The sequence below is a fragment of the Mycobacterium sp. AT1 genome (assembly GCF_002043095.1).
GTDB lineage: Bacteria > Actinomycetota > Actinomycetes > Mycobacteriales > Mycobacteriaceae > Mycobacterium.
The window spans coordinates 1,372-59,042 of record NZ_MVOC01000017.1 but is presented as its reverse complement, the minus strand read 5'-3'; the positions used below and the strand labels follow the sequence as shown (position 1 = coordinate 59,042).

Genomic DNA, 57,671 nt, shown 5'->3' with positions numbered 1-57,671 from the left:
GCTGTACTTCTACCGCAAGCCCAGCGCACCCGATCTGCAAGTCACCCCCGATGAGATCGACGCCGACGCCGTCCGATCGGCGCGGCTGTACTGGTCCACGGTCACGGGGCTTTCCGAAGAGCCGAGCCGCAGCGCGCACTTCGCCGCGTGGGAGGCCCGGAACCGGGCACCGCTGACGGTCCTCGACCTCGACTACCGACCGATGTTCTGGGAGAACGCCGCCGCCGCGACCGAGCAAGTGCAGCGCGCACTGCAGCACGTGAGCGTCGCCGTCGGCAACCGCGAAGAATGTGAGATCGCCGTCGGCGAGACCAACCCGCACAAGGCAGCCGACGCGCTACTCGACCTCGGCGTCGAATTGGCGATCGTCAAGCAGGGCCCCCGCGGCGTGCTCGGCAAGACCAGGCACTCGTCGGTCACCGTGCCGCCCAACGACGTCGACGTGGTCAACGGCCTCGGTGCCGGAGACAGCTTCGGCGGCAGCCTCATTCACGGTCTGCTGCACGACTGGCCGCTGGAGAAGACGCTGCGCTACGCGAACGCCGCCGGCGCCATCGTGGCGTCGCGGCTCGAGTGCTCGACCGCCATGCCCACCGCCGCCGAGGTCGCCGAGTTGGCCGAGAAGACCGCCGAGGACGCCGTCAATGTCTAGCGCTCTTTGTTCCGACTACGCCGCCGTCACCGACCTGCGCGCTGCCGACCCCGGCGCCGTCGCCCGCGCCTGGGACACCAGGACCACGCGCCCGACCATCCGTGGTGACGGTCGGCTGATGATCGTCGCCGCCGACCACCCCGCCCGCGGCGCATTGGCCGTTGGCAACCGCCCCACCGCGATGAACAGCCGCACCGATCTGCTGGACCGATTGCGCGCCGCGCTCGCCGAGCCCGGAGTCGACGGCGTCCTCGCGACCTCGGACATCCTAGACGACCTCCTGCTCCTTGGTGCCCTCGAGGACAAGGTGGTGTTCTCGTCGTTCAACCGCGGCGGCCTGGCCGGCGCCGCGTTCGAGCTCGACGACCGGATGACCGGCGCCACCGCCGAGTCCACCGCCGCCGCGAAGATGAACGGCGGAAAGATGTTGTGCCGCATCGCCCTCGACGATCCCGGCACCGTCGCGACCATGACGGCGTGCGCACGAGCCGTCGACGAGCTCGCCGCGCGAGGCCTCATCGCCATGCTCGAGCCGTTCATGTCCAGCCGCGTCAACGGCAAGGTCCACAACGACCTGAGCCCCGACGCCGTCATCAAGTCCGTGCACATCGGCCAGGGCCTCGGTTCGACGTCGGCATACACGTGGATGAAGCTGCCCGTGGTCCCCGAGATGGATCGCGTGATGGAGTCGACCACGATGCCGACGTTGCTGCTCGGCGGTGATCCCGCCGACCCCGACGAGGCGTTCGCGTCCTGGGAGAAGGCCCTCGGCCTGCCGTCGGTGCGCGGGCTCATCGTCGGCCGCACCCTGCTCTACCCCGCCGACGACGACGTGAGTTCCGCCGTGGCGACCGCCGTTTCGATGGTGAGGTAACCATGAACAGCAAGCTCTACATCCCGGCCCGCAGCGCCGAACTGCCCTATACGGTCGACGTCACCCCAAAGTCAGCGGGCTGGACCGAATCCTCCTTGCAGGTAATCGAACTGGACGACACCCAGTCCGCCGAGCTTCACACCGGCGGCACCGAGGTGATGATCCTTCCGCTGGCCGGCGGCGGCAGCGTCGAGTGCGACGGTGTGACGTTCGAACTGGCGAAACGCAACTCGGTCTTCGACGGCCCGTCCGACATGGTCTACCTCGGCATCGAGCAGGAGTATCGGATCACCGGCGAGGGCAGGTTCGCCATCTGCGGTGCCCGCGCGAACAGATCGTTCCCCAACCGCCGCGTGGCCGCCGCCGACGTGTCGGTCGAATTGCGGGGCGCGGGGAACTGCAGTCGGCAGGTGCACAACTTCGGCACCGCGGGCGTGTTCGAGGCCGACTCGCTGATCGCCTGCGAGGTCATCACCCCCGGCGGCAACTGGTCGAGCTACCCCGCCCACAAACACGACCAGAACACGCCGACCGAGTCCGAACTCGAGGAGATCTACTACTTCGAGATCGCGCCTGGCCCAGACGGTTCCAGAGGATTTGGCTACCACCGGGTGTACGGCACGCCGGACCGGCCGATCGAGGTGCTCGAAGAGGTCCGCACCGGTGACGTGGTGTTGGTGCCGCACGGCTATCACGGCCCGTCGGTCGCCGCCCCCGGCTACCACATGTACTACCTCAACGTGATGGCCGGACCGGGCGCCGAACGCGCCTGGAAGATCGTCGACGACCCCGAACACGCATGGCTCCGCGGCACTTGGGACGACCAGAGTGTCGACCCCCGCCTACCGCTGCACGCCCCGAAGGGAGCATGACCATGGTCTCCACCGCACCCAAACGAGCCGAGAAGATCGCCGACGGCGAGCCCACCGTACGACTCACCGTCGCGCAGGCCACCATTCGGTTCCTCGGCAACCAGTACGTCGAGCACGACGGCACCCGCACCAAGTTCTTCGCCGGAGCCTTCGGCATCTTCGGACACGGCAACGTCGCCGGCCTCGGACAGGCCCTGCTGCAGGACGAGCTCACGGCAATCGAGACGGGTACCGAACCCGGCCTGCGCTACGTACTGGCCCGCAACGAGCAGGCCATGGTGCACAGCGCCGTCGCCTACGCCCGGCAGAAGGACCGGCTGCAGACTTGGGCCATCACCGCCAGCGTCGGACCCGGCTCGACCAACATGCTGACCGGCGCCGCCCTGGCGACCATCAACCGGTTGCCCGTCCTACTGCTGCCCGCCGACACCTTCGCCACCAGGGCGAGTTCGCCTGTGCTGCAGGAACTCGAGCTGCCGTCCTCCGGGGACATCACCGTCAACGACGCGTTCAAGCCGCTGTCCCGGTATTTCGACCGGGTGTGGCGGCCCGAGCAACTGCCCGCCGCGCTGCTCGGCGCGATGCGGGTGCTCACCGATCCCGTCGAGACGGGCGCCGCCACGGTTTCAATCCCCCAGGACGTGCAGGCCGAGGCCCATGACTGGCCGGAGTCGCTGTTCGCCGAACGCACGTGGCACGTCTCGCGGCCGCTCCCAGAACGATCGGTGATCGCGCGGGCCGCCGAGGTCATCCGCGCGGCGAGGAAGCCGCTCATCGTCGCCGGCGGTGGCGTGATCTACTCCGACGCGTCCGACGCCCTTGCCGCGTTTTGCGAGAAGACGGGCATCCCCGTCGGTCAGAGCCAAGCGGGCAAGGGGGCACTCCCCTACGACCACCCCCAGTCGGTCGGCGCCATCGGCTCCACCGGCACCACCGCGGCCAATGCCCTGGCCACCGAGGCCGACGTCGTCATCGGAATCGGTACCCGCTACAGCGATTTCACCAGCGCCTCGCGGACCGCGTTCAACAACCCCGACGTGAAGTTCGTCAACGTCAACGTCGCGTCGATCGACTCCGTCAAGCAGGGTGGCGTCAGCGTCGTCTCCGACGCCCGCGAGGCCCTCGAGGCGCTCGGCGTCGCACTGGGCGACTACTCGGTGAACGACGAGTACCGCACGCGCACCGCCGATCTCGCGAAGGAATGGGACGACACCGTCTCCGCGGTGTACAAGCTCGACGACGACGTGGCGCTGAACCAAAACCAGGTGATCGGCCTGGTCAACACGTTGTCCGAGCCCCGCGACGTCGTGGTCTGCGCCGCCGGTTCGATGCCCGGCGATCTGCACAAGCTGTGGCGCACCAGGGATCGCAAGGGGTACCACGTCGAATACGGCTACTCCTGCATGGGTTACGAGATCGCCGGCGGCATCGGAGCCAAGATGGCCGAGCCGGACCGCGACGTGTTCGTCATGGTCGGCGACGGCTCCTACCTGATGATGGCCACCGAACTGGTCACCGCGGTGCAGGAGAACGTCAAGATCATCGTCGTGCTGGTGCAGAACCACGGCTTCGCGTCCATCGGCGGCCTTTCCGAGGCGCTCGGCTCTCAGCGCTTCGGCACGGCGTATCGCTACCGCAGCGGCGACGGTCGTCTCGACGGCGACAAGCTGCCGGTGGACCTGGCCGCCAACGCCGCCAGTCTCGGCGCCGACGTGATCCGCGTCGTCACCGCCGCCGAGTTCACCGACGCGGTCAAGGTCGCCAAGGCCAGCGACCGGACGACGGTGATCCACGTCGAGACCGACCCGCTGGTCTTCGCCCCGGACAGCGAATCGTGGTGGGACGTACCGGTATCGGAGACGTCCACGCTCGAGTCGACCAGGACCGCATACCAGACGTACTCGGACTGGAAGAAGATCCAGCGGCCGTTCGTCCGACCGTCTGGCAGCTGAGGGGCTCACCATGAAGATTGCACTCGACCCCACCCCGTTCCACCATGACTACGAGCTTCTCGAATTCCCGCGGGTAGTAGCCGAATTGGGCTTCGAACACCTGCAACTCACCCCGCATCGGGACTTCATCCCGTTCTACAACCACCCGCGGGCCGACGACGATCTGGTGGCCAAGTTCCGCAAGGCGTGCGAGCGCGCGAACGTGGGGATCGCCTCGGTCCTCCCGGTGCTGCGCTGGTCGGGCCCCGACGAGGACGCGCGGGAAGCGGCCGTCCGGAACTGGAAGCGCGTCATCCAGATCACCGTCGACCTCGGCGTCAACGTGATCAACACCGAATTCTCCGGCAGGCCGGAACGCGCCGAGGAATCCGAGCGGGCGTTCTTCCGGTCCATGGAGGAACTGATGCCGATCTTCGAGCGCGAGGGCATCGACGTCCGCATCGATCCGCACCCGGACGACTTCGTCGAGGACGGCTTGGAAGCGGTGCGCATCATCCGGGGCGTCAACTCCCCCAACCTCGGCATGGTCTTCGTCGCCTGCCACGCCTTTCACATGGGGGGCACTATGGGCTCGAACATGATTGACATCATGCGGGCCGCCGGCGACAAACTTCGGCTGGTCCACGTCGCCGACACCATGGACCACCATCGCAGCCACGGGCTTCGGTACATCACCAATCCCCCTGGCAACGCGGCCCGGGTGCACCAGCACCTCAAGATCGGCGACGGTGACGTCGACTGGGACGAGTTCTTCTCCGGGCTCGCCGAGATCGGGTTCTACGACCGTCCCGACACCGTGCTGGTGTCCTCGGTGTTCGCCGAGGACGAGAACGCACACGAGGTGTCGCGTTACCAGCTCGCCACCATGACCGACTACGTCGCCAAGTACACGCACTAGACCCAGATTTGGAGGATTCGGTGACCACACCACGCCTGGTGGCGACCGCGTGGACCAGCGCCGGCGACACCTCGCCGATGCGCACCCCCGCCACCAGCCCGGTGCCCATCGCCGAGCGCGTCAGGGCGATCGCCGACGCGGGGTTCTGCGGGTTCGGGCTGATCACCGACGACCTCGTCGCCATCCGTGACGCCATCGGCTTCGACGCGCTGAAGGGCGTGATCGCCGACGCGGGCCTGCCCCACGTCGAGATCGAACTGCTCGAGCGCTGGTGGATCCCGCGCGGCGCACCGGGGCACACCTACGACGTCCGCGACCTGCTGTTCGAGGCGGCCGACGTCCTACGTCCGGTGATGATCAAGATCGGCTCGGAGAACGGGCCGCCGACGACGGACCCACTCGCCCTCGCGGCACCCCTGCGGGAACTCGCCGAGCAGGCCGCGGACCACGGGACCAAGGTCGCCATCGAGACGATGCCCTTCTCGGCGATCGCCACGGTGCCGATGGGTGCCGAGATCGTCTCGGCAGCAGGCCATCCCGCGGCCGGACTGCTCGTCGACGCCTGGCACGTCTTCCGGGCCGACACGTCCTTGGCCGAGCTCCGCGCCGCACTGCGACCCGAGATGATCTTCGGCGTCGAACTCGACGACGCGGCACCAGAGATCGTCGGCACGTTGTTCGACGACACCGTCGACCATCGCGTGCTGTGCGGTGACGGGACCTTCGACCTCGTCGGTCTGGTGGCGACGTTGCGCGACCTGGAGTTCGACGGGCCGTGGGGTGTGGAGATCCTGTCGACGTCGTTTCGGGCGCTGCCGGTGCATCAGGCACTGCGGCTCGCGGCGGACTCGGCGCTGACCGTTCTGTAATTCCGCGACAATGGTCCCCATGCCATTCGCCGAACTGCACCTGCACCTCGAGGGCACCCTCGAACCGGAGACGATCCTGCGCCTCGCCGAGCGCAACCGGATCGACCTGCCCTATGCCGACGTCGACGAACTCTCGGCGCAGTACGACTTCGCGGATCTGCAGTCGTTCCTGAACCTGTACTACGCCAACATGGCCACCCTGCAGACCGCGGTGGACTTCGCCGAGATGACCGACGCGTACCTCGCAAGGGCCGCCCGCGCCGGTGTCCGCCACGCCGAGGTGTTCCTCGACCCCCAAGCCCACCTGAGCCGCGGGATCGCCCTTGAGGAGGTGATGGACGGCGTTTCGGCGGCGCTCGAATCCTCACTCGCCACCCACGGGGTCAGCAGCGGTCTGATCATCGCGATGCTGCGCGACCACAGCGCCCAGTCGGCCATGGACGTCCTCGATGGCGTTGTCGCACTTGGCAAGCCGATCCTCGGAATCGGACTGGACTCCGCCGAGGTGGGACATCCGCCGTCGAAGTTCGTCGACGTCTTCGCCAGGGCACGCGCAGAGGGGCTGCACCTGGTGGCGCACGCCGGTGAGGAAGGTCCGCCCGCCTACATCTGGGAGGCGTTGGATCTGCTCGGCGTCGAGCGGGTCGACCACGGCATCCGCTGCCTCGAGGACGACGCCCTCGTCGAGCGGTTGGTCAACGAGCAGACGCCGTTGACGGTGTGCCCCCTGTCCAACGTGCGACTGCGCGTCGTCGACGACATCGCCGACCACCCGCTGCCCGCCATGCTGCAGCGGGGGCTCAACGTCTCCGTCAACTCCGACGACCCCGCCTACTTCGGGGGTTATCTGGACGACAACGTGACAGCCGTCCGCGACGCGCTCGGTCTCGACCAGGCGGCGCTGACGACCCTGGCACGCAACTCCGTCACGGCCTCGTTCGCCGACGGTGCCCGCAAGGCCGAGTTACTCGCGGAGATCGCTAACGGCTAAACGGTCAGCACGTGGTGCCCGGCGCGGGCAGGGTGCGGTCGACGAGGTACTTGGTGGCGGCCTCGTCGACGCAGGACTCGCCTTCGAAGACGACCGTGTGTTGCGTGCCGTCATAGGTCAGCAGCCCGCCATGCAGTTCCTTGGCCAGGTCGACCCCCGCCTGATACGGGGTGGCCGGGTCGTGGGTCGTGGACACGACGAGGACCGGCGGCAGGCCGGGCGCGGCCGCCGCGTGCGGGGCGCTCGTCGACGGCACCGGCCAAAATGCGCAGTAGTCCATCGGCGCGTCGCCGGTGAACGGCCCAAAGGTCATGAACGGGGCGACTTTTCGCATCTGCCGGTCCTCCTCGACGAACTTCGCGCGGTCGGTGACGGGCGGCCGGTCGACGCACGTGATCGCGATCTGGGCGTCGCCGATGTTGCCGTAGTGGCCCTGCTCGTCGCGTTGGGAGTAGTCGTCGGCCAGCTCCAGCAGGGTGTCGCCGTGCCCTTTGGCCAGCTCGGTCAAGCCCTGGGTCAGGTGCTTCCACAGGGTCGGCGAGTACATCGCATTCATGGTGCCCGTGATCGCGTCGCCGTAACTCAGCCCCCGAGGATCCTGGGTCGGTGCGGCCTTCGCCACCAGAGGGTCGACCAGGTGGTGGTAGACGTCGACTGCCTTTGCCGGATCGGTGCCGAGCGGGCACGTGGCGCTCTCGGCGCAGTCCTTGGCATAGTCGTCGAACGCCTTCTGAAAGCCGGCCGCCTGGTCGACGTCGGATTGCATCGGATCGGCGTCCGGGTCTACGGCGCCGTCGAGGATCATCGCCCGCACCTTGTCCGGATACGCCTCGGCGTAGGCCGAGCCGATCAGGGTGCCGTAGGAATAGCCGATGTAGGTGAGTTTGTCGTCGCCGAGCGCGGCCCGCAGCGCATCGAGATCCTTGACGACACTGGCGGTTCCGACGTTGGCGAGGAATTCCTTGCCCATCCGGTCGACGCAGCGCTGCACGAACTTCTTCTCGGTGTCCTCGATGTGGGCGACGCCCGCGGGGCTGTAGTCGACCTGCGGGTCGGCGCGCGCGGCGTCGGCCTCGGCGTCGGAGTTGCAGCGCAGAGCCGGCGTCGACGAGCCAATCCCCCGTGGATCGAATCCGACCAGGTCGAAGCGCTGCCGGATCTCGGCGGGCAATGCGTCCACCGTGCCGATCGCCGCGTCGACCCCGGACCCGCCGGGACCACCGGGGTTGATCACCAGCGACCCGATCTTCTGCCCGGTCGCGGGAAAGCGGATCAACGCCAACGTGGCGCTGCCGGCGTCCGGCTTGGCGTAATCGACCGGCACGGTGAGCTTTCCGCACTGCGCACCGTCGGGCAGCTCCGCGTCGTCGCCTCCGGCCGCGACCTGACACGGCCCCCACTGCACGGTCTCACCCGCCTGTTCGGGACTGGCCTCCGACGTACCGCGGACCGTCCCACCGCAGCCGGCCGTCACCGCACTTATCACCGCGACCGCAGCCAGGACGAACAGTGACCGGCCAACGCCGCGATCTTGAATCCAGCTCATCGGCAACATGCTGCCATGGGGACCCTGGAACGTCGCTGAGCGCAGAAGCCTCACTTTGGCCGTGTTGTCGTCACCGCGTCGGGGTATCACCGGGGTGACCCGTCTGTGGACGAGAGGTCACGGTGGAGGAAACCGACCATGGGCGGCGGTTCGCCATCGAGAGCCATCAAAGGGTGGGCGACGTCTCGACGTGATGGGCCGGACCGATCAGAGGATGTGCGGCATGGGCGCATTGGGCCGCCCGTGTCTCTAGCGGAGGAAGAGCGTGTCGGCGAGCACGTAGGCCGCGACGACGAAGACGAGGTAAGCGAACCAACGCTGCAGCCGCTTGGTGTCGAGTTTGGTGCCGTAGTGGCCCGCGACCAGCGATCCGACGATGGCGGTACCCACGAATGCCGTGGTGATCGCCCAGTCGACGCCTGCCCCGCCGAGGTGGGAAACCACGGCGGCAGCGGAGTTGGCGACGATGATGAGCAGCGAGGTGCCGATGGCGACGGGCATCTGCACACCGAGCATCAAGACCAGCGCCGGAATGATCAAGAATCCGCCGCCGACACCGAACAACCCGGTGAGCAGGCCGACGACAAACCCGGCGGGGATCGACCGAGGTACGCAACGGCGCCAGTCGACGCCGCGGTCTCCAACGGTGCAAGCGGTGCCGGTGTCCCCGTTGTCCTGCAGCATCCGGACTCCGGCCATGACCATCACCAATGCGAAGCCGATCAGCAATGCTGACTGCGGCAGGTGCCTGCCGATCGCGGTGCCGAGAAATGTCGCCGGGATGCCGGTCACGGCGAAGATCGCAGCGAGTCGCCACTGGACTTGACGGGCAAGGACTTTCGGCAGTGCCCCGACGGCGGAGGCAATGCCGATCACGATGAGCGACATCGGAATCGCCTGGCTCAAGTCGAGGCCGAGAAGATAGACCAGCGCGGGCACGGCGAGGATCGATCCGCCGCCGCCAAGCAGGCCCAGCATCACCCCGATCACGGCGCCCAGGGCGAGGGCGATTCCGATGGTCACCGTCGATCCGACGCCGAGGTCTGTGTCAGTTCGTCGACGGCAGTGCGCAGCTTGGCCGACGCGTCGTCGGCGACCGCGCGCAGCCCCGGCTGATCGGCCACCTGCACCATCAGCTGCCGATCCACCTCGACAGCACGGTGCACGAGTGCCGGGTTACACGCGCCGAGGATTGGATAGTTCTCCATGTCCTCGTTCAGCTTGGCCTTCATCGTAGCCTTGACGTCGATCTCAGTGAGCACGCCAAAGCCCTGTCCTAGGAGTGCCTCTCGGCTCGTCGACGTGTTCACCACACCCGGCCCAGCCGGTCTTCCCGCACACCGCGGGCACGTCTTGGGGTAGCTCATTGGATTCGTCCTCGGGGCCGTAGAGCATCAGCGCTTGGTCGCGATCTTGGCCCGCACGTCGGCCATGTCGAGCGCCTTGATCTCGGCAATCAGATCCTCGAGGGCTGCCGCAGGCATCGCCCCGGGTTGGCGGTAGACGAGCACCCCGTCGCGAAACGCCATGATCGTCGGAATGGCCTGAATCTGCAGCGCCCCAGCAATTTCGGGCTCCGCCTCAGTGTCGATCTTGGCGTGTACGACGTCGGGATGCGACTTCGCGGAACGGTCGAACACCGGGGCAAAGGCGCGACATGGTCCACACCACGAAGCCCAGAAGTCGTCCACGACGACCGCGTTGTCGGCGACGGTGGATTCGAAGTTCGAACTGGTCAGGTTGATCGGCGACATTGTGGTGTCCTTTCGTCGTTGCTGCAGTGGAAAGCGAGGTACTGACCCGCGAGCATCGGGCGCGAGGTCCCCAGGTCACGGCGTGTGATTGCCTGTCGATTAGGCGTTTTGGACGGCGTCTTCCCAGGCGCGGTAGCCACCGAGGATGTCGCTGACGTCGGTGAAGCCGTGTTGGCGCAGCAGACTCGCCGCGACCGAGGACCGGTAGCCTCCGGCGCAGTACACAACGGTCGGTGCGGTCGGATCGAGTTCACCAAGCCGGGCGGGCAACTGGGCCACCGGGATCGAGATCGCGTTCGGGATGGCGCCGGTCTCGACCTCTCCGGGATTGCGGACGTCGACGATCTGCAGCGTGGTGATCTGCGCCGTACGTTCGTCAAAGGTCTTGGCAGTCAAGCGCGATGCCACCTGGACGTCATCGCGATTCTCGAACATCACCTCGTAGGGCTTGTCGAGGTAGCCGATGACCCGATCGAAGCCGATGCGGGCGAGCCGGTTCTTGCCTTCCAGTTCCCGGCCCGGCTCGGTGAAGAGCACGACGTCGACGTCGGACGGCAGAACGGATCCGGCGAATTCGGCGTAGCGCCCCTCGAGGCCGATGTTGATCGCGTGGCGCAGATGCCCGAGCGCGAACTCCTCGGGGCTGCGACCGTCAACCAGCACGGCTCCTCCCCTGATCGCACCGAGGACCTGGTCGTAGGTCATAGCCGGCGGCATTTTGGTCTCGTCGAGCAGTTCGCGGTCTTTGCGGTTGAGGATCGCGTCGTAGACGAAGTAGCCGGGCGCCGGCGGCTGCCCCTCGGTGACCAGCTTCATGAACGTCGCCTTGTCCGGTGCGCGCAGTGCGTAATTGGTGGCCTTCTGCTCACCGATGGTCGACCAGAGGTCGGTGGACAGGTTCTTGCCGCAGGCGGAACCGGCGCCGTGTGCCGGGTAGACCCTGGTGGCGTCGGGCAGGGTCATCAACTTGCCGTGCAGCGAGTCGTAGAGCTTGTCGGCGAGTTCTTCGCGGGTGAAGCCGACCGAGGCCAACAGATCGGGCCGGCCGACGTCGCCGATGAACAGAGCATCGCCGGTGAGCACGCCGTAGGGAATCTCGCCGTCGGCGTGTTCGTACACGACGATGCTCAGCGATTCCGGCGTGTGCCCCGGTGTGTGACGGAATTCCAGCGTCACCTCGCCCAGCGAATGGCGTTCGCCGTCGGCCACGCCCTTCGATTCGAATTCGGTATCGGCGACCGAGGAGAAGACGATCTTTGCGCCGGTTGCCTTGGCCAGCTCGAGGTGACCGGACAGGAAGTCCGCGTGAAAGTGCGTCTCGATCACCAGCTCGACGGTCAGGCCGAGCTTCTCGGCGTCGGCCAGATACTCGGACGCATCACGCTGCGGGTCGACAACCACTGCGCGCCCGGTGGTTTCGTCAGCGATCAGATACGACGCATGCGACAGACAATCCAAGTAGTACTGAATGAACTTCATGTCCTCAGTCCCCCTCATTCAATTCGGTAGTGCCATGCTGGCATATACCCCTATGGGTATGTCAACTACCCCCGGGGGTATTTTATTTCTCTGGATGCAATACCCTATGGGGTATATTGACAGCATGATCCGAACATACCCCCGGCAGTATTCGAGGCGTAGAGGATTTCGTCATCGCAGGCCAGCCCGAAGGGCCCTCACCGCCGCCGCGCGGCGCACAGGGTCTACTCGGCGGCGTCTACGGACCTGAGAACGTCCCACCCACCGAGGGCACCCATCGGATGCCGGTGCCGAAGATCGTCCCCGAGGGCCTGACCGCCGTTTCCTCGGCGATGCACCTCGCGCTGTACCCGAACTGGATTCGGTACGAGACTGCCGCGGGAATACCCCCGCGGGTACCATTGCTGGAACTCGCGAAAGGAGCGAATCCCATGGTAGGTGACGACGACAGCATCGCGGCGGTACTCAACCGGTTGCGGCGCGCACAAGGGCAGCTCTCCGGGGTCATTTCGATGATCGAGCAGGGCCGGGACTGTAAGGACGTGGTGACGCAACTGGCCGCAGTGTCCCGGGCTCTCGACAAGGCCGGGTTCAAGATCGTGGCCACCGGCTTACGAGAATGCATCACCGGCGAGGGCGCCGACGGCGCCAAGCCGATGACCGAGGCCGAACTCGAGAAGCTGTTCCTCGCGCTGGCCTGACGTCACGCGGCTGCAGCGCAACGGAAGCCGGCGCCCCCGCATCTCGCGGGGGCGCCGGCTTCCGTGCTGTGATCAGAGGATGTACAACATCTCCTGGTAGGTCGGCAGCGGCCAAAGATCGTCGGCCACGAGGCCTTCGAGCGTGTCGGCGGCCGCCCGGACCGCATCCATCAACCCCAGCAGGCTCTGTGCATGCGCGGCCTCCTCGGCGGCGGTGTCGCCACCGTGGGCGTCCATCGCCGTCTTGAGCGCCGCCAACGCAGCCGTGAGCTCCGAGATTGGCGTCGAGACCATCTGCAACAGGGTGGTGTCGGGCTCGACGCCCGCCGCCTTGAGCGTCGCCACGTTGGACGCCAGCTCGGTCTGATAGCGCACTGCCGCAGGCAGAATCACCGTCGAACCGATCTCCAACGTCAGCTTCGCCTCGACGTTGACCGTCAGCGCGTAGGTCTCGTAGCGGACCTCTTCGCGGCTGTGCAGCTCACGCGCGTTGAAGACGCCGTACTTCTCGAAGACCTCGATCGCCTCCGGCGTGCCCAGCTCCGGGATGGCGTCCAGCGTCGTCTTGAGGTTCGGCAGTCCGCGGGCCGCGGCCTCGGTCTGCCAGTTGTCGGAGTAGCCGTCGCCGTTGAAGACCACCGCGCCATGCTCGGTGATGATCTCGGTGAGCAGCTTCTGCACGGCCATGTCGAAGTCCTCGCCGTCGCCGACGGCCTTCTCCAGCCACGTCGCCATGTAGTCCAGCGAGTCGGCCATGATCGTGTTGAGGATGATCATCGGCACGTTGATCGTCTGTCCCGAGCCCGGCGCGCGGAACTCGAACCTGTTGCCGGTGAACGCAAACGGGCTGGTGCGGTTGCGGTCGCCCGGATCGGTCGGCAGCACCGGCAGCGTGTCGACGCCGATGATCATGGAGCCCTTGCCCTTCGACGACGTCGCCGCACCCTTGGCGATCTGGTCGAAGACGTCGGCGAGCTGGTCGCCGAGGAAGATCGAGATGATCGCCGGCGGGGCCTCGTTGGCGCCGAGGCGGTGGTCGTTGGTGGCCGAGGCCACCGACACCCGCAGCAGGCCAGCGAACTTGTGCACCGCGCGGATGACCGCGGCACAGAACACCAGGAACTGGGCGTTCTCGTGCGGGGTGTCACCCGGCACCAGCAGGCTGCCGAACTGCGAATTGCCCAGCGAGAAGTTGACGTGCTTGCCCGACCCGTTGACCCCGGCGAACGGCTTCTCGTGAAAGAGACATTCCATGCCGTGCTTCTTGGCGATGGACTTGAACGTCGTCATCAGCAGTTGCTGATGGTCCGCGGCGATGTTGGCCCGCTCGAACATCGGCGCAATCTCGAATTGTCCTGGCGCGACCTCGTTGTGGCGGGTCTTGGCCGGGATGCCGAGCTTGAACAGCTCACGCTCGGTGTCCATCATGAAGCCCAGCACCCGGTCGGGGATGGCGCCGAAGTAGTGGTCGTCGAATTCCTGCCCCTTGGGCGGCTTCGCGCCGAACAGGGTGCGACCCGCGTTGATCAGGTCGGGGCGGGCGAGGAAGAAGTGCCGGTCGACGAGGAAGTACTCCTGCTCGGGTCCGCAGAAGGACACGATGTGGTCGAAGTTCTCGTGGCCGAACAGCTTCAGGATGCGCTCGGCTTGGGTACCCATGGCCTGCTGGCTACGCAGTAGCGGCGTCTTGAAGTCCAGGGCCTCACCGGTCATCGAGACGAAGACCGTCGGGATGCACAACGTGTTGCCGTTGGCGTTCTCCAGGATGTACGCCGGGCTGGTGACGTCCCACCCGGTGTAGCCGCGCGCTTCGAAGGTGCTTCGCAGGCCGCCCGAGGGGAAGCTGGAGGCGTCGGGCTCACCCTGGATGAGGGTCTTGCCGGCGAACTCGGCGAGCGTTTGACCGTCACCGACGGGCTCGAGGAAGCTGTCGTGCTTCTCGGCGGTCAGCCCGGTCATCGGGTAGAAGACGTGCGCGTAGTGGGTGGCACCCTTGGACAGCGCCCAGTCCTTCATGACAGAGGCGACGGAGTCGGCGATGGCCGGGTCGAGCTTCGCGCCCTTCTCGATGGTCGCGACGACGGACTTGTACACCGACTTCGGCAGACGCAACCGCATCTCAGCCAGAGTGAAGACGTTGGCGCCCCAGATCTCACCAGGAGCCTCGGTGGGGTCGAAGCTGATCGCAGGAGGCACGTAGGCCTCGACGTTGTTGATCGCCTGCAGACGGACTGCGTTTCCGCTCAATGGAGTTCCTCTTCCCCGCGCTGGTCCGCAACTGGTTCGCGGACTGACCGGCTCACAGTAAGAACGCCTTGTTCCGGGATTGTTACGCAGGCGTCACCGGCAGAAGGCGGAGTTAGCAAATTTCCAGGGGTCGAACGTGGGCCGCATGGCGGTGCATCGTGCACGACGGTTCGACTGAGGTTCCCCCCGTCGCTTCGCTGCGGGCCTCCGGGTGCCCGATCTGATCCGCCGAGCGTAGGTCTGGTGGCGAAATTCTTACCGCTGGCCGCCAGGAGGCTCACACTCGGCGCGGGTGGGTAGGCCATCGGTATGAAGAAGCTCCTGGCATTGGCCTCGGCTGTCGCGTTGCTCGCCGGCTGCGGGGGCACCCCGCCCGCACCGACGGTCGCCGAGACCACGCCCACCACCACCGGTCTGCTGCCGACGGGGGTGCCCACCGAGGGCACCCGGCCTCCCGCGGATGCCCTGCCGCCGCCCGCGGAACCCGGTCGGGCGCCCGTGCCGGCCACCACCCCGCCCGGTCGCGTGGTTCCCGTCGGCGACTCCCCCGAGGGCGTCGTCGTCGACGCGGTCACCCGCACGGTCGCCGTCGCAACGCGCAACCCGTACGAGTTGGTGCTGATGAACGCCGACACCGGCGCCATCACGACGCGGGTTCCGCTGCCCGGCGCCGTGCGACACCTGCAACTGGCCAAACCCGGCGGACCCGTGCTGGTGCCCGTCGAGAGCGCCAACGCCCTCGTGCGCGTCGACCTGCCGGGCGGCACCGCCGAACCGCAGATCATCACCGGCACCGTTCCTCACGACGCGTCCGAGGCGCCGAACGGCAGCGTGTTCGTCGCCAACGAGCACGGCGGGACGACGACGGTCATCCGCGGCGACGACATCGTGAAGGTGTTCACCGACAGCGTGCAGCCCGCGGGCATGGCACCGGTCGGCAACCTGATGGGCATGCTCGACGTCCGCAAGAACGACCTCACCGTCTACGACGCCGACAAGCTGACGATCGTGGGCTCCACCCCGGCCGGTGCCGGCCCGACCCATTTGGTCGCAGACAAGCACGGTCGATACGTCGCGGCCGACACCCGCGGCAACGCGGTGCGCGTCTTCAGCACCGAGCCGAAGGAGGTGGCCAGCGTGCCGCAGGCCGGGGCTCCCTACGGCATCGCCTATGACGCGACGCGCGACCGGCTGTGGGTCGCGTCGTCGGCCACCAACGAGGTCGTCGGCTACGACATGGCCACCGACACTCCCCGCGAGGTCGCACGCCTCGAGACGGTCCAGAATCCGTACACGCTCGGGGTCGACGCCACCACCGGACGCTTGTTCGTCGCAGGCGTTTCCGGCGGCCTGGTACAGATCATGAATCCACCGGCCTAGATTGGAAACATGGGTATTCGGCGTCGGAGACGGGTCGTGACGTCAGCCGCGACATCGCGGTGAACTACGACGAACACTCGGTTGCCACCACCGGTGCGGAGCACGAGGCAGCCGGGATGAAGGCGGTGATGGTCTCGCTGCACCGCGGCGTGACGTCCATGGGTCCGCTGCGCACGGCCGCGGCGTTGGTCCGGCTGAATCAGCGCAAGGGATTCGACTGCCCGGGCTGCGCCTGGCCCGAGGAGCACGGCGGCCGCAAGTTCGCCGAGTTCTGCGAGAACGGCGCCAAGGCCGTCGCCGAAGAGGCGACCAAACGCGTGGTCACCCCCGACTTCTTCGCCCGGCATTCCATCGCCGACTTGGAGCAGCGTCCCGAATACTGGCTGAGCCAGCAGGGCAGGCTCACCCACCCGGTCATCCTGCGAGCCGGCGACGACCACTACCGCCCCATCAGCTGGGACCACGCCTACCACGTGATCGCCCAGCACCTCAACGCACTTGCCAGCCCCGACGAGGCGGTCTTCTACACCTCGGGGCGCACCAGCAACGAGGCCGCGTTCCTCTATCAACTGCTGGTCCGTAGCTTCGGCACCAACAACCTGCCGGACTGTTCGAACATGTGCCACGAGTCGTCCGGGACGTCGCTGACCGACTCGATCGGCATCGGCAAGGGATCGGTGACCGTCGAGGACCTCGAAGAGGCCGACGTCATCATCATCGCCGGGCAGAACCCCGGCACCAACCATCCGCGCATGCTGTCGGTGTTGGAGAAGGCAAAGGAGAAGGGCGCGAAGATCATTGCGATCAACCCGCTGCCCGAGGCCGGACTGATGCGCTTCAAGGACCCGCAGAAGGTGCACGGGGTGATCGGCCATGGCATCGGCATCGCCGACGAGTTCGTGCAGATCCGGCTGGGTGGCGACATGGCGCTGTTCGCCGGGCTGGGCCGGCTGCTGCTGGAGGCCGACGACCGGGCGCCCGGCACCGTGGTCGACCGCGCGTTCATCGCCGAGCACTGCGCCAACTTCGACGCCTACGAAGCGCAGACCAGGGCCGTCGACCTCGACACGGTGCTGGAGGCGACGGGCATCGACCGCAGCCAGCTGGACCGGCTCGCGCAGATGTTGATCGCCTCCGACCGCACGATCGCCTGTTGGGCGATGGGGCTGACGCAGCACCAGCACGCCGTTCCGATGATCTCCGAGCTGACCAACCTGTTGCTGATGCGCGGGATGATCGGCAAGCCGGGCGCGGGGGTGTGCCCTGTGCGCGGGCATTCCAACGTCCAGGGCGATCGCACCATGGGCATCTGGGAGAAGATGCCGGAAACCTTCCTGGAGGCACTGGATTCCGAGTTCGGCATCGTCAGCCCGCGCAAGCACGGCATGGACACCGTCGACGCCATCCGCGCCATGCGGGACGGTCACGCGTCGGTGTTCGTGGGAATGGGCGGAAACTTCGCGATGGCGACGCCCGACACCGCGGTGACCGAGGCCGCCCTGCGCAGTTGCTCGCTGACGGTACAGGTGTCGACGAAGCTGAACCGCAGCCACGTCGTACATGGCACCACGGCCCTCATCCTGCCGTCGCTCGGCCGCACCGACAAGGACTTGCAGTCCGGCACCAAACAGCAAGTCTCCGTTGAGGACTCGATGTCCATGGTGCACCTGTCCCGCGGCAGCCTGCAGCCGCCCGGCGAACACGTGCGCAGCGAAGTCGCCATCGTCAGCGAGCTGGCGCGCGCCGTGCTCGGCCCCGACCACCCCGTGCCCTGGGAGTCGTTCCGGGCCGACTACGACCGGGTCCGCGACGCCATCGCGGCGGTGGTGCCCGGCTGCGCGGACTACAACCGGAAAGTCCGCCAGCCCGACGGCTTTCAGCTTCCCAACCCGCCGCGCGACTCCCGCGAGTTCCCCACCACGACGGGCAAGGCCAACTTCGCGGTCAACCCGCTGGAGTGGATACCCGTGCCGGAAGGTCGGCTGATCCTGCAAACCCTGCGCAGCCACGACCAGTACAACACCACCATCTACGGTCTCGACGACCGTTACCGCGGTGTCAAGGGCGGCCGTCGGGTGATCTTCGTCAACCCGGCCGACGTGGTCTCGCTCGGGTTCTCCGACGGCGACCGCGTCGACCTGGTGTCCGAATACACCAACGCCGCAGGCGATCTCGAGGAACGTCGCGCCGAGGACTTCCTGATCGTGCCGTACTCCACGCCAGTCGGCAACGCGGCCGCCTACTATCCCGAGACCAACTCGCTGGTCGCGCTGGACCACGTGGCGGCCCGATCCAACACGCCGGTGTCCAAGGCCGTGCTGATCCGACTGGAGGCGCGCAGCAATGGGTAGGGTCACCGCCCGCCGTCGGGCCAGCCACCTCACCGCCGACGGTGCGACCGCCAGGCCCGAGACGCTTGCCGTCGAAGAGCCCATGGAGATTCGCGTCAACGGCACCGCGATCAGCGTGACGATGCGCACGCCAGGATCCGACGTCGAACTGGCACAAGGCTTCCTGCTGACCGAGGGTGTCATCGGTGCGCGCGCCGACATCCTCGCGGTCCAGTACTGCCGAGGTGCCGGCGAGGACGGCATGAACACCTACAACGTGCTCGACGTGACGCTGGGGGCCGACGTCCCGTCGCCCAGCCTCGACGTGACCCGAAACTTCTACACCACGTCGTCGTGTGGGGTGTGCGGCAAGGGCTCCATCGACGCCATCCGGCTCATCAGCCGCCACTCCCCCGGCGACGATCCCACCGTCGTCGCGTCGGAGACGTTGTCCGCCATGCCCACCCAACTTCGCAGTGCGCAGCGCATCTTCGCCACCACCGGTGGCTTGCACGGTGCCGCCCTGTTCGACGCCAACGGGACCATGCTCGTCGTCCGCGAGGACGTCGGCAGGCACAACGCCGTCGACAAGGTCATCGGGTGGGCGGTCGAGAACGACCGAATCCCGTTGACGGGCACGGTCTTACTGGTCAGCGGGCGAGCGTCGTTCGAGCTGACCCAAAAGGCCGTGATGGCAGGCATTCCCATCCTGGCCGCGGTCTCGGCCCCGTCGTCGCTCGCCGTCGACCTGGCCGCCCAGGCCGGCCTGACCCTGGTCGCGTTCCTGCGTGGCAGCTCGATGAACGTCTACACCCGCCAGGACCGCGTCAAGCACTGATCTCCACCCGATCTCCAGCCAGCCTTCAAGCTCCGGGGTCCCTCGTCGCGAAACATCGCACCGGTCGATGCACGCACTACTGGACGAGGGAGCCAACCATGGCCGAGATTCTGATCGCCGCATGCCCACACATCGGACACGTGTCCCCCCTGCTCAACGTGGCCCGCGGGCTGGTGAGTCGGGGGCACGCCGTCACCGTCCTCACCTCGGGACGGTTCGCGGACCAGGTACGGGCGACTGGGGCGACGGCGCGCGCGCTGCCCTTCGGCGCCGACCAGGGCGGTTCGCTCGACGACCTGCCCGGACGCGCCGAGACCTCGGGCGTGGACCGGCTCAACTTCGACATCGAACACATCTTCGTCCGACCCATGCCGCTTCAGGCCGCGGCTTTGGACGAACTGATCGCCGCCACTCGATTCGACGTGATCCTGACCGACGCCTTCTTCCTCGGCGTCCTGCCGATGCTGCTCGGCGACCCCGCCGCGCGGCCACCGGTGCTGAGCTACACGACGACGCCGCTGTTCCTCACCAGCCGGGACACCGCGCCGGGTGGCACCGGAATTCAGCCCCACATCGGAGCGACGGGACGGCTGCGCCACCGCGTGCTCAACGTGGTGGCGCAGAAGTACCTGCTGCGCCGTTCGCACCAGGCCGCCGCCACCATGCTCAAGGCGCTCGGACACCCGAAACTGCCTGTCTTCCTGCTTGATTCGGCCGTCCTCGCCGACCGCATGATCGTCCCCACGATCCCGGAGTTCGAATACCACCGCAGCGACCTGCCCGAGCACGTCCGCTTCGTCGGCGCGGTCAACCCGCTGCCCACCGACGGATTCGTCGCACCGCCCTGGTGGCGGGAGCTGGCCGCCGAACGTCCGATCGTCCACGTCACGCAGGGCACCGTCGACAACACCGATCTGAGCAGGCTGATCGAGCCCACCATCGAGGCGCTCGCCGACGAGGACGTCACCGTGGTGGTGACCACTGGCGGGCGCCCGGTCAGCGAGCTCCGGCATCCGTTGCCGCCGAACACCTTTGCTGCGGAATTCATCCCGCACGACGTCCTGCTGCCCTCGGTCGACGTCATGGTGACCAACGGCGGGTACGGGGCCGTGCAACGAGCCCTGACTGCCGGCGTGCCCCTCGTCGTGGCGGGCAACACCGAGGACAAGCCGGAGGTCGCGGCGCGCGTCGACTGGTTCGGCGTCGGGATCGACCTGCGCACCGGAGTGCCCACCCCCACCATGGTGAAGCGCGCGGTGCGCCAGATCGTCGGCGACGACAAGTATCGGAACGCGGCACGAAACCTGCAGTGCGCCCACGCCCGTCGGGACGGAGTCGCGGCGATCGCCGACCTGGTCGACGAGGTCGTCGCCGAGCGTCGTCTCAGCACCGCTGCGCACCCGTCGCATCTGTGATCCCCTTCAGACATGACCAGAGACGAGATAACCCAGCAGATCATCGCGGCGCGCCTCGCCAAGGGCCTGACGTGGCAGCAACTCGCCGACGCGGTCGACCGCCCGGTGGTGTGGACCACCGCGGCACTGCTCGGCCAGCACCCGATTCCGCCCGAGGTCGGCGGCGTCTTGGCGGGCCTGCTCGATCTCGACGACGCAGCGGTCAACGTGTTGGCGGCCGTCCCGATGCGCGGCGGATTCGACGCCGCGGTGCCCACCGACCCGACCGTCTACCGGTTCTACGAGGCGCTGTCGGTGTACGGCGGGGCGATCAAGGAGATCATCCACGAGCAGTTCGGCGACGGCATCATGAGCGCCATCAACTTCAGCGTGAACGTGGAGAAGAAGCCGCACCCCGGCGGGGATCGCGTCGTGGTGACGCTGGACGGGAAGTTCCTGTCCTACGAGTGGAACGCCGCCGAATAAACCCGCCGAGAATGCACTGAGGGTCGTGAATCACGTGGATTCACGACCCTCAGTGCAATCTCGAAGAGGTTAGGCGCTCTTCTCGCGCCGCTCGGCACGAGGTGGCTTGCGCGGCACGATGGTCGGCAAGACGTTGTCCTCGACGGTCTCCTTGGTCACGACGACCTTGGCGACGTCGTCGCGGCTGGGGATGTCGTACATCACCGGCAGCAGGACTTCCTCCATGATGGCGCGCAGACCACGGGCACCGGTTCCGCGGTGAATCGCCTGGTCGGCGATCGCGTCGAGGGCGTCCGGGGTGAATTCCAGCTCCACACCGTCCATCTCGAACAGCCGGTTGTACTGCTTGACCAAGGCGTTCTTGGGCTGCGACAGAATGGTGACCAAGGATTCCTTGTCCAGGTTGGTCACCGACGCGACCACCGGCAGACGGCCGATGAACTCCGGGATCAGACCGAACTTGATCAGATCCTCGGGCATGACCTCCGCGAAGTGGTCCTGCGTGTCGATCTCGGCCTTGCTGCGCACCTCGGCGCCGAAGCCCAGCCCACGCTTGCCGACGCGATCGGAGACGATGCGCTCCAGTCCCGCGAAGGCGCCCGCCACGATGAACAGCACGTTCGTGGTGTCGATCTGGATGAACTCCTGGTGCGGGTGCTTGCGACCGCCCTGCGGGGGCACCGACGCCTGCGTGCCCTCGAGGATCTTCAGCAGCGCCTGCTGAACGCCCTCACCGGAGACGTCGCGGGTGATCGACGGGTTCTCGCTCTTGCGGGCGATCTTGTCGACCTCGTCGATGTAGATGATGCCGGTCTCGGCGCGCTTGACGTCGTAGTCGGCGGCCTGGATGAGCTTCAGCAGGATGTTCTCGACGTCCTCGCCGACGTAACCGGCTTCGGTCAGTGCCGTCGCATCCGCGATGGCGAACGGGACGTTGAGCATCTTGGCCAGCGTCTGGGCCAGGTAGGTCTTGCCGCAGCCGGTGGGGCCGAGCATCAAGATGTTCGACTTGGCCAGCTCGACGGGCTCGGCGCGCGAGTCGCGCGACTTCTCCTGCGCCTGAATGCGCTTGTAGTGGTTGTAGACCGCGACAGCGAGGGTGCGCTTGGCGGTGTCCTGGCCGATGACGTAACCCTCGAGGAACTCGCGGATCTCGGCCGGCTTGGGAAGCTCGTCGAGTTTGACGTCGTCAGCGTCGGCCAGTTCTTCTTCGATGATCTCGTTGCAGAGGTCGATGCACTCGTCGCAGATGTACACGCCTGGGCCTGCGATGAGCTTCTTGACTTGCTTTTGGCTCTTTCCACAGAACGAGCACTTCAGCAGATCGCCGCCGTCTCCGATGCGCGCCATTGTTCCTGCGGCCCTACTTTCCTGATCGCCGTCGGTATGTCTCGGTGTGCAAGATCACCTCGGGGTTTCTCCCGACGCTACCCGTATGTTCCGGCGCCGTGCGACCGATAAAGCCGAATAGCGCCGTTGGTATTCATCTGTGTAGAGGGAGAACATATCCCCTGCCGTAGCCCTTGGTCCTCCGGAACGCACCTCGTGCCGTTGGCGTGTCGTCAACCCGATCGGTGAGGCGACGTTCCGAGTCCACGGTACGCGCGCCGGCGCGGTGCGATCCGAGGGAAAGTCGGACCGCACCGCGGCGTGCGTCAGGCTGGCTGTGCGGAGAGCTTGCGGTACGCCAGAACCGTGTCGATGATGCCGTATTCCTTGGCATCGGCGGCGGTGAGGATCTTGTCGCGGTCGGTGTCCTTGCGGATGACCGCGGCGTCCTTGCCCGTGTGACGGGCCAGCGTGGTGTCCATGAGGGTGCGCATGCGCTCGATCTCGGCGGCCTGGATCTCCAAGTCGGAGACCTGACCCTGGATCGCCCCACCGACGGCGGGCTGGTGAATCAGGATGCGCGCGTTGGGCAATGCCATCCGCTTGCCGGGCGTGCCGGCGGCGAGCAGCACGGCCGCGGCCGAGGCCGCCTGACCGAGGCACACCGTCTGGATGTCGGCGCGCACGTACTGCATGGTGTCGTAGATCGCCATCAGCGAGGTGAACGAACCACCGGGCGAGTTGATGTACATGGTGATGTCGCGGTCGGGATCAAGTGACTCCAGCACCAACAGCTGCGCCATGATGTCGTTCGCCGACGCGTCGTCGACCTGCACGCCGAGGAAGATGATGCGCTCCTCGAAGAGCTTGTTGTACGGGTTGGACTCCTTGACACCGAAGCTGGAGTGCTCGATGAACGACGGAAGGATGTAGCGCGCCTGAATCGGATTCACGGCTTCGCCGTGGGGCTGCGTCATGAGGCACTCCCGTTGAAGTTGGCGTGGGTGATGATGTGGTCGACGAAGCCGTACTCCAGCGCCTCGGGGGCGGTGAACCAGCGGTCGCGGTCCGCGTCGGTCTCGATGCGCTCGAGAGTCTGACCGGTGAACTCGGAGTTGAGCCGGTTCATTTCCTTCTTCGTCAACGCGAACTGCTCCGCCTGGATCGCGATGTCGGCGGCGCTGCCGCCGATGCCCGCGCTGGGCTGGTGCATCATGATCCGCGCGTGCGGCAGGGCGTAGCGCTTGCCCTTGGTGCCGGCGGCGAGCAGGAACTCGCCCATCGACGCGGCCAAACCCATGGCATAGGTGGCCACGTCACACGGTGCGAGCACCATCGTGTCGTAGATCGCCATGCCGGCGGTCACCGATCCGCCGGGCGAGTTGATGTAGAGGTTGATGTCCTTGCTGGGGTCCTCAGCGGCAAGCAGAAGGATCTGCGCGCACAGCCGGTTGGCGATGTCGTCGTCGACCTGGGTGCCCAGGAAGATGATCCGCTCGGCCAGCAACCGCTCATAGACGGAGTCGGTGAGGTTGAGCCCCGACGCGCCCGAACGCATGTCAGTCACGGCTGGAATACCTGCTTTCTCGAGTTTGCGTACTCGTTCACTGACACTAACCAAAGCTGCGCGGCGAGGACTCCCCAGACCGGGGTCGTTCGCTCACAGCGTCACTTCGGGGTTACTTGGACTCGTCGGCCTCGTCGGCTGCTTCGTCGACCTCGTCGTCCGACTCATCCTCGGCCTCGTCGGCGGCTTCGGCCCCGAGCGGGGTGGTCGGCCCGAAGAACTCGGTGGTGTCCACCTCGTTGCCCTCGGAGTCGGTGACGGACGCGCCGTGCACGACGGCGGCAATGGTCAGGCCACGGCGCACGTCGGCGAACATGGTGGGCAGCTGGTTGTTCTGCTGCAGCACCTGCAGGAGCTGCTGCGGCTCGATGCCGTACTGCCGCGACATGAGAACCAGACGCTCGGTGAGGTCGTTCTGACCGACCTGGATGTCGAGCTGGTCGGCGACGGCGTCCATCAACAGCTGGGTCTTGACGGCCTTCTCCGCATTCGAGCGGTTGTCGGCGTCGAACTCCTCGCGGGTGCTGCCCTCGGCCTCGAGCGCCTCGGCGAACTTCGCCTCGTCGTGGTCGAGGGCGTGGATCGCGTTGTGCACGGTGTCGTCGACCTGGGCCTGCACGATCGCCTCGGGCAGCGGGACCTCGACCTGCTCGAGCAGGGTCTCCAGCGCCTTGTCGCGGATCTGCTCGGCCTGACCGATGCGCTTGGCCTGCTTGACCTGGTCGACCAGGCTCGCCTTCAGCTCGTCGATGGTGTCGAATTCGCTTGCCAGCTGGGCGAACTCGTCGTCGGGCTCGGGAAGCTCGCGCTCCTTGATGGTGACGACCTTGACGGTGACCTCGGCATCTTCGTTGGCGTGCGTGCCCGCGACGAGCTTGGTGGTGAAGGTCTTGCTCTCGCCGGCCGAGAGGCCCTTGATCGCGTCGTCGAGACCCTCGATCAGGTTGCCCGATCCGATTTCGTGAGACAGACCCTCGGTCTTGGCTTCCTCGACGTCCTCGCCGTCGACGGTCGCCGACAGGTCGATGGAGACGAAGTCGCCGTCCTGGGCGGGACGGTCAACGCCGGTGAGCGTGCCGAAGCGGGCGCGCAGGTTCTGCAGTTCGGTGTCGACCTCTTCGTCGGTCACCTCGATGGCGTCGACGGTGAAGGCCAGCGCCGACAGGTCGGGCAGGGTGATCTCGGGCCGGACGTCGACCTCGGCGGTGAACGTCAGGTCGCCGCCGTACTCCTTGCTGGTGACCTCGATCTCGGGCTGCCCGAGTGGCTGGACCTCGGCGCTGGCGATGGCCTCGCTGTAGCGGGCCGGAACGGCCTCGCCGACGACCTGGTCGAGCATGGCCTGCTTGTCGATCTTCGACTCCAGCAGCTTCACGGGAACCTTGCCCGGGCGGAATCCTGGCATCCGGATGGTCCGGGCCAGCTCCTTGAATGCCTGGTCGAAGTCGGGCTGCAGTTCCGTGAACGGCACCTCCACGTTGATGCGAACCCTGGTCGGGCTCAACTTCTCGACGGTGCTCTTCACGGCGTTACTCCTTGCATGTCTGTGTCTTCTTCGACGGGTGTCGACGTTCCGGTCGGGGTGACAGGATTTGAACCTGCGGCCTTCCGCTCCCAAAGCGGATGCGCTACCAAGCTGCGCTACACCCCGTGCTTCACCGCCGTCGGAATACTACGGGCTGGACTTGCGCGGGCATCAATTGGATTTGAATACGTCCTCGCCGGTACAGTCTCCCGTGCAGTGCTAACGCGGGCGTAGCTCAATGGTAGAGCCCTAGTCTTCCAAACTAGCTACGCGGGTTCGATTCCCGTCGCCCGCTCCACCAGGTACCAGCGCAGAGGCCGTCGAACGACAGTTCGGCGGCCTTCTCCGTATCCCGGCCATACCGCGGAACGGTCGATAAGAACTCCAACCCTGCGTTACCCCTGGGGCTCCAGTGACAGTCGAGACCAGTGTTGCGCGTAGGCCGCTCACGGCCACCCCACCGACAGCGCGTCGCCCATGACTCGAACAAGCGTTCGCATATCGTCGATGCTGTTGGTTCCGTTCAACCGGGAAGGGGCCGCGCACCTAGGAGTGACGAGATGAGCGAAGAAGCGGCACCCGACGAACCGCCTACGCAAGTCACCGACCAGCCGACCGAGTATAAGTACGACATCGCGGTGTCGTTCGCGGGCGAGCAGCGCGATTTCGTACAGGATGTGGTGCGCGGGCTTGGTTTGCCAAAGGACCGCGTACTTTACGACGCCGACTACAAGGCGGCGCTCTGGGGCGAAGAGTTAACAGAAGTGTTCACAACCCTGTATCGCGATGAGGCCCGATACGTTGTCATGTTCATCTCGCGCGAGTACGCCGAGAAGGAGTGGTGCGGCGTCGAGCGCAAGGCCGCGCTGCGCCGTCGCATGATGACTCAGGGCGCGTACATCCTTCCGGTGCGTCTTGACTCGACAAAGCTCGACGACGTCAAGGGGTTGCTGGGCACGATCGGAGATCTCGACGGACTGCGCGAAGGGGTTCCTGGTGTCATCGAGGCCATCCGCGAAAAGCTCGACGCCGTGATGATCAAGCAAACTGACCCGGCCGACGACGAGCCTCGATTCGGCGAAGTGCAGACATCTCAGGAGGGCCTCGTTGCGCTCCTGCAAGAGCGCCCGCATTCGTGGCGGTGGGCAGCGTTCGCGTCCGTCTTGGTCCAGCGACGGGAAGCGATGTCGATGGCAATGCGCGACCACCGTCTCGCCTTCGCGCACCCCACGGGTGAGCGGATCAGCACCTTCGAACAATTGCAGGAACTCGCAGCCAACACGATGTACGACGTCGAGCAAGTTGGCCAACAGATGAATGGCTTCCTGTTGACGGAGGCATTCCAATCAGTCTTCGGCACTGCCGACGATGAGACGGCTGCAGACCCCGATGGAATCGTCCACGCCGCAACAAGACTCATGGACTTTTACGATCGCTACCTTCAACTCGCGCAGCGGGTGCGCGGCGTTGCGGCACCGTCAAGGTTCATCAACGTTCTCGACACCGCCGCCCGTCTCGTCGATAAGCCCCTCCGCGGCATGGAAGACTTCATCGAGGAGTATCTCGAGCTGGTCGCGACGATGCCTGCCCGTCTTCTCGCGGCCGAAGGCAAGAACATCGATCAACCCGTCGAGATTCGGATCCACATGGACAACGAATTGCTCGAAGAGCTGGTTCGCCAGCTGAAGGACCTTGCAGAAACCGACGAGGGCTACTAGCTCCGCAGCCGGATCACGTTCCCGCCGCGGGCTTCTGACGCTGCGGTTGCATCGCTTCCGGAGCGGTCATCGAGTCGGACTTCTCGCCCTCCAGTAGGTGCGCACGGACTACGTCGCGCTCGGCTGTTGAGCAGTCTATTAACCGGATCACCTCGAAGATCGGCCTACCCGCCGCAATGCAGAAGAGCCCGACGTGCGACGGAGGCTGCGGACCACTCTCGCAGAACAGCTGACTCGTTGCCGAGCAACGAGAACCACGGGTTGAGATCGCCTTCGCGAACGTTGCGGACGCACGAGGGGCGTTTGCATCCAAATCGACCCTCGGCTCCCCTTCCTCTACCCAGACCCCAGCCAGGTCCGCCGCCTGCATTATCGCGACAGACCTGGCTTCGGTACGCCTTCGACTTAACGGTCTACGCCTTCGCACCGGCCAGCATGATAGAAGTGCGAGCTTCGCAAACCCGCGCTATAACCTGAGTCACCGGCGCGGACTAGAGTCGTCCACCGTGTTGCGTCTCACAGCCGCTTTGCCACGGACGGCAGAAGCAGCAGGTCGGACCACCACAAGCCTCACCAAAGGGAGCCTGCGGCTTGCTTATCTGCCTCATATGCACTTGGAGACTCGATGAAAGAAACAACCGTATCAGCGGGCTTGACGGGCGAGTACGTCGAGAATATCGCAGATCAATTTCTCAGCGATAGCGAGAAATTGACAGTAGACCTAACACTTCATCAGCCCAAGTCAACTCGAATCGGAGCTAGCGCACGAATGCTCGCCTTCGTCTCGCAACTAGACCGGCGAGGGCAACCACTACGCCTCCATATCCACACGGGCAATAAGGAAAGCGGGATTGGGCCAAGTACCTGGCATCGAAAATTTTTCACTGATGAATTATTGGGATATATCTTGGGACAATATTGCACAGATATTGTCACACAAAATGGCGAATCTGTATATGAACAGGTTCAATCGGCGCAGCGGAAGTCTCTTATTATCAAACGCGGTGAGATTTCCGCGGGCAATAGACTTTCTTGGGTCATTCGAGACGAGCGCCCAGAAGTTCGGCCCAGGCTACTGGACTATCTCCTCACGGGGCACAAACGAACTTTCGGAAAACAGCTCGAAAATATCATTACGAAGTCATTCAACATAAGCAGCGGTAATGATGAAGAGGCCTCATTCTTTTTAAGAAGTTACCTCTGGGAGGTACTCAAAAATACCGAAGTCCATGCCTCGTCGGTCGACGGCAAGCCAACAAATGGTCTTCGGTTCATCGAGGTTCGGCGCTATCAACTGCAGCAGTTGGCAGACGAGAGTTTAGCTGGATCAGAAAACTTTCAACTCGTCAGCTATCTCCATTTAATTCGGGAGAAATTTGGGAGCCCCAATTTAATTGAGATCACGGTCTCGGATCCCGGACCCGGAATAGCGGGAACAATGGCGGGCAATCAGAATATCTATTCAGATACGTTGAGCGAAGAGGAGGGCGCCACTCGAAAAGCATTCACTCGCCATGGGACATCTCGATCCCTCATTGACCCCGACGCTGGAGAGGGGCTCGATATCGCGCTTGAATCTTGCTACGTCTTGCATGGATTTATGGCGATTAGGACAGGCCGCCTAGAATTTACTAGACACTTCCTCGACGATACTTCGCAAGGGGACCGCGAACTCCATCTGAGAAAAGACCGACTGCTTCCGCATTTAGCAGGTACTTCAGTCACGATCTTGCTGCCGTGGGGGGTAGACGCGCGGCGCTCCGGAAGAGTCGAATTCTAGATGCAGCGCATTCACGTTGCAGACCACAAGGGATCCGTAGGAACAACCGCAATATCTTTTGGCACGGCGCCCCACGACCGAGCATTCGCCGAGATCATCTATGTTCCTATTTCCCGTCGACAAGACCTACGCAGCCTCGCAGGTCATATATACGAGCAACTGCCTGTCAACGCCCGACGCCTGTCACGCACTTTCGTACTTCGGGCACATCGCGATGAAGCTGATGCACTAACCCGTATACATAGCGAGGAGGTGGCTCGCCTAGAGCATCGATTCCAAGGGGCAAGTTTCTACATTTTGCACTTTTGTGATAATGACTACCAACTCACTGCAGTTGGCAGATCTAGCGCTATACCCGATAATGTTAAAGATAAACTTCTAGAAAGACTGCGGTCAGCTGAGTTACAGGTAATCGCGGCACAACCTGCTGCACTGTTGCCAGAAAGTTCCGCATTTCATTACAAGAGTCCTACCGGATATCACTACAGCGCCTTCCTACGGGTAGGAACCGCCTTGCAGAGTGCGCACGCGCTCGACGCCGCTTGCTTTTGGCTTGTGGAACAAGTTCTGCCCAACACCATCGTACTTCTAGATTCAGCCACTCTATTTGCCCTTGGACTCGGCCTATCTCAGTATCTGAGGGACCAAAAGTTTGAAGCGGCTCGATCCATCCTTGCTGTTGACGTCCTCAATGAGAGCACTCTTGAGTCACGCGATGAGCTATCTGCACGCCTACTTCGTGTTCGAGAGATTTCACGTCTCACAGAACTTCACACCTTATGCATTGGATCAGTAGTCAGTTCAGGACGTACGCTCGAACATCTCGCTACAGCCGCGCGAGACGCCCACATGACAGTCTCACTTGCTGCTCTTTACGGCGACCCAGGCAGAACCCTGCAAGATGTCGCCGTGCTCGCGCCGGCGCCCCATGGCGTAGAACCAATCTTGCCATGCATGCTGTGCAGTCAAGGAACATCGACGGTAATTCCGATAAGCGCTGCGAGCCTGCATATCGAGGTTACAGGGGCCGTAAGTCGTCACCGCTTAACGAAGACGCTTGCGAGCACGTCATCGGCATTCGTTAAAAAGTATGCGGGAACCGGTACGATTCTCGCCCACCAGCAGGAGATAGACGGGCATCGTCGCCATCACGCCGTCTCGATAGACGCGAGAGGAATGTTCAAAAGCAAAGATTTCCGAGCGGCCCTATCATCGAAACTCCATGATCTCTCCGAGTCCATCGATGTAATAATCTGTCCAGAGCATCGTGCTGCAGAGATGATGGCGGAGTTCGCGCGTAGTCAACTTGGTATAGATCCGATTCGTTGTGATGAAAATCGCTTTCATACACTAAGCGACTCAGACCGAGAACGAATTCGCGAATCGAAATCCCTTCTGATACTGGATGACGTTGTTATCAGTGGAGATCGCTTACGTGGCTATCGGCAGTATTTATTCGAGCTGGGACGCGAGACCGGAGACGTACACGCGCTCGTTGCTGTGTCCCGTCCGACTTCGAGCGACGATGCGCAGGCCATTCGCAACCTAGTCGACCAGATGACAACTGACGAACGATCGTTTCATGCGATCGAAGAGGTCATATTGCCAAATTGGGACGAAACAGAATGTCCATGGTGCCTTGAACATGAGGCACTCAGCAAATATGCTGGCATGGGTGATGACGGAGAATATAGCAACGACTTCGTTCAGCGATATGAAATACTGGATGCTCCCCATGAAGGATTGATCGAAAACCTGTTTTGGTCGGCGGACGATACCGCCCTTCCACTTGGCGCCAATTCGATTTTTGCACCGGCAGAGGCTACGGAGGCGGAACTCTTCTTCTCGGTCGCAAGCACTTTTCAGGAGATGCGGAGTCTAGGTCAGTTAGATGAAGACTATCGCCCTCCTGTATCCAAGATACTCACACCTGAATTTTGGATCCGCGGCCGCTTCTATGCGCCGGCCATAACTGCTGCAATTCTCCGCGCGGCTCGGCCCCACGATCTTTTGCCGCCACGCCCAAGCCAAAAAATGAAGTCAAATATAGCCGCTCGATTGAATGAGCACGGGTCGCACGGAATTAAATTTGAGATTTTGCTTGCGATCGCAAGGCAAAAGCTGCCTATACCTGATGCACTAGAAGAGATACTTGAGATTGATGATGATGCTGACGAGATTGGAATTGATTTTTTCCGATCCATGATTTTCGGAACATCTTTTTGAACGCCTCTTTGGGGTCGCAGGTGCCCCGATAGGCGTAGGCAACTCCTCCAAGGCCGCTCCATGACAGGCTTCTCGATAGAGGAAGCCGGTTTGACCCCAACGGCTAAGTCATCACCTGTTGACATGGTCCGCCTGCACGCTTACGGTCATGTCACCAATTGTTGACATAGCCGGCGAGGGAGCCCACCGTGAGCCGTTCACCACAGGTACGCACTGCCCCACGCTGGCTCGGCATTGCCGCCGCCGCCCTGACCGTTGCGTCGGTGACTACCGTCGCGGCACCGTTGGCGCCCAAAGACGTTCACGTCGTCCACGCCACCGAGGTGGCGCTGGCCGCCCGGTCGACCGGCCTCGCGGTGGCCGTCACGCCGCCACCGGTCAGCACCCTCTTCGACCCCGCCGTCACCCCGGTCTTGGCGAACCTGTCCACCGCGGTCTACCGCCAGCTGCTCCTGTCGTTTCGGGATCCGCAGCAGCAGGAGGTGATCGGCGACTTCTTCCACGGCGGAATTGCCGGCGTGTTGAAGAAGCAGGCGACGTCACGGCTCACGAGCCCCGACCAGACCCAGATCCTGAACGACTTCTTCGAAGGCGGGGTGTTCCAGTCGGAGGCCCACCGCTTCCTGCAACTGTTCACCGACCCCGACCAGCACCAGTTCATCAGCGACTTCGTCACCGGCGGCCTCATCCAGGTGGTCCGCAACCGGCTGCTCGACGCGACGGCCGATCCCGGCCAACGGGCCGCCATCATCGCGTTCTTCCCCGACGAGGTCACCGACTATCGCGGCGGACCCATCGCCGTCGTGCAGCGGCGGTTGATCGCCGCCGCCAAGGGAAATCCCGTCGTCATCGGCCTCGTGAACGGGATCTTCGAGAACCCCGTCGTCGTGGCGGTCCAGCACCTGATCGGGGGCGGGCCGCTGATCGGCACCCCGCTGCACGAGCTGCCGCCGATCACCCCGGACGCGGCGGTCGCCCCGCCGCACACCGCGACGGTCGCGAATACTTCCGTCGTCCAAGAGGTTTCCGAGACCCCGACGACCTCCGCGCGACACCGCGCACCCGAGCCAGTCGACGAAGAGACCGTCACCAAGCCCACCACCAAGCTCACGCCGACGGCCGACACCGAGAACAAAGCCGAGGCCACCACCGACGTCATGAAGACCGGCAACAAGGTCGAGCCGGCAGGCACCGAGGACGACACCCCGAAGCCCCATAAGAGCGACTCGGTGACGCCCACCCCCGCGGCAGACACGACACCGGCCGCCACCCCAGGCGACGACACGGGAAGCACGGGCAGCGAGGACGGCGACGCCGGGCCAGAATGACCAGGTGACTCCCGATCTCGCAGCCGCCTACCGCATCGTCGAGGCCGCGCACGCCGAGGCGGCCAGGCGATCGATCCTGGTGTCGGCGGCCGTCGTCGACTCGGGCGGTCACCTGGTGGCCTTCGGCCGAATGGACGGCGCCGAGATCGCCGGGCCGGTCCTTGCGGTCGACAAGGCCTACACGGCGGTCGCCAACAGCATCTCGACCGCCGAGCTCGCCGTCCTCGCCGCTCCCGGTGGCGAGCTGTTCGGCCTGCACGCCAACGGCGGTGGTCGGTTCGTCATATTCGGGGGCGGTGTGCCGATCACGTCGGGTGGCCGGATCGTCGGCGGGGTGGGCGTCAGCGGTGCCAGCGCCGAGGATGACGCCGCCTGCGCCGAGGCCGGACTGCGCGCATTCTGAGAATGCCCTCATCCGGCCCGGTTCGACACCGTTTCCTGTCGGTAGGCTGGGCGCCATGAACAGCTTTCTGCTGGTGCTCATCGTCGTTCTCATCGCCGTCATCGCCTTCGCCGTCATCGCCTCGTCGAAGGCGTCCGGCAAGCGCAACGCGGCATCGCTCGACGACGCCAAGGCCGACGCCCGGCGGACGATCGACCGCCTCGGCGGTCAGGTGATCAACCTGACCGGCACCGACGACGCCTCCAAGCAGGCGCTGGCCGACGCCTCCGAGCGCTTCACCGCGGCGGGATCTCAGATCGAGCAGGCCACCACCGCGAAGCAGGCGCAGCTCGCCAAGGAGAGCGCCATGGAGGGGCTGTACTACGTGCGCGCGGCCCGCGTCGCGATGAACATGGATCCCGGACCCGAGCTCGAGTCCTTGGCCGGCCAGAACTCGGCGGGCACCGTGACCGAAGCGCGCCGCGTCGAGTTCGAGGGCCGCGACATCGAGGCCTCGCCGTCGCCGTCCGAGCGCACCCCGAACTACTACCCGGGCGGCCGCGTCGCCGGGCGTCCCGTCCCCGCCGGCTGGTACTCCGAGCCGTGGTGGAAGCCCGCCCTGGTGGCAGGCGCCTGGGGCATGGGTTCGGTGCTGCTCTTCAGTGCGATGTTCTCCGGCATGGGCGGCGTCGGCTATGACGCGCAGGGCTTCGAGAACGGCTACGGCGACGGGTTCCAGGACGGCATGGACCAAGGCCAGCTCGACGGCGGCGGCGACCAGATGGGCCAGGACTACGGCGACACCGGTGGCGGCGACGGCGGCGGCTGGGGTGGCGACTCCGGCGGAGGCTGGGGCGGCGGTGACTCCGGTGGCTGGGGCGGCGACTTCGGCGGCGGTGGCGACTTTGGCGGCGGAGACTTCGGCGGCTTCTAGGTAGCGAGCACTGCGCGCTGAAGTAGATATCGCCCGTGACATCAACTCCGGGAGCGGGTCTGGGCCGGCGCTAGCCCGCCCTTCTCAGACGAACCCGAACTAGAAGCGACTCTCGAGCCGCGCCGACACTCCGGCCTCTTGGAGGTCGAGCCGGTCGAGCATGGCTCGGGCCGCTTCGTCTTCGATCAGGCCCTCGTCGCGCTCGGCGATCAGGGCGGCCCGTTGCGCTTGCAGCACTTGCAGATACAGCGCTCCGAAGACCTCCGCGCGCAAGGTGTGGGTCGCCGGATCGGGCATCTCGTCGGCGTCCTGTGAGTGCCTGGCGATGGTGTTGCGAATCTCGGCGAGCACCCGCGGATCGAGGCCGTCTGGCGGGTTTGCCCTGAACTCGGCGAGCACCCCGTCGGCCGCCTCGTGCACCACGCGCTCGGCCTTGAGGGTCTGTTCCCGCTCATAGTCCGACGCGCCCGCCGACAGGTTCAACCGGCTGATGAGCGGCGGCAGGGTACTGCCCTGAATCAACAGCGTGCCGACGCTGACCACGAACGCGATGGCCTGAATCGTGGCGCGTTCGGGGAACGGCTCCCCCGCCGCCGTCGTCACCGGAATCGCCGCGGCAGCGGCCAACGTCACCACCCCGCGCATGCCGGTCCAGGAGACCACCACGTTCTCCTTCCAGCTCAACGACCGGCGGTCGATGACCGACCGCCACTTGCCGGGCGGCTTTCCACGGCGACGGGTGCCGAGGGCTCCTCGCCCGCCAGCCGCCGGGACGGGCACGCTCAGCTTGCTCTCCACGTGGCTTGACAGCTTGCTGCGACCGAACATGACCAGCACCGACAGCGGCCGGATCAGCATCACGATGACCAGCACGATCAGCGAGGCGACCGCCACCTCGCCCAGCGACTCGTGGGCCTCGCGGAGGTCCTCGAGCACGAATCGCAGGTGCAGACCGATGTAGGCAAAGACGAAGGCCTCCAACAGCACGTCGACCGAGTTCCAGACGTAGCGTTCCTGCAGCCGGGTCTGGTAGCCCGCGCCGAGGGTTCCGTTGCCGACGACGAAGCCGGCGACGACGACCGCCAGGACGCCCGAGGCGTGCAACTCCTCGGCCGCGATGAAGGCCGCGAACGGCACTACCAGACCCTGAACCGTCTCCAAGCCCGGGTTGTTCAGTCGCTTGCGGATCCACAGCGTCACCAACCCCAGTGCGGCGCCGACGATCGGGCCCAGGACCGCGCTGTAACCGAAGAGCAGGAAGGGGTTCTCGATGAAGGTGTGGCTGCCCGCGACCTGAGCCACCGCGATGGTGAACAACGTCAGCGCTGCGGCGTCGTTGATCAGGCTTTCACCGGTCAGGATGGCCATCACCTTCTTCGGCAACCCCAATTTGCGGCCCACCGCGACGGCGGTGACGGCGTCCGGCGGGGCGACGATCGCGCCGAGGATCAGGGCCGTGCCGAACGTCAGCGGCACGACGACGAGCCACGAGGACACCGCCGCCACGGTGAAGGCGGTGACCACGACCAGGCCGACGCCAAGACCGAGGATCGGTCGGATATTGCGCAGGAACGTCGGGAACGAGAAGTTCAGCGCCGCCGAGTAGAGCAGCGGCGGCAGCACCACCGTCAGCAGGATGTGGGAGTCGAGTTCGGGCGCCTCGAAGCCTGGGACGAACGAGGCCGCGATCCCGATGACGACGATGATCAGCGCGGGTTCTAGACCCCGGTGGTGGGCGATGGCGGTGACGACGATCGCCCCGACGACGACGAGGAGGAGTTCCACCCGCCGATTGTCCCGTCAAACGCCAGGGCGCGCCCACCCAGCCTTCGCGCTACACCTGACAGCTGGGGCACCAGAACAAATTGCGGGCCTCCATCACCTCGGTGCGAATCGGCGTCCCGCACACTCGGCACGGCTCCCCCGTCCGCCGATAGACGTAGCTCCGCGGTCGGCCGCGAAGTCCTGGCAGGCCCTTGTCGTCCTCGGGCCGGACGGTGATGATCTTGCCGCGGCTCACGCCGACCTTCATCAGGGCGACGAGGTCGGTCCACGCGCCGTCGAACTCCTCCTCGGTGAGAAGGGTGCCGGGACGGTGCGGCTCGATGCGGTGCCGAAAGAGCAACTCGCTGCGGTAGACGTTGCCCACTCCGGCGATGACCTTCTGGTCCATCAGGAGGGCGCCGATCGCCCTGCGGGACTTGCTGATTCGCACCCACGCGCGAGAGGCGTCGGCGGTGCGACGCAGCGGATCGGGCCCGAGCCGCGCGACGATGTCGTCGACCTCGACCTGGTGGATGACCTCGCACACGGTGGGACCCCTCAGGTCGGTGCCGTACTCGGCGCCGACCATCCGCATCCGCACCTGCCCCACCGGGTCGAGCAGGGGCAGGGGGTGCTCGGTGAACTTGCCGTAGAGCCCGAGGTGGACGTGCACGACCGCGCCACCCTCGTAGTGGTGGAACAGGTGCTTGCCCCACGCGTCGGCGGTGAGCAACACCCGTCCGCTGACCGCTTCTGCGGAGTCGGCGAAGCGGCCCTGTGGACTGGTCACCACGACGGGCGCGTTGCCGAAACGCTTCTGATGCAGGCGGGCCAGCCGATGGAGGGTGTGCCCCTCGGGCATGCCCTAGGCGCCCGGGACGGGTGGCGCGACGTGCGTCTGCTCGTACTCGGACATGATGTCGATGCGACGCTGGTGGCGCGGCGCGTCCGACCACGCGGTGGTCAGGAACGCGTCGACGAACGTTAGGGCGTCGGCGACGGTGTGCATCCGGCCGCCGATGCTCATCACCTGGGCGTTGTTGTGCTGACGCGCCAGGGACGCCGTCTCGACGCTCCAGGCCAGGGCGCAGCGGATGCCGGGCACCTTGTTGGCGGCCATCTGCTCGCCGTTGCCGGAACCGCCGATGACGATGCCGAGGCTCTCCGGGTCGGCGAGGGTCCGCTCCGCCGCCGCGATGCAGAAGGCCGGGTAGTCGTCCTCGGCGTCGTAGGCAAACGCACCGCAGTCGACGGGCTCGTGGCCGCTCGACTCAAGGTGCTCGACGATGGCCTGCTTGAGTTCGTATCCGGCATGGTCAGAGCCGAGGTAGACGCGCATGGCGGACACCTTAACCGGCCCGTCCGCGCCCTGGCTTCTCGCCTACCTCACTCTCAGCCCGTCGAGCAGCACGCTCAGCAGGCGCGGTGTGCGCTCGTCCCACTCGTCACGCTCGACGTGGGCGAGGAACCACGACAGCAGGATGACGTCGCGGGCGTCGACGTCGCCGCGAAGCACGCCCTGTTCGCGGCCCGCGTCGAGGAGCGCGGAGAGCGCCCCGGCAAGCTTGCCCGGCGTCTGGGCCGAGATGTCTTGCCACACCGAGGCTTCCACGGCAGCGATCACTCCGAGCTTGACCCGGGCGTACTCCGCGAGCTGGGCGAACCACCTCTGGAGGGCGACGTCGGGTCCGCACTCCACGAGCAGCGAATGCGCCAGCGCGACGAGATCGTCGATCTCTTGGTCGTAGAGGGCGCGGATCAGCTCGTCGCGGGTGGCGAAGTGGCGGTAGAGCGTGCCCTGCCCCACCCCGGCCCGCCGCGCGACGAGGCTGAGTTTGAGCTCGCCCGGTTCGGCGACCAGCTCCCGAGCGGCGTCGATGATCATCGCGCGATTGCGCGCCGCGTCACTGCGTTCGGCCATACCGCCCCCTTGCAAGTGGACAAACTGTCCGCTTAACTCAAAGCGGACAGTTCGTCCGATTCACTTCAGGAGGTTAGTCATGGGCCCACTCGAGGACAAGGTCATCGCCATCACCGGCGCCAGCAGCGGCATCGGCGCGGCCACCGCCCGCCGACTCGCGGCCGCGGGCGCCGCGGTGGTTCTTGGGGCCCGTCGCACCGACCACCTCGACTCACTGGCGTCGCAGATCCGGGACGCGGGCGGTCGGGCGACTACGGTCACCGTCGACGTCACCCGCGCCGAGGACCTCCAGCTGCTCACCGAGACCGCCGTCTCCACCTACGGCCGGCTCGACGTCTTGGTCAGCAGCGCAGGCATCGGCCCCATCTCCCCCATGGCCGCCCGCCGACGCTCGGACTGGAACGCGATGATCGACGTCAACCTGCGCGGGGTCCTGAACGGCATCGACGCCGCCCTGCCGATCTTCGAGCGCCAGCGCCGTGGCCACTTCGTCACCATCGTCTCCACGGCCGGACTGAAGATCGTCCCGACGATGGCGGTGTACGCGGCGACCAAGAACGCCGTCCGAACCATGCTGGAGGGGCTGCGGCAGGAGTCCACCGACGGCACGCTGAAGACGACGGCGATCTCACCGGGAATGACACGGACCGAGTTCGCCGACACCATCACCGATCCGGCCATCCGCGCCGAAATCAGCCGCGGCATGGCGGAATTCGCACTCGACCCCGACGCGGTGGCCAGAGCCGTTCAGTTCGTCGTCGACCAACCCTGGGAGGTCGAGATCGGCGAATTGTCGATCCGACCAACGAGCCAGGGGTAACTAGCCGACGGTGATGGCGTCGAGTCGTTCCTTGATGAAGTCCGACGTGGTGACGGGCGTCAGCCCCTCGACCCTGCCGATAGGCGGCGCGAGCGGCGTGACGAGCGCGTCGTGGTTGGCCTCGTAGAAGTAGATGAGCGACACCAGGTCTTCCTCAGGAGCCTCGGGCTGCGGCGGCAGCACGCGGTGCCTGCCCGACGGCCAGCGCCGACCGCTCCAGTACTCCAGCAGGTCGCCGATGTTCACCGTCAGCGCCTCGGGGTCATACGGGGCGTCCTCCCACCCGCCGACCTCCGAATACACCTGCAGCCCACCGGCTCCCGGCTCGCGATCCAGAACCGTGACGGTGCCGAAGTCGGTGTGGGGGCCGATGCGGAACTGCCCGGGTTCCGGCTCGCCGACGACGCTGACGGGCGGGTAGTGGTTGATGTTCATCGTCCACGTGGGCCGATCCGCCAGCGCCGCCCAGGGGTTGGCTGGCAGCCCCAACGCGTGGGCGAACAGCGCCAACAGGTCGTCGGAGAGGCGACGCACCGCGTCGGTGTACTCCGTGACCAGCGCCTGCCATCCCGGCGCCTCGGCCGGCCATACGTTGGGCGCGAACCAGATTCGGTCGACGTCCGCGTCCCCCGTCGCGGTCTCGGCGCCCAGGCTGAAACTCTCCTTGAGGTCGGGTGGCGTCTCGGTCCCCTCGGAGTAACCGTTGGCCTCGGCACCCGGTCCGATCCAGCCGTGCCCACCGACCGGCACGCTGTACCGCTGTTTGGTCTGCAACGGCTGGGCGAAGAAGTCGCGACTGGCCTTGCGCACCGCGGCAGCGAGATCCGGGTCGACGCCGTGCCCGGTGACCAGGATGAATCCCGCCTGTTGCAGGCTCTGGTCGACCTCCGCGGCAACGGCGGCGGCGGCGGACCCGCCGGCACGCCAACGCGAGATGTCAACCGTGGCAATCACGCTCATTCTCCGATGTCCTCCAGCCATAGTTCCGGTCGTGCTTCGATGAAGTCGGTCATCATCTGGATGCACCGCTCGTCGGAGAGCACGGTGACGTCGACCCCGTTCTCGGCCAACCAGTCGTGGCCGCCGCTGAAGGTCTTGGCCTCGCCGACGACGATCGCGCCGATGTTGAACTGCCGCACCAGGCCGCTGCAGTACCAGCACGGCGACAGCGTCGTGACCATGATGGTCGACCGGTAGTTTCGTTGCCTGCCAGCGGCCCGGAACGCGTCGGTCTCACCGTGCACCGACGGGTCGTCGTCCTGCACTCGCCGGTTGTGACCGCTGCCGAGCAGCACACCGTCCTGGCTGAACAGTGCGGCCCCGATGGGAATTCCGCCCTCCGACAATCCCTTTCGGGCCTCCTCTACGGCGACGTCGAGCATGTCCTCAGGGGTCATACCGCCAGACGTTCCGCGGAGATCTTGGATTTGCATGCCACCAGGTATACGCCGCCTGCAATCAGGAATCCCACGAAGAACGTGATGTCGCCCAGCTGAGGAGCTCCCCTTGCGATGAACCCGACGAACTTCTCCTGGTTGGAAAAGAGCAGAACCGACACGACGAGGCCGATGGCGAACGACGCCAGGCCGCCCCAGTTCGCGTAGGACCGGTCGTAGAGGAAGCCGGCGATCGCCTGCCCCCGCCGCAGGTACTGGTCGGCGAACACCACCCCGAGCCACGGCCCGATCCAGTACGCGATGATCAACAGGAATGCCTCGTAGCTCGCGGCGGCGTCGGGCAGCGCCCACCAGGCCACCAGGAACCCGGCCACCCCGAAGAACACCGTCACCAACGCACGGGCGATGTGGGCGGGCAGCTTCACGCCGATCGTCACGAAGGCCATTGCGCCGGAGTAGATGTTGATCGAGTTGGCGGCGATCGCACCGATCGCGATGGCCAGCAGCGTCGCCTTGGCGATCGGAGAGGCCAGCTCACCGACGAAGGCCTCCGTCGGATTCTCCGACAGCGCAGGGCCGATGGTGACCGATGCCGCGCCGACGATCTCCAGCACCACGCACGACAGGAAGAGACCGGCAGAGGCGAAGAACCCGGTCCGTGCCGTCGACACGGTCGAGGGAAGGTAGCGGGTGTAGTCCGCCGCATACGGCGTCCACCCCGCGGCGTAGCCGAACGCGGTCCCGACGGTGAGCAGGAACCCGCCCATCGAGCCGTCGCCGACGAAGGGTTCCAGGGCGGGCGCGCCGAAGTTGGACTTGGTGAGGATCGCGACCGAGGCGACCGCGAAGATCACGGCCAGCACCGGGAACGACCACCGTTCGAAGGCCTGCACCAGGTTGTGGCCGAAGAACGCGAAGCCGGTCTGGACGAGCACGATGACGATCAGTCCGACCAGCGGTCCGATGCCGAACAGGGCGGCCAAGGCGTAGGCCCCGCTGACGCTGTTGGTCGCGAACCAGCCCACCCCCGCCGTCACCGACATCAGAACGGCGGGCAGACCGTTGCCCTTGAAACCGAAGGGCAAGCGCCCCAACACCATCTGCGGCACTCCGTGCAAGGGACCGCGCGCCGAGAGGAAGTAGTGCGCGAGCGCGCCGAGGCCGGTGCCGATGACGATGCCCGTGACGGCCTGCCAGAAGCTCATGCCGTACACGGAGACGGCGAGCACCCCGACGAAGATCGTCGCGAATTCGAGGTTGGGCGACGTCCACGTCCAGAACAACTGGCTTGGCTTGCCGTGGCGGTCGGCCTCGGCGATGAATTCGTTGCCGCCGGGCTCGACCGCGACGATCTTGTTGCGGTAGGAGCCGTCGGTGGTGGGCTCGGCCGTCGTCATGAATGCACCGTCATGGGCACAGCGTCGCCCGAGGTGCGCATCGCCGCAACTCGACGCGGTGTCGTCCGCCGACGCAACGGCAACGAATAACCACCATGACTTCGTCGACCCCGCGCCTCCCGGCCGTCCGCGCCGCAACCGCGGGGGTGCTCGCCGTCCTCGCCGCGCTCGGGGCGGGGCACCTCGTCGCGGGATTGCTGCTGACGCCAGCGGCGTCACCCTTCTTCGCGGTCGGGAACGCCGCCGTCGACCGGACGCCCGCGGCGGTCAAGGACTTCGCGATCAAGAACTTCGGCACCAACGACAAGCCGGCACTGCTGATCGGCATGGCCGTGGTGCTGGTGCTCGTCGGCGTGATCGTGGGACTGGCGTCACGGCGCAGCGCGATTCCCGGTCTCGTCGCCATCGTGGCCATCGGCGTGGTCGGTGCGCTGGCTGTCGGTGAGCAGTCGACCGGCGTCGTCGGGTTGGTGGCGCCCGCCGCCGCGCTGGTTGCCGGGGTCGGCGTGTTCTGGTGGCTGCACGGCCGCGCGCGACCACCCGCCACCGACGACGCCGCACCACGAAAGACGTTGGAGCGACGCCGTTTCCTGCTGAGTTCCGTCGTCGCGGCGGTGGGCGCCGTCGTCGCCGGTGCCGGCGGTGTCGCCTTGGCGCGTCGGGTCGACGTAACCGCGTCACGACAGCGGGTCGGCGAGTTGGTGCCGACGACACCGGCACCGCCCATCCCCCCGGGAGCCGCGTTCCCCGAACTGGGCACACCGCCGTTCCTCACGCCCGCAGCGGACTTCTACCGGATCGACGTCAACCTCGAGGTGCCGCAGTTGCGCGCCGAGGACGCCACGCTGCGCATCACCGGCCTGGTCGACGAGCCCTTGGAGTTCACCTTCGACGAGATCCGAGCCATGCCGCTGGTGGAGCAGACGATCACGATGACGTGCGTGTCCAACGAGGTCGGCGGTCCGTACGTCTCGACGGCCAACTTCATCGGGGTGCCCCTGCTGGACCTGCTGGATCGGGCAGGCATCCAGAGTGGGGCCCAGCAGGTGGTCGGCCATTCGGTCGACGGCTTCACCCTCGGCACGCCGCTGGACATGCTCCGCGCGACCGGCAAGCAGGCGATGCTGGCGATCGGCATGAACGGCGAGGCGCTGCTACCCGAGCACGGCTTCCCGATGCGGACCGTCGTGCCCGGGCTCTACGGGTACGTGTCAGCCACCAAGTGGCTGACCGAACTGGAACTGGCCACCTACGACGTCAAGCCCTACTGGGTCGAACGCGGCTGGGACGGCCAACCGCCGGGCGTCGTGCCGATCAAGATCTCCTCGCGCATCGACGCACCGACGGCCTTCCAGCAGCTGTCCGGTCCCCTGGTCACCGTCGCGGGCACGGCGTGGGCGCAGGGCCGGGGCATCAGCCGCGTCGAGGTGCGGGTCGACGGGGGCGACTGGCAGCAGGCCGAACTGGCCACCGAGGTCAACCGCAACACCTGGCGGATGTTCAAGCTCACGACGACCCTGCCGCCCGGCCAGCACACCGTGACGTCACGCGCCTACGACGGCGACGGCGTGATGCAGGCCGAGGAACGCCTGCGGCTGATCAACCCCGGCCCGGTGCCGGACGGCGCGACGGGCTGGCAGTCGATGATCTTCACCGTCACCTGACCAACCCCGTCTGACGCCCGTCGCGGTCAGGTCAGTCGAACTCGGGTGACTCGTGGCGCGAGCGCTTCAGCTCGAAGAAGTGCGGATACGCGGCGAAGATCACCGAGGCGTCCCACAGCTTGCCGGCCTCCTCGCCACGCGGGATGCGCGAGAGCACCGGCCCGAAGAACGCGACACCGTTGACGTGAATCGTGGGCGTGCCGACGTCGTCGCCGACCGCGTCCATACCCGCGTGATGGCTCTTGCGGAGCGCCTCGTCGAACTTGTCGCTGGTGGCCGCCTCGGCCAGCTCGGCGGGCAACCCGACCTCCTCGAGCGACTCGGCGATGACCCGCTCGAAGTCGGGGTCGGTCTCGCGGTAGCCCTGGTTGTGGATCTTGGTGCCCATCGCGGTGTACAGCGGGCTGAGAATCTCACTGCCCTTGGCCTGTTCGGCCGCGATCGCGACACGCACCGGGCCCCAGGCCTTCTTCATCATCTCTTGGTACTCGTCGGGCAGGTCGCGTCCCTCGTTGAGCACCGCGAGGCTCATCACGTGGAATTCGACCTCGATGTCGCGGACCTGCTGAACTTCGAGGATCCAGCGTGACGTGATCCAGCACCAGGGGCACAGGGGGTCGAACCAAAAACCGGCGACATCCTTCTTGGCCATCATCGAATCCTCTCGGCAGTCGTACGGGTCAGATCTGGGCACAGCACCGTTTGGCACAACTATGCACGCACTGCCCGTGTTCCCGAACTACGTCTAGGCTTGGCCGACGTGGCACTTCCCAACCTCACTCGCGACCAGGCGGCCGAGCGCGCGGCGCTCGTCACCGTTGACAACTACCGGATCGTGCTCGATCTGACCGACGGCGCAGGCGCGCCCGGCGAGAACACCTTCCGGTCGACGACGACCATCACCTTCGACGCCCTCGCCGGCTCGGACACCGTGGTCGACGTGGCGGCTGGAACCGTCCGCAGCGCGACGCTCAACGGTGAGGCGATCGACGTGTCCGGCTACGACGAGTCCACGGGCGTCCCGTTGGTCGGCTTGGCCGAGCACAACGTCGTCGTCGTCGAGGCCGACTGCCGCTACTCCAACACCGGCGAAGGCCTGCACCGGTTCGTCGACCCGGTCGACGACGAGGTGTACCTGTACTCGCAGTTCGAGACCGCCGACGCCAAGCGGATGTTCGCGTGCTTCGACCAGCCGGATCTGAAGGCCACCTTCGACGTGTCGGTGACCGCGCCCGCGCACTGGCAGGTCATCTCCAACGGCGCGACGGTCTCGGTAGACGATGGCGTGCACACCTTCGAGACCACGCCGCGGATGAGCACCTACCTCGTCGCTCTCATCGCCGGTCCGTACGCCCGCTGGGACGACGTGTACTCCGACGAGCACGGTGAGATCCCGCTCGGCATCTTCTGCCGTGGCTCGCTGGCCGAGTACATGGACGCCGAGCGCCTGTTCACCGAGACCAAGCAGGGCTTTGGCTTCTACCACCAGAACTTCGGCGTGCCATACGCATTCGGCAAGTACGACCAGCTGTTCGTCCCGGAGTTCAACGCCGGCGCCATGGAGAACGCCGGCGCCGTGACGTTCCTCGAGGACTACGTCTTCCGGTCGAAGGTGACGCGCTACAGCTACGAACGCCGCGCCGAGACGGTGCTGCACGAGATGGCACACATGTGGTTCGGCGACCTGGTCACCATGCAGTGGTGGGACGACCTCTGGCTCAACGAGTCCTTCGCCACCTTCGCCTCGGTGCTGTGCCAAAGCGAGGCAACCGAATACAAGGCCGCGTGGACGACGTTCGCCAACGTCGAGAAGTCGTGGGCCTACCGGCAGGACCAGTTGCCGTCGACCCATCCGGTCGCCGCGGACATCCCGGATCTGCACGCCGTCGAGGTCAACTTCGACGGCATCACCTACGCCAAGGGCGCCAGCGTCCTCAAGCAACTCGTCGCCTACGTCGGCCTCGAGGCGTTCCTGGCCGGCTTACGGGACTACTTCCGCGACCACGCCTTCGCCAACGCCACGTTCGGGGATCTGCTTGGGGCGCTGGAGAAGTCGTCCGGTCGCGACCTGTCGCACTGGGGTCGTCAGTGGCTCAAGACCACGGGCCTGAACACGTTGCGGGCCAACTTCGACGTCGACGGTGACGGCACGTTCACCCGCTTCGCGATCGACCAGAGCGGCGCGGCACCCGGTGCTGGCGAGACCCGCGTCCACCGCCTGGCCGTCGGCATCTACGACGACGACGGCTCGGGCAAGCTGGTGCGCACCCACCGCGAGGAACTCGACGTCGAGGGCACGAGCACCGACGTGCCCGCCCTGCAGGGCGTGTCCCGGGGCCAGCTGATCCTGGTCAACGACGACGACCTGACGTACTGCTCGCTGCGGTTGGACCCCGTCTCGCTGCAGACGGTGTTGACGCGCGTCGCCGACATCGCCGACTCCCTCCCCCGCACGCTGGCGTGGTCGGCGGCCTGGGAGATGACGCGCGAGGCCGAGATGAAGGCCCGCGACTTCGTCGAACTGGTCAAGGGCGGCGTGCACGCCGAGACCGAAGTGGGTGTGGCACAACGCCTCCTTCTGCAGGCGCAAACGGCCCTGAACGCCTACGCCGATCCTGACTGGGCATGCTCGCAGGGCTGGCCTGCGTTCGCCGACCGCCTTCTGGAGCTGGCACGCGCCGCCGAGGCGGGCTCGGACTTCCAGCTGGCTTACGTCAACGCCCTGTGCACCTCGGCGTTGTCGCTGCGGCACACGGCGGTGCTGGCGGCGCTCCTGGACACCGACCCCGCGGACCTGGAGCTGCCGGGCCTGACCATAGACACCGACCTGAGGTGGCGCATCGTGACCGCGCTGGCTGCCGGCGGCGACGTCGACGAGCACGGCACCGACACCCCGTTCATCGACGCGGAGGCACAGCGCGACCCCACCGCCGCCGGACGGCGCAACGCGGCAGCGGCTTCGGCCGCCCGCCCGCAAGCGGCCGTGAAGGAGGCGGCGTGGCAGCAGGTCATCGAGGACGACACGCTGGCCAACATCACCACCAGGGCGATCGTGGGCGGTTTCGTCCAGCCCGGCCAGGCCGCGCTGCTGAAGCCGTTCGGTCAGAAGTACTTCGACGCGATCCTCGGGGTGTGGGAGCGACGCTCCAGCGAGGTGGCCCAAACGGTCGTCATCGGCCTGTACCCGTCGTCGGACGTCAGCCAGGAAGGCCTGGACGCGGCCGACCGCTTCCTGGCCGGTGAGATTCCGCCGGCACTGCGCCGGTTGGTGATCGAGGGCCGGGCCGGCGTCGAGCGGGCACTGAGGGCGCGCGCGTTCGACGCGTCCTAACCGGCCCATTTCCGGCGAGCGTGCTCCCCGCACGCGGGGTACCCCAGTCTGCGGGCAACACGCCGCGTCGGTGCCGCAGTTCGCGCACGCTCGCGCCTGATGATGTTGCGATGGCGGGTACCAACAGCCGGAGGGCGCGGGCAGCGCGCAGGCGCACGCGGCGCGTGAAGGCCGTCGTCAACGACCTGACCACCGAGGAATGGGCGGCGATCAGGGCCCTGTGGGACGGCTGCGCCTACTGCGGGGTCTCCGATCGTCCGCTGCAGCGCGACTGCGTCATGGCCATCTCCCGCGGCGGGCGGTACACCCTCGACAACGTGGTGCCCGCATGCGCGGCGTGCAACGCCAGCAAGTGCAACGACGAAGTGACCGCATGGCTGCGCCGCAAACGGCTCGACGAGCGGACCTTCCTCGAGCGGTACGTCCGCATCCGAGCCCAGCTCGTGGGCTGTGCAGCAAACCTAACCCCGGACGACGTCAACTCGATCTAGCGGCTCGACGCTCGGCGTCGACGTCCACTCCAAGTCCCACGGTGAGCGCAAAATCACACGTCGGAGCTTGATTTACCTGGATTTAACATGGACGATTAGAGGGCCAGCCAGCGGGGCGATCCCCGTGTTGGCGGCCTCATAGCAACCCTTGCCCTGTGATCCAGGGCACAACGAAGGAGCACCACCATGCCATTCCCACGTCTTCGTGCCGAGCTGACCCGCTCGATGAACCGTCGTCGCCTCTACGCACGGATCAACGCACTGCCCGATTCGACCGTCCGTGAAGAGCTGCTCGCCATCGCGCAGCGCTACGACGAGAACAACTGACGCAGACAGACGTAAAAGCCGGTGACCAGAAGGTCACCGGCTTCGTCGTTTTCTGGGGGTGTTAGCGGGGTGAGACGCCGGCGCTGAGAACGCGCACAGCGCTGATGAGCCCGTCGATCAAGTTGCCTTCGCGGAACGACGCGGCAGCCGCCGAGACGCCGAGCGGGGCCGCCTCCTCGATGCCACGGCCCTTCACCTCGGATCCGTAGACCACTTCGATGGCCTTCTGGTTCGGGGAGACGGCCAGCAGCACGGCGTTGTCCGGCGTCGGCACCTTGGCCAGGATCTCGCGCGCGGTGGCCGCGGTGTCCGCACCGAGACCGCCCACGTAGACCGCGAAGCGGGCCTTGGCCGCCCGTGAGCCGTATTTCAAGGCATCGTCCAGGACGACGAGGTCCTTGACGGGGAACGGGTAGTGCACCGACAGCTCACCGGGCTCGGTGACGCCGGAGATGCGGCCGCTCGAGGTGTAGGCGTAGCCGTAGGGCAGTACCTCGGACTCCCGCTTCGCGACCTCGGTCGAATGATCGCTACCACTTGCCACTTGCGCCACCCCCCACCGTCAGATGCGATCCGTGGCCGTGATCGGCCGGTTCGTCGGAGGCCCACAGAATCGGCTCGTGGGTCCACTCGTCGGTCAACGTGTACGTCGCTGGGTGCGGGCCCTTGCGCCGGAAGATCAAGGCAGCCAGAACCAGGGCCAGTAGCAGCGGGACCCCGCCGAGCAGCGAATGCGTAAGTGCTGTGCTCACGTCGCAAACCGTATCTCAATACTCACGCGCGAACCCACTAGGGCTGCCCACTCAGGCCGCTCCCTCACCCAGATACCGCACCCACGCCGGATCGAGCTCCTTGATCGACGACAAGAGTCGCCAATGCTGGCCCTTCGGCGGAAGCGGTGTCGAACGAAGCGTCCAGCCGAGTTCGGTGAGCAGCCGGTCCGCCTTCTTGTGGTTGCAACCTGCGCAAGCTGCCACGCAGTTCTCCCACGAGTGCGCGCCACCGCGGCTACGCGGCACCACGTGGTCGACGGTGTCGGCCTTGGATCCGCAGTACGCGCATCGGAAGCGGTCACGGTGCATGAGGGCCGCCCTGGTCATCGGCACCCGCGCCCGGTACGGCACTCGGACGAAGGACCGCAGGCGAATCACCGATGGCACCGTGATCGCGCGCGTTGCCGAGTGGATCACCGGACCGCCCGGGTCGGCGTGGACCACGTCGGCCTTGCCGCACAGCAGCATGACCACGGCGCGACGGGCAGGCAGCGCGGCAAGCGGCTCGTACGTCGAATTCAGCAAGAGCACCCTGCGACGGCCCCACACGCTGCAGTCGGTGGCCGGTGGCCGCGCCTCGACACCGGGAAGGGGCAAGGTCTGCGCAGCAAGCACCGAGGCGCCAGTTGAACTCGCCGCGGTCAGATGCCCGCGGCTCTTCCTTCGCTGCGACATAGGTCCTCCGAGAGATAGTGCACCACGGATCGCCGCCGATCGCACGGCAATTTGGGCGGTGTTCGCAGGTCACTCCAATGAACATCCGGTGACGGCGCCGTGCTGGTCCCCCGTCGCCGACGCTCCCGCGGCGGGAAGGGACAATGGACGACGTGACGGAACAACCCACGTCGTTCTACGACGAAGTCGGCGGCGCCGAGACGTTCCGAGCCATCGTGTCGACGTTTTACCAACTGGTCCGCGAGGACGAGATTCTGCGACCGCTGTACCCCGAGGACGATCTCGACGGCGCCGAGGAACGACTGCGGATGTTCCTCGAGCAGTACTGGGGCGGCCCGCGTACCTACTCCGACCTGAGGGGGCATCCCCGGCTGCGGATGCGGCACGCTCCGTTCAAGGTGGGCCCGCTGGAACGCGACGCCTGGCTGCGCTGCATGCACACCGCCGTCGCCGAGGTGGACTCGCGGACCCTCGACGACGCGCACCGCCAGGTGCTGCTGAACTACTTGGAGATGGCGGCGCAGTCGATGGTCAACTCGCCGTTCTAACGCAGGACGACGGCCGGGTCGCCGCGGCGACGGTAGACGGTTCCGAAGCGGGCGTCGACCCGCAACCAGGTCGGTAGGACGCGCACCCGCACCACCTCGTCGGCCGCCACGGACTCGGGGGCGAACTGGTCGGCGGTCGCCGACTGCGGCAGGAAACCCATTGCGGTCAAGGCGAATACGCATCGCATCGGGATGCCGACGCTGACGTCACCGGAGCTGACGGCCACGACTTCCTGATCCAGCAACGACGCCGGCGGACCGTGGGCACTGCCGTACTCCTTGGCCAACGCCACACCGCGCTGCGCGAGGTCGAGCACGGCCCGGGCCGGCACGTCGTCCAGGTGCACGAATCCCGATTCCGGCGGCAGCATCCCGCGCCACGCGGAGTCCATTGCAAAACCGGGGTCGACGAAACCCGACTGGTCCATCGACGGAAGCGCCGACGCCAATGCGTCCGCACCGACGGACAGGTCCGCCGGGTTCACGCGGCCAGCGACCACTCGGCTCGCAAGGACGTCGAAACCCGTTGCCAGCCAAGCGACGACCTGCCCGCCCGACCGCTGCCGCAGCCGGATGACGCTGGAGTCGTCGAGCCGTATCGCCCGGTCGACGAAGGTCGCCAGGTCTTCGCGGTGCGCGACGTCGTCGAGCCACAGGCCACGTTCACTCGTGCTCATCGGGCCACTCTGCTCTTCGCGCAAGCGCTCATCGCTGGTAGCGCTGGAGATAGTCCCGATGGTGCGGCGCCAACCGGACCAGCCGCTGCTCCGCGATGTGGAACGCGGCCAGCTGCGATTCGCCGATGACCGCAGGCTTGGAGTCGGGGTCGGCCAGCGCAGACCGCACCTCGTACCCGAGGGTGAAGTCGACCGCGCGCAAGCGCTTGACCCATATCGTCACCTGCAGAGGCGAATCCGCGAGCCGCAGCTGCCCCTTGTAGATCACGCGCACCTCGGCGATGAGCAGGCCGATGGTGTCGAAGTCGTCGGCGAACGGCTCGGTGAGGAACGGCACGCGCGCCTCTTCGAGGATCGTCACCATGGTGCCGTGGTTGACGTGCTGGTACATGTCGATGTCACTCCAGCGCACTGGCACTGGAGAAACCCATCTTTCGGTCACCCGGTCGATCCCGTTCCGCTCGTCCTGGTCATGCTGCGGAGCTGACGCGCCGCCACCGACAACGTCGCCAGATCCTTCTCGCCGTCTTCGTTGATCTCACTGAGCGTGCGCCGAGCCCGCCCCAGCCGTGAGCTGTTGGACAGCTCCCACTCCTCGATCTTCTGCTCGCCCGTCTCGTCGGGTTCACCGACGGCGAGGACGTCGAAGGTCAGCGCCCGAAGCGAGCCGTAGATGTCGTCGCGAATCGCCAAGCGCGCCAAGGAATGCCAGCGATCGTCGCGAGACAGTCGCGAGATTGCGGTGAGCAGGGGGTCGATGCCCAGGTGATCCATCAACGTGAAGTACGTGTCGGCTACCTCGACGGCGTCCCGCTCGACGATGTCGGAGATGTCGATGACGTCGAGCAGGCTGTACTGGTACAGCCCGGTCGCGACCATCATGGCCAGTTCCTTCGACACGCCCTGGGCCATGAAGTCACCCGAGTCCTTGGCCACGATGGCGCGATCGTCGCCGCGCAGCCACTCCGACATCCGCGGCGTCAGGTCCGCCACCTTCGCCGCGAACCGGTTGACCTCGGCACCCACCGCCAACGGCTGCGGGCGGTAGTTGAGCAACCAGCGTCCGGCGCGGTCGATCAGGCGACGTAGGTCGAGCGTCATCCGGTCGGTGACGGCGACGGCCACCCCGGCGTCACCCGCCGCCCTGATCTGTCGCCACACCTCGCCAACCTGGAAGATCTCGTCGGTCGCCACGTAAGCGCGCACCGCGTCGACCGGTCCGACGCCGACGTCCTCGGCGACGCGGTAGGCATAGCTGATCCCGGCGGTGTCGACGAGGTCGTTGACGAGCATCGTCGTGACGATCTCCCGACGGAGCTGATGGGTGCGGATCTCGGAGCCGAACCTGTCCCGAAGCTGGTGCGGGAAGTACTCGGGCAACCGGGCCGCGAAGACCTCCTGGTCGGGCAGCTCGCTACCGAGGAGCTGGTCCTTGAGTGCCAACTTTACGTAGGCCATCAGCGTGGACAGCTCGGGCGAGGTCAGACCTAGCCCCGCCTCGACGCGCCTGCGAACCTCCTTGTCCGTCGGCAGCGCCTCCAGCTCGCGATTGAGGCCCCGCTCGGCGACCAGACCCTTGATCTGGCGGGCGTGCACGTTGAGCAGACCCGCCGCGTTGGCCCGGCTGGTGCCCATCAGATCGTTCTGAGCGGCGTTGTCCTGCAACACGAGTGCCCCGACCTCGTCGGTCATCGACATCAGCAGCGGAGTGCGCTCCTCGGCGGTCACCTGGCCACCGGTGACGAGCGAGTCGACGAGGATCTTGATGTTGACCTCGTGGTCGGAGCAGTCGACGCCAGCGGAGTTGTCGAGCGCGTCGGTGTTGACGTGCCCGCCGTTGAGTTCGAACTCGATGCGACCGCGCTGCGTCACGCCGAGGTTGCCACCTTCGCCGATCACCTTGGCGCGCATCTGATTTGCGTTGACCCGGACGGCGTCGTTGGCTCGGTCGCCGACGTCGGCGTCGGATTCGGACTCGGCCTTGACGTAGGTGCCGATGCCGCCGTTCCAGAACAGGTCGACCGGCGCCTGCAGGATCGACTTCATCAATGCGGGCGGCGTCATCTCCTCGACGCCGTCGTCGAGACCCAACGCCTCGCGAACCTGGGGGCTGATCGGGATCGACTTGTGTTCCCTGCTGTACACACCGCCGCCCTCACTGATCAGGCTGCGGTCGTAGTCGTCCCAACTGGAGCGCGGCAACGCGAACATCCGCTCCCGTTCGGCCCACGAGGTCGCCGCGTCGGGGTTCGGGTCGAAGAACACGTGGCGGTGGTCGAACGCGGCGACGAGGCGAATGTGCTTGGACAGCAACATGCCGTTGCCGAACACGTCACCGCTCATGTCGCCGACCCCGACGACCGTGAAGTCCTCGGTCTGGGTGTCGACGCCCATCTCGCGGAAGTGCCTCTTCACCGACTCCCACGCGCCCTTGGCGGTGATGCCCATCGCCTTGTGGTCGTAACCCACCGACCCGCCGGAGGCGAACGCGTCACCGAGCCAGAATCCGTAGGACTTGGCGACGTCGTTGGCGATGTCGGAGAACGTCGCGGTGCCCTTGTCGGCGGCGACGACCAGATAGGCGTCGTCGCCGTCACGCCGCACCACACCCGCGGGGGTGGTGACGGCGCCGGTGGCCGTGTCGACGTTGTCGGTGACGTCCAGCAGGCCGGAGATGAACAGCCGGTAGCAGGCGACGCCCTCGTTGCGGAAGGTCTCGCGGTCGGCGGCGGCGTCACCGGTGGGCGCCGGCGGGTTCTTCACCACGAAGCCGCCCTTGGCGCCGACGGGCACGATGACCGCGTTCTTGACGGCCTGCGCCTTGACCAGGCCGAGGATCTCGGTGCGGAAATCCTCGCGGCGGTCCGACCAGCGGAGGCCGCCGCGGGCGACGTTTCCGAATCGCAGGTGAACGCCCTCGACCCGAGGTGAGTACACGAAGATCTCGTATCTCGGTCGCGGCAAGGGCAATTCGTCGATGAGTCCCGGATTCACCTTGATCGACAGCACGTCCTGGCTGCGCGCGGAGGCCGGGCTGGTGACGAAGTAGTTGGTGCGCAGCGTCGCCTGGATCATCGAGGCGAACGCCCGCAGCACCCGGTCGGTGTCGAGGCTCACCAGTGCGTCGATGCCGACCGCGACCGCGTTCGCCGCCGCCGACGCGTCGCGCTTCTTCTCCCCCGACTCCGACTGCGCGTCGTCCGGATCGAAGAGCGCCTCGAACAGCTCGACGAGGGCGCGGGCCGTCGCCGGGTTGTCGTTGACGACCGTCTCGATGTGGGACTGACTGTAGGGAAACCCTGCCTGCCGCAAGTACTTTGCGTAGCTGCGGAGCACGGTGACCTGCTGCCAGGTCAGCCCGGCGCGCATGACCAGTTCGTTGAAGCGGTCGATCTCCACCCGGCCGTGCCAGATCGCGGTGACCGTGTCGGCGAATCGCATGGCGGTGGCTTCGCGTTCGACGGCGTCGTCGTCCTCGCGGATCGACTTCTGCGGCGAGATCTTGAACTGATAGATCCACACCGGCATGCCGTCGGCACGGTTGACGTAGAACGGTCGCTCCTCGAGCACGACGACGCCCATGCACTGCAGCATCGGCAGCAGCACGCTCAGCGACGCCGATCGGCCGGCGAGGTACCAGGTGAGGTTGGCGGGCTGCCCCTCCCCGCCGTCGGCGAAGACGAGCTTGACCGAATTATCCTGCAGCTGTTCGATGATCGCGATGTCACCGATCGCGTCGTGCGGGGTGAACGCCTGCCGGTAGACCTCGGGAAACGCCGCCGCGTAGTGCTCGGCGTCGGCGCGGGAAATCGCGCCCGTCGGGACCGCCCCCATCAACCGGTCGCCCCAGGTGCGGGCCGCCTCGGTCAGCAGATTCTGGATCCTGGTCTCGGCCTCCAAGGACGTGTCAACGTCCTCGGGCTTGCTGTCGTCGGGCAGCCGAACGGTGAAGTGCACCACCGCCCAAGGTGATTCACTGACCCGCGCGGTGTACTCGAGGCTTTCGCCACCCAGCTCGCGGACGAGGATGTCCTGCATCTCCAGGCGGACCACCGTCGTGTACCGATCACGCGGCAGATACACCAGGCAGGACACGAAGTGGGACAGCTGGTCGGTCCGCAAGAACAGCAGCGCACGGCGGCGCGAGCCGAGGTCGACCACCGCGTTGGCCATGTCCAGCAGTTGCTGAGCACTGAGCGAGAACAACTCCGAACGTGGGATCGTCTGGATGATGTCCAGCGTCAGCGGACCCGGGTGGCTGTTGTCGCCGTGTGACAGCGCCAACGCCTCCCGGACGCGACGCGAGATCAGTGGAATCTCGAGGACGTTCGAATTCGACGCGGCCACGGTGAACAGCCCGACGAAGCGATGCTCGACGGCGGCGTCCTCGCCGGGCAGCGTCTCGCGGACCACCACGATGTGGGGGTGGGCGCCGTAGCGCAGGTAGCTCGGCATGGTCGCCTGGGCCAGCACCAACAGGTCGTCCTGGTCGGTCAGCTGCGGCAACACGTCGGTGCGCAGCCGCAGTACGCCGAGGCGGCTGGCCGGATCGACGGTGGCCGTCCCGTCCTCCACCGAGCAGCGCTGGTAACCCAGCAGCACGAAGTGCCCGTCGGCGAGCCAACGCAACAGCGCTGCCACGTCGCGACGGTCATACGACGGGAAGTGGCCCTTGCGGTCGGAGTCCAGCTGGCTGGCCAACACGACCAACGCGGCGTCCAGCGCCGCCGAGTCGAGTTCCACCTGCCGGGCGTCGTCAAGCACCCTTGGCAGAAGCTTGACGGCCTCGGCGACGGCCTTGGGATCCGCGGTGGGCGAGAGCTGGACGTGAATCCAGGTCTCGTCGACGCCGTCCCTTGGGGCGTCGGGCGCGTTCACGGGGTGGACGTCCACCAGTCCCCCCGCTGGATCGCGGCGGACGCGGAACACCGGGTTCATGATCGCGGTGTACGCGACGCCGAGACGGTGCAGGAGCACCGTCACGGTGTCGGTCAGCATCGCGCTCTGGTCGGTGACGATCTGGATCGCGGGGCCGATTCCGCTGGGGTCGTCGGACGCGTGCACCACGACCTTCGTGTCGCCGGTGGCGCGCTGATGCCCGACCATCTCGTGGGCCGCGAGCAGTGCCGGGGACACGGTCCCGGCGGCGGCGACCGGCATCGTCAGCGCGGCGTCGGCGGCGGGCACGTCACCCTGCGGGCTTTGGTGGGTCGCGACGTACGCCTCGGCGATGGAACTGCCGGGAGCCGTGTCGATCACCGTCGATCCGTCGCTGCGTTGTCTTCCTGGAACACCAGGATTCACCGTCGTCATACCGAACGCTCCTGCCTCACGCGCGTGCCGTCCGCCGTTGGATGTGGTCGCCGAAGCGGCCAAGTGGCCCGCGGTTCGACACTAGTTGCCCGTCGTGTCGACGCGGTTCAACCCCGTCAGATCAGTCGCGGGTCAGCCTGCGGTGAGTAACCCGGTGCGGGCGAGCAGCATCCGCTCCCAACCGCGAGAGCTTGTTCTCCTCGTAACCGCCGAAGTTGCCCTCGAACCAGAACCACTTGGCCTCGTTGTCGTCGTCGCCCTCCCACGCCAGGATGTGGGTGCAGGTGCGGTCGAGGAACCAGCGGTCGTGCGAAATGACCACCGCGCACCCGGGGAACTGCTGAAGCGCGTTCTCCAGCGAGCTCAGGGTCTCGATGTCCAGGTCGTTGGTCGGCTCGTCGAGCAGGATCAGGTTGCCGCCCTCCTTGAGGGTCAGCGCGAGGTTCAGCCGGTTGCGCTCACCACCGGAGAGCACCCCGGCCGGCTTCTGCTGATCGGGGCCCTTGAAGCCGAACGCGGACACGTAGGCACGCGACGGCACCTCGTTCTGCCCGACCTCGATGTAGTCGAGTCCGTCGGAGACGACCTCCCAGACGTTCTTCTTCGGGTCGATACCGCCGCGGTTCTGGTCGACGTAGCTGAGCTTGACGGTCTCGCCGACCTTGACGACGCCGCTGTCGGCCTCCTCGAGACCGACGATGGTCTTGAACAGCGTGGTCTTGCCGACACCGTTGGGCCCGATGACGCCGACGATGCCGTTGCGCGGCAGCGTGAAGGACAGATCCTTGATCAGGATGCGGCCGTCGAAGCCCTTGTCGAGGTGGTCCACCTCCACGACGATGTTGCCCAACCGCGGGCCCGTCGGGATCTGGATCTCCTCGAAGTCGAGCTTGCGCGTCTTCTCCGCCTCGGAGGCCATCTCCTCGTATCGGCTCAGGCGCGCCTTGTTCTTGGCTTGGCGGGCCTTGGCGCCGGAGCGTACCCACGCCAACTCCTCGACCAACCGCTTCTGCAGCTTCTGGTCCTTGCGACCCTGGACGGCGAGGCGCTCGGCCTTCTTCTCCAGGTAGGTCGAATAGTTGCCCTCGTAGGGGTAGGCACGGCCGCGGTCCAGCTCGAGGATCCACTCCGCGACGTTGTCGAGGAAGTACCGATCGTGCGTGACGGCGAGGATGGCGCCCTTGTAGTCGGCGAGGTGCCGCTCCAGCCACAGCACGCTTTCGGCGTCGAGGTGGTTGGTGGGCTCGTCGAGCAGGAGCAGGTCGGGCTCGGACAGCAACAGCTTGCAGAGCGCGACGCGGCGCTTCTCACCACCGGAGAGGTGGGTGACCGGCTCGTCGGGCGGCGGACAACGCAGCGCGTCCATCGCCTGCTCGAGCTTGGAGTCCAGATCCCACGCGTCGGCCGCGTCGAGCTCCTCCTGCAGCTGGCCCATCTCCTCCATGAGCTCGTCGGTGTAGTCGGTGGCCATCAGCTCGGCCACCTCGTTGTACCGAGCGAGCTTCGCCTTGATCGGCACGCCCTCCTCGACGTTCTCGCGAACGGTCTTGGACTCGTCGAGTTGCGGCTCCTGCATGAGGATGCCGACGGAGGCCCCGGTGGCGAGGAACGCGTCACCGTTGTTGGCCTTGTCCAAGCCGGCCATGATCTTCAGGACGCTCGACTTACCAGCACCGTTGGGACCGACGACGCCGATCTTGGCTCCGGGGAGGAAGTTCAGCGTGACGTCGTCCAAGATGACCTTGTCACCGTGCGCCTTGCGGACCTTCTTCATCGTGTAGATGAACTCAGCCATGCTTTGGGTAGTGCCTTTCCGGTCTGCGGGTATCGCTCAGCCAACCATCCTAGGCGCGACGGCTTACGGCTACGCCGTCAGTGGCAGGGCCTCGCCCTCGATCGCACCCTCGTCGGCGTCGGAGGGGTCCTCGTCGGTCGTCGCCTCGGCGCTGGGCTCCACCTCGTCCTCCGTGCGCTTGCGTTGCTCGATGCGCACGGTGGCGCGAGTCAGATCGGGCCCGACGGCGGTGGCTCGAACCTCGACCGACGATCGCCGGTTGCCCTCCTTGTCGTCGTACTCGCTGGTGTAGACGGTGCCCACCACGACCACCGGGTCCCCCTTGATCAGCACCCCACTGACGCCGTCGACCACCCGGCCCCAGCAGTTGACGTTGACGAACAGGGAGTTGCCCGGCTCCCAGTTGCCTTCGGGCGTGCGACGGCGCGAGTTGCTGGCGACGCGGAACTTGTACACCTGCTGATCGCCGACGCGACGGAGGATCGGATCGGTGACGATGGTGCCGACCATGTGGAACGGGGTCTCGAACATTGCGCTTCCCTTCATCGGTTCTTCCTTCGGCAGCCCGTGTCGTGCTGCCCGAGACCATTGACCGTCCGACCCCCGACACCGGGTGCTGACGACGGGCGAGTGGCCGGGTGCCCTGTGGATGAAGTGCGGACTGTGGATGAAGGGACTCGCAGCCGCGACGCGCCAGTCCGGGCGAACGCACCACGCACCACGCAC

General features: G+C 66.2%; 51 protein-coding genes and 2 tRNA genes (1 of these 53 running past the window's edge). 26 read left to right on the top strand and 27 right to left on the bottom strand.

The annotated features are described in order from the left end of the window. The 7 genes in view from iolC to B1790_RS09465 are tightly spaced (at most 20 nt apart) and all read left to right on the top strand, a layout consistent with a single transcriptional unit that may run on beyond the window. On the top strand, positions 1–652 hold the 3' portion of the coding sequence (iolC, locus tag B1790_RS09495) for a 5-dehydro-2-deoxygluconokinase (protein WP_079922991.1). Its footprint begins 320 nt before the window's first position; 652 of the gene's 972 nt are visible here — the last part of the coding sequence; its start codon lies beyond the left edge, outside the window; the stop codon is at positions 650–652. Further along, positions 645–1,526 (top strand): aldolase, encoded by an 882-nt coding sequence (locus B1790_RS09490; protein WP_079922961.1) that lies wholly within the window; start codon positions 645–647, stop codon positions 1,524–1,526. The genes iolC and B1790_RS09490 overlap by 8 nt, the downstream gene beginning before the upstream one ends. A 2-nt stretch (positions 1,527–1,528) precedes the next feature. Beyond that, positions 1,529–2,398, top strand: a complete 870-nt coding sequence (gene iolB / locus B1790_RS09485; RefSeq protein WP_079922960.1) for a 5-deoxy-glucuronate isomerase — start codon at positions 1,529–1,531, stop codon at positions 2,396–2,398. Positions 2,399–2,400: 2 nt separating this feature from the next. Then, the gene (gene iolD / locus B1790_RS09480) at positions 2,401–4,350 is read left to right on the top strand and encodes a 3D-(3,5/4)-trihydroxycyclohexane-1,2-dione acylhydrolase (decyclizing) (protein ID WP_079922990.1); all 1,950 of its coding nucleotides are present in this window, start codon (positions 2,401–2,403) and stop codon (positions 4,348–4,350) included. A 10-nt stretch (positions 4,351–4,360) separates the two neighbouring features. Next, positions 4,361–5,248, top strand: a complete 888-nt coding sequence (locus B1790_RS09475) for a sugar phosphate isomerase/epimerase family protein (protein ID WP_079922959.1) — start codon at positions 4,361–4,363, stop codon at positions 5,246–5,248. Positions 5,249–5,268: 20 nt separating this feature from the next. Then, positions 5,269–6,117 (top strand): sugar phosphate isomerase/epimerase, encoded by an 849-nt coding sequence (locus B1790_RS09470; protein ID WP_233165030.1) that lies wholly within the window; start codon positions 5,269–5,271, stop codon positions 6,115–6,117. A 10-nt stretch (positions 6,118–6,127) separates the two neighbouring features. Next, complete coding sequence (locus B1790_RS09465; protein ID WP_079922958.1) at positions 6,128–7,108, top strand: adenosine deaminase; 981 nt, start codon at positions 6,128–6,130, stop codon at positions 7,106–7,108. Between the two features lie 4 nt (positions 7,109–7,112). Here the strand turns inward: B1790_RS09465 and B1790_RS09460 are convergent, their stop codons facing one another. The 5 genes from B1790_RS09460 to B1790_RS09440 form a co-directional block, all read right to left on the bottom strand. Then, positions 7,113–8,654 (bottom strand): alpha/beta hydrolase, encoded by a 1,542-nt coding sequence (locus B1790_RS09460; RefSeq protein ID WP_079922988.1) that lies wholly within the window; start codon positions 8,652–8,654, stop codon positions 7,113–7,115. A 249-nt stretch (positions 8,655–8,903) separates the two neighbouring features. After that, a complete protein-coding gene (locus B1790_RS09455; protein WP_079922957.1) occupies positions 8,904–9,677 on the bottom strand; it encodes a sulfite exporter TauE/SafE family protein in 774 nt (257 codons plus the stop codon). Next, positions 9,674–9,967 (bottom strand): DUF302 domain-containing protein, encoded by a 294-nt coding sequence (locus tag B1790_RS09450; RefSeq protein ID WP_233165036.1) that lies wholly within the window; start codon positions 9,965–9,967, stop codon positions 9,674–9,676. Before B1790_RS09450 ends, B1790_RS09455 begins: the two co-directional genes overlap by 4 nt. Positions 9,968–10,048: 81 nt before the next feature. Continuing rightward, on the bottom strand, positions 10,049–10,408 hold the full coding sequence (gene trxA, locus B1790_RS09445) for a thioredoxin (RefSeq protein WP_079922955.1): 360 nt from the start codon (positions 10,406–10,408) through the stop codon (positions 10,049–10,051). A gap of 99 nt (positions 10,409–10,507) precedes the next feature. Continuing rightward, positions 10,508–11,887: a rhodanese-like domain-containing protein gene (locus B1790_RS09440; RefSeq protein ID WP_079922954.1), complete on the bottom strand. Its 1,380-nt coding sequence runs from the start codon at positions 11,885–11,887 to the stop codon at positions 10,508–10,510. A 431-nt stretch (positions 11,888–12,318) separates the two neighbouring features. Between B1790_RS09440 and B1790_RS09435 the strand changes: the two genes are divergently transcribed. Continuing rightward, complete coding sequence (locus B1790_RS09435; protein WP_079922987.1) at positions 12,319–12,588, top strand: metal-sensitive transcriptional regulator; 270 nt, start codon at positions 12,319–12,321, stop codon at positions 12,586–12,588. A gap of 72 nt (positions 12,589–12,660) precedes the next feature. On the opposite strand, the gene B1790_RS09430 is transcribed toward B1790_RS09435, so the two are convergent. Beyond that, positions 12,661–14,835, bottom strand: a complete 2,175-nt coding sequence (locus B1790_RS09430) for a glutamine synthetase III (protein WP_079922953.1) — start codon at positions 14,833–14,835, stop codon at positions 12,661–12,663. Positions 14,836–15,144: 309 nt separating this feature from the next. Between B1790_RS09430 and B1790_RS09425 the strand changes: the two genes are divergently transcribed. The 5 genes from B1790_RS09425 (at position 15,145) to cynS (ending at position 21,263) form a co-directional block, all read left to right on the top strand. After that, positions 15,145–16,215 carry a YncE family protein gene (locus B1790_RS09425; RefSeq protein ID WP_079922952.1) on the top strand — a complete coding sequence of 357 codons (1,071 nt, stop codon included), beginning with the start codon at positions 15,145–15,147 and terminating at the stop codon, positions 16,213–16,215. 53 nt (positions 16,216–16,268) lie between these two features. Further along, positions 16,269–18,566: an FdhF/YdeP family oxidoreductase gene (locus B1790_RS09420; RefSeq protein ID WP_369832321.1), complete on the top strand. Its 2,298-nt coding sequence runs from the start codon at positions 16,269–16,271 to the stop codon at positions 18,564–18,566. Then, on the top strand, positions 18,559–19,383 hold the full coding sequence (gene fdhD, locus B1790_RS09415) for a formate dehydrogenase accessory sulfurtransferase FdhD (protein ID WP_079922951.1): 825 nt from the start codon (positions 18,559–18,561) through the stop codon (positions 19,381–19,383). Before B1790_RS09420 ends, fdhD begins: the two co-directional genes overlap by 8 nt. Before the next feature lie 98 nt (positions 19,384–19,481). After that, complete coding sequence (locus B1790_RS09410; RefSeq protein WP_079922950.1) at positions 19,482–20,798, top strand: glycosyltransferase; 1,317 nt, start codon at positions 19,482–19,484, stop codon at positions 20,796–20,798. A 12-nt stretch (positions 20,799–20,810) separates the two neighbouring features. Continuing rightward, complete coding sequence (gene cynS / locus B1790_RS09405; RefSeq protein ID WP_079922949.1) at positions 20,811–21,263, top strand: cyanase; 453 nt, start codon at positions 20,811–20,813, stop codon at positions 21,261–21,263. Positions 21,264–21,332: 69 nt separating this feature from the next. Here cynS and clpX read toward each other — a convergent pair whose 3' ends face one another. The 5 genes from clpX to B1790_RS09380 form a co-directional block, all read right to left on the bottom strand. Continuing rightward, the gene (clpX, locus tag B1790_RS09400; RefSeq protein ID WP_056554829.1) at positions 21,333–22,613 is read right to left on the bottom strand and encodes an ATP-dependent Clp protease ATP-binding subunit ClpX; all 1,281 of its coding nucleotides are present in this window, start codon (positions 22,611–22,613) and stop codon (positions 21,333–21,335) included. A 305-nt stretch (positions 22,614–22,918) separates the two neighbouring features. After that, complete coding sequence (locus B1790_RS09395) at positions 22,919–23,569, bottom strand: ATP-dependent Clp protease proteolytic subunit (RefSeq protein ID WP_079922948.1); 651 nt, start codon at positions 23,567–23,569, stop codon at positions 22,919–22,921. Then, positions 23,566–24,168, bottom strand: a complete 603-nt coding sequence (locus B1790_RS09390) for an ATP-dependent Clp protease proteolytic subunit (RefSeq protein WP_162253289.1) — start codon at positions 24,166–24,168, stop codon at positions 23,566–23,568. The genes B1790_RS09395 and B1790_RS09390 overlap by 4 nt, the downstream gene beginning before the upstream one ends. A 103-nt stretch (positions 24,169–24,271) precedes the next feature. Further along, positions 24,272–25,684: a trigger factor gene (gene tig / locus B1790_RS09385; protein ID WP_158083799.1), complete on the bottom strand. Its 1,413-nt coding sequence runs from the start codon at positions 25,682–25,684 to the stop codon at positions 24,272–24,274. 52 nt (positions 25,685–25,736) lie between these two features. After that, positions 25,737–25,810: transfer RNA gene (locus tag B1790_RS09380), tRNA-Pro, on the bottom strand. A gap of 98 nt (positions 25,811–25,908) precedes the next feature. On the opposite strand from B1790_RS09380, the gene B1790_RS09375 reads away from it, so the two are divergent. The 7 genes from B1790_RS09375 (at position 25,909) to B1790_RS09345 (ending at position 34,052) form a co-directional block, all read left to right on the top strand. Further along, positions 25,909–25,982: transfer RNA gene (locus tag B1790_RS09375), tRNA-Gly, on the top strand. A gap of 262 nt (positions 25,983–26,244) precedes the next feature. Beyond that, positions 26,245–27,402, top strand: a complete 1,158-nt coding sequence (locus tag B1790_RS09370; protein WP_079922946.1) for a TIR domain-containing protein — start codon at positions 26,245–26,247, stop codon at positions 27,400–27,402. A gap of 625 nt (positions 27,403–28,027) precedes the next feature. Beyond that, complete coding sequence (locus tag B1790_RS34225; RefSeq protein WP_142271196.1) at positions 28,028–29,182, top strand: hypothetical protein; 1,155 nt, start codon at positions 28,028–28,030, stop codon at positions 29,180–29,182. A gap of 849 nt (positions 29,183–30,031) precedes the next feature. Continuing rightward, a complete protein-coding gene (locus B1790_RS34220; RefSeq protein WP_142271194.1) occupies positions 30,032–31,408 on the top strand; it encodes a phosphoribosyltransferase in 1,377 nt (458 codons plus the stop codon). Between the two features lie 188 nt (positions 31,409–31,596). Further along, on the top strand, positions 31,597–32,736 hold the full coding sequence (locus B1790_RS09355; protein ID WP_079922943.1) for a hypothetical protein: 1,140 nt from the start codon (positions 31,597–31,599) through the stop codon (positions 32,734–32,736). Positions 32,737–32,740: 4 nt separating this feature from the next. Next, a complete protein-coding gene (locus B1790_RS09350; protein WP_079922942.1) occupies positions 32,741–33,139 on the top strand; it encodes a heme-binding protein in 399 nt (132 codons plus the stop codon). A gap of 55 nt (positions 33,140–33,194) precedes the next feature. Next, entirely contained in the window at positions 33,195–34,052 is an 858-nt protein-coding gene (locus B1790_RS09345) for a hypothetical protein (protein ID WP_079922941.1), read from the top strand. 99 nt (positions 34,053–34,151) lie between these two features. Here the strand turns inward: B1790_RS09345 and B1790_RS09340 are convergent, their stop codons facing one another. Genes B1790_RS09340 through B1790_RS09325 form a run of 4 tightly spaced genes read right to left on the bottom strand, consistent with a single transcriptional unit; the run spans position 34,152 to position 37,737 of the window. Then, a complete protein-coding gene (locus B1790_RS09340; RefSeq protein ID WP_079922940.1) occupies positions 34,152–35,837 on the bottom strand; it encodes a sodium:proton antiporter in 1,686 nt (561 codons plus the stop codon). 49 nt (positions 35,838–35,886) lie between these two features. Continuing rightward, on the bottom strand, positions 35,887–36,678 hold the full coding sequence (locus B1790_RS09335; RefSeq protein WP_079922939.1) for an Fpg/Nei family DNA glycosylase: 792 nt from the start codon (positions 36,676–36,678) through the stop codon (positions 35,887–35,889). Between the two features lie 3 nt (positions 36,679–36,681). Next, positions 36,682–37,155, bottom strand: a complete 474-nt coding sequence (locus B1790_RS09330) for a ribose-5-phosphate isomerase (protein WP_079922938.1) — start codon at positions 37,153–37,155, stop codon at positions 36,682–36,684. Positions 37,156–37,197: 42 nt separating this feature from the next. Next, a complete protein-coding gene (locus B1790_RS09325; protein ID WP_079922937.1) occupies positions 37,198–37,737 on the bottom strand; it encodes a TetR/AcrR family transcriptional regulator in 540 nt (179 codons plus the stop codon). 79 nt (positions 37,738–37,816) lie between these two features. On the opposite strand from B1790_RS09325, the gene B1790_RS09320 reads away from it, so the two are divergent. Continuing rightward, the gene (locus B1790_RS09320; RefSeq protein ID WP_079922936.1) at positions 37,817–38,557 is read left to right on the top strand and encodes an SDR family oxidoreductase; all 741 of its coding nucleotides are present in this window, start codon (positions 37,817–37,819) and stop codon (positions 38,555–38,557) included. On the opposite strand, the gene B1790_RS09315 is transcribed toward B1790_RS09320, so the two are convergent. Genes B1790_RS09315 through B1790_RS09305 form a run of 3 tightly spaced genes read right to left on the bottom strand, consistent with a single transcriptional unit; the run spans position 38,558 to position 41,351 of the window. Next, positions 38,558–39,517: an isopenicillin N synthase family oxygenase gene (locus B1790_RS09315; protein WP_079922935.1), complete on the bottom strand. Its 960-nt coding sequence runs from the start codon at positions 39,515–39,517 to the stop codon at positions 38,558–38,560. It abuts the gene before it with no gap. Next, positions 39,514–39,954 carry a nucleoside deaminase gene (locus tag B1790_RS09310; RefSeq protein ID WP_079922934.1) on the bottom strand — a complete coding sequence of 147 codons (441 nt, stop codon included), beginning with the start codon at positions 39,952–39,954 and terminating at the stop codon, positions 39,514–39,516. The genes B1790_RS09315 and B1790_RS09310 overlap by 4 nt, the downstream gene beginning before the upstream one ends. After that, positions 39,951–41,351 (bottom strand): cytosine permease, encoded by a 1,401-nt coding sequence (locus B1790_RS09305; RefSeq protein WP_079922933.1) that lies wholly within the window; start codon positions 41,349–41,351, stop codon positions 39,951–39,953. The genes B1790_RS09310 and B1790_RS09305 overlap by 4 nt, the downstream gene beginning before the upstream one ends. A 95-nt stretch (positions 41,352–41,446) precedes the next feature. Here B1790_RS09305 and B1790_RS09300 point away from each other — a divergent pair, with 95 nt between their 5' ends. Then, the gene (locus B1790_RS09300) at positions 41,447–43,015 is read left to right on the top strand and encodes a molybdopterin-dependent oxidoreductase (RefSeq protein WP_142271190.1); all 1,569 of its coding nucleotides are present in this window, start codon (positions 41,447–41,449) and stop codon (positions 43,013–43,015) included. A gap of 31 nt (positions 43,016–43,046) precedes the next feature. On the opposite strand, the gene B1790_RS09295 is transcribed toward B1790_RS09300, so the two are convergent. Further along, a complete protein-coding gene (locus tag B1790_RS09295) occupies positions 43,047–43,667 on the bottom strand; it encodes a DsbA family protein (RefSeq protein ID WP_079922984.1) in 621 nt (206 codons plus the stop codon). A 108-nt stretch (positions 43,668–43,775) separates the two neighbouring features. Here B1790_RS09295 and pepN point away from each other — a divergent pair, with 108 nt between their 5' ends. From pepN to B1790_RS34980, 3 genes are all read left to right on the top strand, one after another. Further along, positions 43,776–46,346 carry an aminopeptidase N gene (gene pepN / locus B1790_RS09290; protein WP_079922983.1) on the top strand — a complete coding sequence of 857 codons (2,571 nt, stop codon included), beginning with the start codon at positions 43,776–43,778 and terminating at the stop codon, positions 46,344–46,346. Positions 46,347–46,456: 110 nt separating this feature from the next. Continuing rightward, the gene (locus B1790_RS09285; protein ID WP_079922932.1) at positions 46,457–46,837 is read left to right on the top strand and encodes an HNH endonuclease; all 381 of its coding nucleotides are present in this window, start codon (positions 46,457–46,459) and stop codon (positions 46,835–46,837) included. A gap of 186 nt (positions 46,838–47,023) precedes the next feature. Continuing rightward, the gene (locus B1790_RS34980) at positions 47,024–47,164 is read left to right on the top strand and encodes a hypothetical protein (RefSeq protein WP_185934605.1); all 141 of its coding nucleotides are present in this window, start codon (positions 47,024–47,026) and stop codon (positions 47,162–47,164) included. A 61-nt stretch (positions 47,165–47,225) separates the two neighbouring features. On the opposite strand, the gene B1790_RS09280 is transcribed toward B1790_RS34980, so the two are convergent. Genes B1790_RS09280 through B1790_RS09270 form a run of 3 tightly spaced genes read right to left on the bottom strand, consistent with a single transcriptional unit; the run spans position 47,226 to position 48,612 of the window. Continuing rightward, positions 47,226–47,708 (bottom strand): DUF5130 domain-containing protein, encoded by a 483-nt coding sequence (locus B1790_RS09280; protein WP_056554900.1) that lies wholly within the window; start codon positions 47,706–47,708, stop codon positions 47,226–47,228. Next, positions 47,695–47,916: a hypothetical protein gene (locus B1790_RS09275; RefSeq protein WP_056554903.1), complete on the bottom strand. Its 222-nt coding sequence runs from the start codon at positions 47,914–47,916 to the stop codon at positions 47,695–47,697. The genes B1790_RS09280 and B1790_RS09275 overlap by 14 nt, the downstream gene beginning before the upstream one ends. A gap of 51 nt (positions 47,917–47,967) precedes the next feature. Beyond that, the gene (locus tag B1790_RS09270) at positions 47,968–48,612 is read right to left on the bottom strand and encodes an HNH endonuclease (protein WP_079922931.1); all 645 of its coding nucleotides are present in this window, start codon (positions 48,610–48,612) and stop codon (positions 47,968–47,970) included. A gap of 143 nt (positions 48,613–48,755) precedes the next feature. On the opposite strand from B1790_RS09270, the gene B1790_RS09265 reads away from it, so the two are divergent. Continuing rightward, the gene (locus B1790_RS09265) at positions 48,756–49,160 is read left to right on the top strand and encodes a globin (protein WP_198951957.1); all 405 of its coding nucleotides are present in this window, start codon (positions 48,756–48,758) and stop codon (positions 49,158–49,160) included. Here B1790_RS09265 and B1790_RS09260 read toward each other — a convergent pair. From B1790_RS09260 to ssb, 5 genes are all read right to left on the bottom strand, one after another. Continuing rightward, on the bottom strand, positions 49,157–49,837 hold the full coding sequence (locus B1790_RS09260) for a hypothetical protein (RefSeq protein ID WP_079922930.1): 681 nt from the start codon (positions 49,835–49,837) through the stop codon (positions 49,157–49,159). The genes B1790_RS09265 and B1790_RS09260 overlap by 4 nt on opposite strands. Positions 49,838–49,865: 28 nt before the next feature. Continuing rightward, positions 49,866–50,279, bottom strand: a complete 414-nt coding sequence (locus B1790_RS09255; protein WP_079922929.1) for a thioesterase family protein — start codon at positions 50,277–50,279, stop codon at positions 49,866–49,868. Beyond that, positions 50,276–55,150, bottom strand: coding sequence for an NAD-glutamate dehydrogenase (locus B1790_RS09250; RefSeq protein ID WP_079922928.1), 4,875 nt, complete (start codon positions 55,148–55,150; stop codon positions 50,276–50,278). Before B1790_RS09250 ends, B1790_RS09255 begins: the two co-directional genes overlap by 4 nt. Positions 55,151–55,271: 121 nt before the next feature. Next, positions 55,272–56,945: an energy-dependent translational throttle protein EttA gene (ettA, locus tag B1790_RS09245; protein ID WP_079922927.1), complete on the bottom strand. Its 1,674-nt coding sequence runs from the start codon at positions 56,943–56,945 to the stop codon at positions 55,272–55,274. Between the two features lie 69 nt (positions 56,946–57,014). Further along, positions 57,015–57,476 (bottom strand): single-stranded DNA-binding protein, encoded by a 462-nt coding sequence (ssb, locus tag B1790_RS09240; RefSeq protein WP_079922981.1) that lies wholly within the window; start codon positions 57,474–57,476, stop codon positions 57,015–57,017. Positions 57,477–57,671: the final 195 nt, after the last annotated feature.

Coding starts and splice junctions, on each gene's coding strand:
- B1790_RS09490 (WP_079922961.1), top strand. CDS start 645: ATGTCTAGCGCTCTTTGTTCCGACTACGCCGCCGTCACCGACCTGCGC.
- iolB (WP_079922960.1), top strand. CDS start 1,529: ATGAACAGCAAGCTCTACATCCCGGCCCGCAGCGCCGAACTGCCCTAT.
- iolD (WP_079922990.1), top strand. CDS start 2,401: ATGGTCTCCACCGCACCCAAACGAGCCGAGAAGATCGCCGACGGCGAG.
- B1790_RS09475 (WP_079922959.1), top strand. CDS start 4,361: ATGAAGATTGCACTCGACCCCACCCCGTTCCACCATGACTACGAGCTT.
- B1790_RS09465 (WP_079922958.1), top strand. CDS start 6,128: ATGGTCCCCATGCCATTCGCCGAACTGCACCTGCACCTCGAGGGCACC.
- B1790_RS09460 (WP_079922988.1), bottom strand. CDS start 8,654: ATGAGCTGGATTCAAGATCGCGGCGTTGGCCGGTCACTGTTCGTCCTG.
- trxA (WP_079922955.1), bottom strand. CDS start 10,408: ATGTCGCCGATCAACCTGACCAGTTCGAACTTCGAATCCACCGTCGCC.
- B1790_RS09440 (WP_079922954.1), bottom strand. CDS start 11,887: ATGAAGTTCATTCAGTACTACTTGGATTGTCTGTCGCATGCGTCGTAT.
- B1790_RS09435 (WP_079922987.1), top strand. CDS start 12,319: ATGGTAGGTGACGACGACAGCATCGCGGCGGTACTCAACCGGTTGCGG.
- B1790_RS09425 (WP_079922952.1), top strand. CDS start 15,145: ATGAAGAAGCTCCTGGCATTGGCCTCGGCTGTCGCGTTGCTCGCCGGC.
- fdhD (WP_079922951.1), top strand. CDS start 18,559: ATGGGTAGGGTCACCGCCCGCCGTCGGGCCAGCCACCTCACCGCCGAC.
- B1790_RS09410 (WP_079922950.1), top strand. CDS start 19,482: ATGGCCGAGATTCTGATCGCCGCATGCCCACACATCGGACACGTGTCC.
- cynS (WP_079922949.1), top strand. CDS start 20,811: ATGACCAGAGACGAGATAACCCAGCAGATCATCGCGGCGCGCCTCGCC.
- clpX (WP_056554829.1), bottom strand. CDS start 22,613: ATGGCGCGCATCGGAGACGGCGGCGATCTGCTGAAGTGCTCGTTCTGT.
- B1790_RS09395 (WP_079922948.1), bottom strand. CDS start 23,569: ATGACGCAGCCCCACGGCGAAGCCGTGAATCCGATTCAGGCGCGCTAC.
- B1790_RS09370 (WP_079922946.1), top strand. CDS start 26,245: ATGAGCGAAGAAGCGGCACCCGACGAACCGCCTACGCAAGTCACCGAC.
- B1790_RS34225 (WP_142271196.1), top strand. CDS start 28,028: ATGAAAGAAACAACCGTATCAGCGGGCTTGACGGGCGAGTACGTCGAG.
- B1790_RS34220 (WP_142271194.1), top strand. CDS start 30,032: ATGACAGTCTCACTTGCTGCTCTTTACGGCGACCCAGGCAGAACCCTG.
- B1790_RS09345 (WP_079922941.1), top strand. CDS start 33,195: ATGAACAGCTTTCTGCTGGTGCTCATCGTCGTTCTCATCGCCGTCATC.
- B1790_RS09335 (WP_079922939.1), bottom strand. CDS start 36,678: ATGCCCGAGGGGCACACCCTCCATCGGCTGGCCCGCCTGCATCAGAAG.
- B1790_RS09330 (WP_079922938.1), bottom strand. CDS start 37,155: ATGCGCGTCTACCTCGGCTCTGACCATGCCGGATACGAACTCAAGCAG.
- B1790_RS09325 (WP_079922937.1), bottom strand. CDS start 37,737: ATGGCCGAACGCAGTGACGCGGCGCGCAATCGCGCGATGATCATCGAC.
- B1790_RS09320 (WP_079922936.1), top strand. CDS start 37,817: ATGGGCCCACTCGAGGACAAGGTCATCGCCATCACCGGCGCCAGCAGC.
- B1790_RS09315 (WP_079922935.1), bottom strand. CDS start 39,517: ATGAGCGTGATTGCCACGGTTGACATCTCGCGTTGGCGTGCCGGCGGG.
- B1790_RS09310 (WP_079922934.1), bottom strand. CDS start 39,954: ATGACCCCTGAGGACATGCTCGACGTCGCCGTAGAGGAGGCCCGAAAG.
- B1790_RS09305 (WP_079922933.1), bottom strand. CDS start 41,351: ATGACGACGGCCGAGCCCACCACCGACGGCTCCTACCGCAACAAGATC.
- B1790_RS09300 (WP_142271190.1), top strand. CDS start 41,447: ATGACTTCGTCGACCCCGCGCCTCCCGGCCGTCCGCGCCGCAACCGCG.
- B1790_RS09295 (WP_079922984.1), bottom strand. CDS start 43,667: ATGGCCAAGAAGGATGTCGCCGGTTTTTGGTTCGACCCCCTGTGCCCC.
- B1790_RS09285 (WP_079922932.1), top strand. CDS start 46,457: ATGGCGGGTACCAACAGCCGGAGGGCGCGGGCAGCGCGCAGGCGCACG.
- B1790_RS34980 (WP_185934605.1), top strand. CDS start 47,024: ATGCCATTCCCACGTCTTCGTGCCGAGCTGACCCGCTCGATGAACCGT.
- B1790_RS09270 (WP_079922931.1), bottom strand. CDS start 48,612: ATGTCGCAGCGAAGGAAGAGCCGCGGGCATCTGACCGCGGCGAGTTCA.
- B1790_RS09265 (WP_198951957.1), top strand. CDS start 48,756: ATGGACGACGTGACGGAACAACCCACGTCGTTCTACGACGAAGTCGGC.
- B1790_RS09260 (WP_079922930.1), bottom strand. CDS start 49,837: ATGAGCACGAGTGAACGTGGCCTGTGGCTCGACGACGTCGCGCACCGC.
- B1790_RS09250 (WP_079922928.1), bottom strand. CDS start 55,150: ATGACGACGGTGAATCCTGGTGTTCCAGGAAGACAACGCAGCGACGGA.
- ettA (WP_079922927.1), bottom strand. CDS start 56,945: ATGGCTGAGTTCATCTACACGATGAAGAAGGTCCGCAAGGCGCACGGT.
- ssb (WP_079922981.1), bottom strand. CDS start 57,476: ATGTTCGAGACCCCGTTCCACATGGTCGGCACCATCGTCACCGATCCG.